The following is a 57671-nucleotide window of genomic DNA, read 5'->3' on the forward strand; positions in this document are numbered from 1 at the left end:
GCCGGCCGGTAGGCCGCTGTGCTTTTGCTTTTGACCTTGATCTGACTGCCCCAATGAGCCCGAGGCCGAACGCAGGCAGTGCGAAGCGGGCCGCTGTAAGAGCGGAACCATAAGCGGCCGTTACCGAAATAACGGATATACCCCCCACCTCAAATCCACCCCAACCAACTCCAATACGTAGCCGCAAACACCAACATCAACCCATATCCAATCAACGTCACCAAAATCCCGACCTTGGCAAACTGCCGCGCCGTAAACGTGCCGGTCCCCAAACACACCATATTCTGCGGCGCATTGATGGGCAGGATAAACCCGTAGCTCATCACAAACCCCAGCAACATCGTCATCCCCAGCCGACTGAACTCCCCGGGCAACGTCTGCAACACCGCAATCAAAATCGGCAACAACGCCGAGGTCAACGCCGTGGCACTGGCAAACCCCAAATGAATCACGATCAAAAACGCCCCCAGAATCGCAAACACCCCCAGCGGCCCCACCTGGTCCAACCCGGTATGCGCCACCACCTGCGACCCCAGCCACTGCCCCGCCTGGGTGGTCAGCAACGCCGTCCCCAGGCTGATGCCAACCCCAAACACAATCACCGTGCCCCACGGAATCCGCGACTGCACATCCTTCCAGGTCATCACCCCAATCCCCGGCATCAGCAAGAACACCAGCCCGGCATACGTCGTCGAGGTCGTATCAAAGCTGTGCAACCGCCCTTCCGTGGCCCAGGCCAACAACAGCAACACCGACACCGTCAGCAAGCGCTTCTGCGGCCCCGTCATCGGCCCGATGTCCACCAGCGATTGCGCCACCGCCTCCTTGCCTCCGGGAATGCTGTCACTCTCCGGCGGCAGCAGCTTCAACACCAAAAACAACAACACCGCCGACATGATCAGCGCCCACGGCGCCCCGGCGATCAACCAGTCGATCCACGACACCCGCTGCCCCAGCATCTTGTCCATAAAGCCAACCGTCAGCAGGTTCTGCGCCGCCGCCGTCTGGATACCGACGTTCCAGATGCTCGTACCCTGGGCCACGACGATCATGATCCCGGCCGCAATATTCGAACGCTTGTCCACGCCAAACGCGGCAATCACCCCCATCATGATCGGCACCACACACGCACTGCGGGCCGTGGCGCTGGGCACCACCAGGCTCAAGAGGATGGTCACGGCGACTGCCCCGACGAGAATGCCCCGGGTGCTGGTACCCACGCGGGTCAGGGTGACCAACGCGATGCGCCGGTCCAGCCCGGTATGGGTCATGGCTGCGGCGATAAACAACGCGCCGGCCACCAGCGCCAGCGCCGGGTTGGAAAACCCCGTCAACGCCATGCTGATCGCCGGGCTGGAACCGATCAGGTGCGTCGGGTCTTGCAGCGACGGCGCAGTGCCGAGCAAAAACGCCATCAACGAGGTGATCATGATCGCGCTGGCCTCGTAGGAGACCGCTTCGGTGATCCATACCACCACCGCAAACGCGAGGATCGCCAGCATCCGGTGCCCGGCCACCGGCAAGTCGGCCGGCAGCGGCAACAGCAGCACGCCGACCATCACCAGTACGCCGACCACCAGGCCCAGGGGCAACTTGAATGAAGCAGCTGTTGTTGCGGGGGCACTCATGGGGTTCTCCGTCGGCCGTGAAATCTGGCCCACAGCATGAGGCAAAGCGTCACGCCCGGTGTTGACGGGTATCAAGTGGCTAGGCCAATAACTGGGTCAACACCGCTCGCAACTTGCCGGGCTTGACCGGCTTGTTGAGCAATGGCACGTCCAGGCGCTGCAATGCACGGCGGCATTGGTCGGTGCGGTCGGCGGTGATAATCACTGCCGGAATCCTGCAGCCAAAATGCTCGCGCAACTGGTGCACGACCTCACAGCCCACCACGCCATGGTCCAGGTGATAGTCCGCGAGAATCAGCTCCGGTGCCCGGCCCTGCAACGCAACCAGTGCGCCGGCCTGATCGGTCGCAGTGACCACTTCGCAGCCCCACTGCCCAAGCAGCGCGCTCATGCTGTCGAGGATGCCGACTTCGTTGTCCAGCACCAGCAGCCGCCTCCCCGGCAACGGGTTGCCGGTGCTCGGTTGCGCGGCCACCACACTGATGGGCAGCGGCATGTCCTCGCTGATGGGGACTTCGATGCTGAACATCGAACCGCGCCCCGGCCACGAACGCACCGCCACCGGATAACCGAGGACCTCGGCGATACGCTCGACAATCGCCAACCCCAGTCCCACGCCCTTGCGGTCGGCGGCGCGGCCCACGTCCAGTTGATTGAACTCCAGGAAGATGGCGTCCAGGCGGTCCGCCGCAATTCCGCGCCCGGTGTCCCAAACCTCCAGGCGCAACCGCTCACCCCGGCGGCGGGCGCCCAGCAGGATGGAGCCCGCGCTCGTGTAGCGGCAGGCGTTGCTGAGGAAATTGCGCAGGATCCGCGTCACCAGCCGCAGGTCGGTGTTGATTGCGTAATGGCCTGTACGCGCCCGCAGGTTTAGCCCGGACGCCGCGGCCACCGACTGGAATTCCGAGACCAGCGGTGCGAACAGTTCGTCGAGACGGTACAGGGCGATGTCCGGCTTGACCGCCGCTTGATCGAGTCGGGAAATGTCCAGCAAGTCGGTGAGCAAATCCTCGGCGCCTTCCAGGGCCTGATGGGTGCGCTCCACCAACACGTGTTCGACGCTGGGCAAGTTGCGCTCGCGCAGGGTGGAAATCAGCAAGCGTGCGGCGTTGAGGGGTTGCAGCAGGTCATGACTGGCGGCGGCAAGGTATTTGTCCTTGCTGCGGTTGGCGGACTGGGCGGCATCCCGGGCATCGCGCAGGTCCTGCTCGATCTTCTCGCGCTGGGCGATTTGCTGTTGCAGGTTGCGGTTGGCTTCCAGCAACTCGTCGGTACGCGCCGCGACCCGCTGTTCCAATTCGTCGTTGAGGCGGATGTAGCGATTGCGCTCGGCTTCCAGCTCGTCGAGGCGCGCGGTCAGTTCGGGGTAATGACTCTTGCGCGCCGAGTGGTTGCCCAGCCCCAGGAGCCCCGCGAGTGCCCGTTGCTGATCGTCAGAGAGCTTCGCCATAGACGACCTCGACGTCACGCTGGCTGGATTCACGCGGGTTGGTAAGGATGCACGGGTCGTGCATGGCGTGCTGCGACAGAAAGGGAATGTCCGCCACTCGAATCCCATGCAGGCCGAGGGTTTCATGGAAGCCGATCGCATGCTTCAACGCGATCAAATGGTCCACCAGCCGGCCGCAGATTTGCCGGTGGTTGAGGCCCCGGCAATCAATGCCGAAGGTCTCGGCAATCACCTTGAAACGCTCCGGTGCCGCGCTGTAGTTGAACGCCACCACATGTTCCACCAGCACCGCGTTGCACAGGCCATGGGGCAGGTCGAGAAAGCCGCCAAGGCTGTGGGACATGGCATGCACCGCGCCGAGGATCGCATTGGAAAACGCCAGCCCGGCCTGCATGCTGCCCAGCATGATTTTCTCCCGCAGGGCGATGTCGCCGGGGTTGGCGATCATCTGCACCAGGTTGCCATTGATCAGGCGCATGGCTTCCAGCGCGTGGGGATCGGTCAGCGGGCCGTGGCCGGTGGACACGAAGGCCTCGATGGCATGCACCAGCGCATCGATGCCGGTACAGGCCGAGAGAAACGGGTCCATGCTCGCCGTGGTTTCCGGGTCGATCAGTGAAACATCGGGCACCACCGCCTTGCTGACGATGGAGAACTTCATGCGCTCCTGCTGGTTGGAAATGATCACGAACTGCGAGACATCCGCCGAGGAGCCTGCGGTGGTCGGGATCAGGATCAGCGGCGGGCTCGGCACGCGGATGGTGTCGACACCTTCGAAGTCGAGGATGCTGCAGCCATGGGCGACCACGATGCCGATGGCCTTGCCGCAGTCCATCGGGCTGCCGCCACCGACGGCGACGATCACGTCGCAATGGTTTTCACGGTAGACCTCGGCGCCGAGCATCACCTCTTCAACCCGGGGGTTGGGCGAAACGGCGGTGTACAGGCAGTAGTCGATGCCGATGGCTTGCAGGCTGGCCTCGACATCGGCCACCCAGCCGACAGCAACCACGCCGGGATCACTCACCACCAACACCTTGCGCGCGCCAAAGGTCTTGGCGTAGTTGCCTACGTTGTGCCGGCAGCCGGCGCCAAAGATGATTTCAGGGGAAACGAATTTACGCAGGAGACTCAGGTTCGGGCTCATTGGTAAGCCTGTTTTTATTATTCTGGAAGATGCGCTCCACACTAACCCATCCGACACTGATTGCAATCAGACCAATGGGGGGCGCTGAAACCGCGACGTACGGCACGATCTACTACTTTGGTACTGATTCCCCTCTCTATCGTCGCATTCCCAAGGCATCGAGACTGGCATGTAATGGGCGCATGACCCTATGGATCGGACCTGCTTGAATAAGCAAAAATAATAAGGCGAACGTCCATGTACAAAATTCTGATAGCCGACGATCACCCACTGTTTCGCGAGGCGATCCACAACGTCATCAGCGACGGGTTCCCGGGCAGCGAAGTGATGGAAACCGGCGACCTGGACAGCGCCCTGGCCCTGAGCCAGGAGCACGACGACCTGGATCTGATCCTGCTGGACCTGAACATGCCGGGCATGCACGGCCTCAATGGCCTGATCAACCTGCGCAACGAGTCGCCGACGATTCCGGTGGTGATCGTGTCTGCCGAGCAGGACAAGCAGGTCGTGCTGCAAGCCATCACCTATGGCGCGGTGGGGTTTATCACCAAGTCCTCGCCCAGGCTGCAGATGACCGAGGCAATCCAACAGATTCTCAACGGCAATGTGTATTTGCCGCCGGAGATTATTCGCAGCCAGAAAATCGGCGGGCAACGGCGCATGAATGATTGCCTGGGGCTTGCGCCGGAGCTGCTGCAGGCCCTGACCCGCAAGCAATTGCTGGTGCTGGAGCGGATGACCAAGGGTGACTCGAACAAGCAAATCGCCTATAGCCTGGAGATTGCCGAGACCACGGTGAAGGCCCATGTCTCGGCGATCCTGCGCAAGTTGAACGTGCACAATCGGGTGCAGGCGATTCTCAGCGCCGGGGACATCGACTTTGGTGCCTACCTGCGGCGCTGATACCCGTAGGGGCGGGATGCTGACCGCATTTCAAGGCACCTGAATGAGGGCCCGAAACAGCATGCCCGCCGCCACCAGCACACACAGGGTGGCAAAACCCACCTGCAAGGTGCGCGCCTTGATCACCGAGCACAGGCGCCGCCCCGCCAACATGCCGACAATGCTCGAACCGATAAACACCCAGCCCATCGGCTCGATACTGACCCCGGCATGAAACGCGCCGATCACGCCGATCAACGAGATCAGGCTGATCACCATCAGCGAGGTGGCGACGATGCCGCGCATCTGCACATCGGTCAGTTGCTTGAACGCCGGTACGATCAGGAAGCCGCCGCCCACGCCGAGCAACCCCGAGACCGCACCGGTCACTGCGCCGAGTGCTGCCAGGGTGGCGGTGCATTTGGCGGTCCAGGAAAAGCGCCCGGTCTGCTGGTCGAGCATGCAGTTCTTCTGGCCCCACGACGCGGTGCCGTGGTCGCTCGGCCCGGCCTCAAGCTTCTCCCGTTGCAGCATGCGCCAGGCCACCAGCACCATCAGCGCACTGAACAGGCCCATCAGGACTTTCTCCGACATCTGGTGGGCGAAGAACACCCCCAGCGGCGAAAACAGCGCGCCGAGCAGCGCAATCAGCAGCGCCGCACGGTAGCGCACCAGGCCATGGCGCAAACCGTCGACAGCCCCCACGGCAGCGGCCGCGCCCACCGCGAACAACGACACGGGCGCGGCCTGGGTCATGGTCAACCCCAGCCCCAATACCAGGGCCGGGACACCAAGAATGCCGCCCCCGGCGCCGGTCAGGCCCATGACCAACCCCATCAACACGCCCAGAAAACTTGCCAGCAGCATAGGGTTGCCTCAATCCACCTTGGCCAGACGGGTCAGCCACTCGCGGCCCTTGAGCATGCCGTTCCAGTAGAACCACGGCAGGAAACTCGCCTTGAGGAACCACGCCGAACGCCGCGCCACAGTCGGGTCGAGGGGAAAGGTCGGCAGCAACTTGCCGCCATAGCCGAACTCGGCCAGTACCACCTTGCCCTTCTCCACCGTCAGCGGGCAGGAACCGTAGCCGTCGTACTTGAGGGGCAACGGTGCCTGTCTGCGCAGGGCCAGCAGGTTTTCCGCCACCACGACGATTTGCTTGCGCACCGCCGCGGCGGTCTTGGCGTTGGTGGTGGAACACACATCGCCCAGGCCGAAGATGTGCGGGTAGCGCAGGTGTTGCAGGCTCTGGGGATTCACTTCGCACCAGCCGGCGGCATCGGCCAGGGGGCTGTGGCGAATGAAGTCCGGCGAGACCTGTGGCGGGACGACGTGCAGCAGGTCGAAGGTTTTCTCTTCGACGCGCACATTGCCTTCGGCGTCCTTGATTTCGAACCAGGCCTTGCGCGCGGGGCCGTCGACCTTGACCAGGTTGGAGTTGAATGCCAGCTGCGCCGAGTACTTTTCAACGTACTTCATCAGCGGCGGCACGAAGGTCGGCACGCCGAACAAGGCAGCGCCGGCCAGGTTGAATTCGACCTTGATGTTTTTCAGGTCACCCTGGCGGAGCCAGTGATCGCACGACAGGTACATGGCTTTTTGCGGAGCGCCGGCACATTTGATCGGCATGGCCGGTTGGGTAAAGATCGCCTTGCCATGCTTGAGTTGCTGCACCAGTTGCCAGGTGTAGGCGGCGTGTTCATAGCTGTAATTGGACGTTACGCCATGCTGGCCGAGGGTCTCTTGCAGGCCTTCGATCTTTTCCCAGGCCAGGCGCAGGCCTGGGCACACGATGAGGTTTTTCCAGCTGACGCGCTGGGCGCTGTCGAGCACCAGGGTGTGCTCGTCGGGCAGTAATTCGCTGACCGCGGCCTGGATCCAGGTGACGCCGTTGGGCAGCACGTCGGCCATGGGGCGCACGGTCCTGGTAACGTCATAAGCCCCACCGCCCACCAGGGTCCAGGCCGGCTGGTAGTAGTGGTGGTCGCTGGGCTCGATCAGGATGATGTTCAGGTGCGGGTCGCGCTTGAGCAGGCTGGCCAGCAGGCCGATGCCTGCCGAGCCGCCACCGATGACAACGATATCGCCACTGATGGTAGGTCCCCAGTGTTGGTCGTTCATGGTCTATGGCCTTTTTCAGTTAATGCACGCAAGGGTCGTTGCCGTATGGCACCACGCCCTAGCTGTTTGCCACCACGATGCCATCCTTTGCCTCGGGTCCTTTAATTCACTTAAGCTCACAAGGTTATGTGGAAACCTAACTGAATGTAAGTCGCCATTAGCTATCTGGGAAACCCGTCATGTCAGCGTTGATTCAATCCTTTCTGGACGAGGCGTCGTCGACCTACACCTACGTCGTCTATGAAACGGACGGTGGCCCATGCGCCATCGTTGATTCGGTGCTCAACTACGACCCGGCCTCCGGACGCACCGGCACCGGCCAGGCGGACAAGGTGATCGCGTTTGTGCGCGAGCATGGCTTGCAGGTGCAGTGGTTGCTGGAAACCCACGCCCATGCGGATCATCTGTCGGCTGCGCCTTATTTGCGTCGCCAGCTGGGGGGCAAGATCGCGATTGGCCAGTCCATCAGCAAGGTGCAGGGAGTGTTCAAGAACCTGTTCAACCTGGAGCCGGAGTTTCGGGTGGATGGGTCGCAGTTCGACCATCTGTTTGCGCCGGATGAGGTGTTTCACATCGGCAACCTGAAGGCCCAGGCGCTGCATGTGCCGGGGCATACGCCGGCGGATATGGCTTACCTGATTGATGACCAGTTGATTCTGGTGGGCGACACGCTGTTCATGCCGGACGTGGGCACGGCGCGCTGCGATTTCCCTGGTGGGGATGCGCGCCAGCTGTATGGGTCGATGCGCAAGTTGTTGGCCTTCGCGCCTGAAACCCGCCTTTATGTGTGCCATGACTATCCGCCCGAAGGACGCGCAGCCAAGTGCCTGACCACGGTGGCTGAACAGCGGGCGGGGAATATTCATGTGCATGACGGGGTGGATGAGGCGGCGTTTGTCGAGATGCGCACCACGCGGGATGCCGGGTTGGGCATGCCCACGCTGTTGTTGCCGGCGATTCAGGTGAATGTGCGGGCCGGGGTGATGCCGCCGGCGGAAGGAAATGGGGTGGTTTATTTGAAGATTCCCCTCAACCAGCTTTGAAATGCACTACAAAATGTGGGAGCGGGCTTGCTCGCGAATGCGGTGTATCAGTCTATATTTTCGGTGACTGACACTCCCCATTCGCGAGCAAGCCCGCTCCCACATTTGTTTTGTGTCGTTCATTAGCCGAGGTTGATGCCGTTGGCCGGTAGCGGCAGTGCGGTCTTGTAGCGCACTTGCTTGAGGGCAAAGCTGGAGCGGATGTTGGCGACACCCGGGACTTTGGTCAGGAAGTCCATCATGAAACGCTCCAGGGACTGGATGGTCGGCACCAGCACCCGAATCAGATAATCGGGGTCGCCGGCCATCAGGTAGCACTCCATCACTTCGGGGCGATCCGAAATCGCCCCTTCGAATTGCTGCAATGCCAATTCGTTCTGCTTTTCCAGGCTGACGTGGATGAACACATTGACGTGCAGCCCCAGCAGGTCGGCGTCCAGCAGCGTCACCTGGTCGCGAATCAGCCCCAGTTCTTCCATGGCCTTGACCCGGTTGAAACACGGCGTGGGCGACAGATTGACCGAGCGGGCCAGGTCGGCGTTGGTGATGCGAGCGTTCTCCTGAAGGGCGTTCAGAATGCCGATATCGATACGGTCCAGTTTGCGCATGAGACAAAACCACCTGTTTATTATGTTTATGCAGTTTTTTTATCCCCAAATGATCTCCAACGCAATGAAACAGAGATAAATATTCTCCTGAGCCGAGCCTATGATTGTTGTAGGACAAGATTTCTTCTACCCGAAGAAGGACTGTCAGCTACCGCGCCCACTACAAGAAATTCACAAGATAGAGCGTAGAAAGCCATGACTCAGCAGTACGAACCACTGCGCCTGCACGTTCCCGAACCCTCGGGCCGCCCAGGCTGCAAGACCGACTTTACCTACCTGCGCCTGACTGACGCTGGCCTGGTGCGCAAACCCCCAATCGACGTAGAACCCGCCGACACCGCCGACCTGGCCAAGGGCCTGATTCGCGTGCTCGACGATCAAGGCCAGGCCCTCGGCCCATGGGCTGAAGGCGTGCCAGTCGAGATTCTGCGCAAGGGCATGCGCGCCATGCTCAAGACGCGGATCTTCGACAACCGCATGGTGGTCGCCCAGCGTCAGAAGAAGATGTCGTTCTACATGCAAAGCCTCGGCGAAGAAGCCATCGGCAGCGCCCAGGCCCTGGCCTTGAACATCGACGACATGTGCTTCCCCACCTATCGCCAGCAAAGCATCCTGATGGCCCGGGAAGTGCCGCTGGTAGACCTGATCTGCCAACTGCTGTCCAACGAGCGCGACCCGCTCAAGGGCCGCCAGTTGCCGATCATGTACTCGGTAAAAGATGCCGGCTTCTTCACGATTTCCGGCAACCTCGCCACCCAATTCGTACAAGGCGTGGGCTGGGGCATGGCCTCGGCCATCAAGGGCGATACCAAGATTGCCTCGGCCTGGATCGGCGACGGCGCCACCGCTGAATCCGACTTCCACACCGCCCTCACCTTCGCCCACGTGTACCGGGCACCCGTGATTCTTAACGTAGTGAACAACCAGTGGGCGATCTCCACCTTCCAGGCCATTGCCGGCGGTGAAGCCACGACCTTTGCCGGACGCGGCGTGGGTTGCGGCATCGCCTCCCTGCGGGTGGACGGCAACGACTTTGTCGCGGTGTACGCCGCCTCCGCCTGGGCCGCCGAACGTGCCCGCCGCAACCTGGGCCCGACCCTGATCGAATGGGTGACCTACCGTGCCGGCCCGCACTCCACCTCCGATGACCCGTCCAAATACCGTCCCGCCGACGACTGGAGCCACTTCCCGCTGGGCGACCCGATCGCCCGCCTCAAGCAGCACCTGATCAAGATTGGTCAGTGGTCCGAAGAGGAACACGCGGCGGTCAGTGCCGAACTTGAAGCCGAAGTGCTCAAGGCCCAGAAAGAAGCCGAACAGTACGGCACCCTGGCCGGTGGCCAGATTCCAAGCGCCGCGACCATGTTCGAAGACGTTTATAAAGAGATGCCGGAGCACTTGAAGCGCCAGCGTCAAGAGTTGGGGATCTGACATGAACGATCACAACAACAATATCGAGCTGGAAACCGCCATGACCACCACGACCATGACCATGATCCAAGCCTTGCGCTCGGCCATGGATGTGATGCTTGAGCGAGACGACAATGTGGTGGTGTTCGGCCAGGACGTCGGTTACTTCGGCGGCGTGTTCCGCTGCACCGAAGGCCTGCAGAACAAGTACGGCACCTCGCGGGTGTTCGACGCACCGATCTCCGAAAGCGGGATCGTCGGCGTGGCGGTCGGCATGGGCGCCTATGGCCTGCGGCCGGTGGCCGAGATTCAGTTCGCCGACTACGTGTACCCTGCCACCGACCAGATCATTTCCGAAGCCGCCCGCCTGCGTTATCGCTCGGCCGGCCAGTTCACTGCACCGCTGACCATGCGCATGCCCTGCGGCGGCGGCATCTACGGCGGCCAGACCCACAGCCAGAGTATTGAAGCGGTGTTCACCCAGGTCTGCGGCCTGCGCACGGTGATGCCGTCCAATCCGTACGACGCCAAGGGCCTGCTGATCGCCTCCATCGAAAACGATGACCCGGTGATCTTCCTCGAACCCAAGCGCCTGTATAACGGCCCGTTCGACGGCCACCACGACCGCCCGGTAACCCCGTGGTCGAAACACCCGCAAGCGCAGGTGCCGGACGGTTACTACACCGTGCCGCTGGATGTGGCCGCCATCGCCCGCCCGGGCAAGGACGTGACGATCCTCACCTACGGCACCACGGTGTATGTGTCGCAAGTCGCCGCCGAAGAAACCGGCATCGACGCCGAAGTCATCGACCTGCGCAGCCTGTGGCCGCTGGACCTGGAAACCATCGTCAATTCCGTGAAGAAAACCCGTCGCTGCGTGATCGTTCACGAAGCCACCCGTACCTGCGGGTTCGGCGCCGAGCTGGTGGCGCTGGTGCAGGAGCATTGCTTCCACTACCTGGAAGCGCCGATCGAGCGCGTCACCGGTTGGGATACCCCGTATCCCCACGCGCAAGAGTGGGCGTATTTCCCTGGCCCGACCCGAGTGGGCGCGGCTTTGCATCGGGTTATGGAGGTCTGAATGGGCACGCACGTTATCAAGATGCCGGACATTGGCGAAGGCATCGCAGAAGTTGAATTGTCGGTATGGCACGTCAAGGTCGGCGACCTGGTGGTAGAAGACCAGGTGCTGGCGGACGTGATGACCGACAAGGCCATGGTGGACATTCCGTCGCCGGTGCACGGCAAGGTGATTTCCCTCGGCGGCGAGCCGGGGGAAGTCATGGCGGTGGGCAGTGTTTTGATCAGTATCGAAGTGGAAGGCGCGGGCAATACCAGGGAGTCGGCGTTGTCGGCGGTGGTTGAAGAGGTCGCGCTTGCACCGGCTCCTGCACCAAAAGTCGAAGCCAGGGCCGCGCCGGTGGTTGAACCCAAGCCTGCCGCCAAACCTGCGGTGGCGGCTGCGCAAGCGCCCGTGGCCCGCGAGGCCGATGACCGCCCGCTGGCCTCCCCGGCCGTGCGCAAACATGCGCTGGATGCTGGCATCCAGCTACGACTGGTCCAGGGCTCCGGCCCGGCCGGCCGGATTCTGCATGAAGATCTGGACGCTTACTTGCTCCAGGGTCCGGCGAAAAATTCCGGGGCCTCCAACCCGTACGCCGAACGCAACGACGAGCAGCAAATCCCGGTGATCGGCATGCGCCGCAAGATCGCCCAGCGCATGCAGGACGCCACCCGGCGCGCCGCGCATTTCAGCTATGTGGAAGAGATCGACGTCACGGCCCTCGATGAGTTGCGCGTGCACCTCAACGAGAAACACGGCGCTACCCGCGGCAAGCTGACCCTGCTGCCGTTCCTGGTGCGGGCCATGGTCGTCGCATTGCGCGACTATCCGCAGATCAACGCGCGTTATGACGACGAAGCCCAGGTCATCACCCGCCTCGGCGCGGTGCATGTGGGTGTCGCCACCCAGAGCGATGTCGGCCTGATGGTGCCGGTGGTGCGTCACGCCGAAGCCCGCGACCTGTGGGGCACGGCGCAAGAAATCAATCGCTTGGCGAATGCGGCGCGCAATGGCAAGGCCAGTCGCGATGAGCTGTCGGGCTCGAGCATCACCCTGACCAGCCTCGGTGCGTTGGGCGGGATTGTCAGCACCCCGGTGCTGAACCTGCCGGAAGTGGCCATCGTCGGGGTCAACCGCATTGTCGAGCGGCCGATGGTGATCAAGGGCCAGATTGTGATCCGCAAGATGATGAACCTCTCCAGCTCCTTCGATCACCGGGTGGTCGATGGCATGGACGCGGCGCAATTCATCCAGGCCATCCGTGGCCTGCTCGAACAACCCGCCAGCCTGTTCCTGGAGTAACCCATGTCTCAAACATTGCACACCACGCTGCTGATCATCGGCGGCGGGCCTGGCGGTTACGTGGCAGCGATTCGCGCCGGCCAGCTGGGCATCCCGACCATCCTGGTGGAAGGCCAATCGCTGGGCGGCACCTGCCTGAACATCGGCTGCATTCCGTCCAAGGCGCTGATCCATGTCGCCGAACAGTTCCAGCAAACCGTGCACCACAGCCAGGGTTCGCCGTTGGGTATCGAAGTCGATGTGCCGACCCTGGACATCGGCAAAAGCGTTGAATGGAAAGACGGCATCGTCGACCGCCTGACCACCGGCGTAGCCGCGCTGCTGAAAAAACACAAGGTCCAGGTCATTCAGGGCTGGGCCAAGGTCGTGGACGGCAAGACCGTCGATGTCGGCGACCAGCGCATCCAGTGTGAACACCTGTTGCTGGCCACCGGCTCGAAAAGTGTCAACCTGCCGATGCTGCCGATTGGCGGGCCGATCATCTCCTCCACCGAAGCCCTGGCGCCGAAACGCATCCCGAAACGCTTGATCGTGGTGGGCGGCGGCTACATTGGCCTGGAATTGGGGACTGCCTATCGCAAGCTCGGTGCCGAGGTCAGCGTGGTTGAGGCCCAGGACCGGATTTTGCCGGCCTACGACGCCGAACTGACCCAACCGGTGGCCGAATCCCTGAAGCAACTGGGGGTGAAGGTGTTCCTGAAACACAGCGTCAGCGGTTTTGAGCACAACACCCTGCAAGTGCGTGACCCCAGCGGCGAGACGCTGTCGCTGGAAACCGACCAGGTGCTGGTTGCCGTTGGTCGCAAACCCAACACCCAGGGCTGGAACCTCGAAGCCTTGAACCTGGACATGAACGGCTCGGCGATCAAGATCGACAGCCGCTGCCAGACCAGCATGCGCAATGTGTGGGCCATCGGCGACCTCAGCGGTGAACCGATGCTCGCCCACCGGGCCATGGCCCAGGGCGAAATGGTCGCCGAACTGATCAGCGGTAAATCCCGCGAATTCAACCCGGCCGCGATCCCGGCGGTGTGCTTCACCGACCCGGAACTGGTAGTGGTCGGCAAGACCCCGGACGAAGCCAGGGCGGCCGGGCTGGACTGCATCGTGTCGAGCTTCCCGTTCGCCGCCAATGGCCGGGCCATGACCCTGGAGTCGAAAACCGGCTTCGTGCGGGTAGTGGCGCGCCGCGACAATCACCTGATCGTCGGCTGGCAGGCGGTAGGCGTTGGCGTCTCGGAACTGTCCACGGCCTTCGGCCTGAGCCTGGAAATGGGTTCACGCCTGGAAGACGTGGCGGGCACCATCCACGCCCACCCGACCCTCGGCGAAGCGGTACAGGAAGCAGCCCTGCGGGCCCTGGGGCATGCATTGCATCTATAAAATGGCGAAGTTCAAATGTGGGAGCGGGCTTGCTCGCGAAAGCGGTGGATCAGCACCGAATGCATCGAATGACACGCCGCATTCGCGAGCAAGCCCGCTCCCACACAAGCCAAGAATGAAGTATTGTTGCTCCCATCCAGAAATAAACCATAAGCCTGCCTTCGACCAGGCGGTTGACAAAAGATAGAGGGTGTCATGGGTAACGAAAGCATCAATTGGGACAAGCTGGGTTTTGACTACATCAAGACCGACAAGCGTTTCCTCCAGACCTGGAAAGACGGCGAGTGGCAAAAAGGCACCCTGACCGACGACAACGTGCTGCACATCAGCGAGGGCTCCACCGCCCTGCACTACGGCCAGCAATGCTTTGAAGGCCTCAAGGCCTACCGCTGCAAGGACGGTTCGATCAACCTGTTCCGCCCCGACCAGAATGCCGCGCGCATGCAGCGCAGCTGTGGCCGCCTGCTGATGCCACAAGTGCCGACCGACGCCTTCATCGAAGCCTGCAAGGAAGTGGTCCGCGCCAACGAGCGGTTCATCCCGCCGTACGGCACCGGCGGCGCGCTGTACCTGCGCCCGTTCGTGATCGGCACCGGTGACAACATCGGCGTGCGCACCGCGCCGGAATTCATCTTCTCGATCTTCTGCATCCCGGTCGGCGCCTACTTCAAGGGCGGCCTGACCCCGCACAACTTCCTGATCTCCGGCTACGACCGTGCGGCTCCCAACGGCACCGGCGCCGCCAAGGTCGGTGGCAACTACGCCGCCAGCCTGATGCCCGGTTCCCTGGCGAAAAAAGCCAACTTCGCCGACTGCATCTACCTCGACCCGGCCACCCACTCGAAGATCGAAGAAGTCGGCTCGGCCAACTTCTTCGGGATCACCCACGACAACAAGTTCGTCACCCCGAACTCGCCGTCGGTGTTGCCAGGCATCACCCGCCTGTCGCTGATCGAGCTGGCAAAATCGCGCCTGGGCCTGGAAGTGGTTGAAGGCGACGTGCTGATCGACAAGCTGTCGGACTTCAAGGAAGCCGGCGCCTGCGGCACCGCCGCCGTGATCACCCCGATCGGCGGCATCGAGTACAAAGACAAGCTGCACGTGTTCTACAGCGAAAAAGAAGTCGGCCCGGTCACCCAGAAGCTCTACAAAGAGCTGACTGGCGTACAGTCCGGCGACGTCGAAGCGCCTGAGGGCTGGATCGTCAAGGTCTAAGCAACACTGCAAAACCAAACTGTGGGAGCGGGCTTGCTCGCGAATACGGAGTGTCAGTCGACAGATTTATTGACTGATACACCGCATTCGCGAGCAAGCCCGCTCCCACATTTGGTTTCCAGCGTTTGGAAAACCGGGCTTCAGGCCTTATCCATCGGGATGTTTTCCAGGATCTTCTTGCCCATGCTGATCCGCGGCTCCGCGCCATAACCCAGCGCCTCATAAAACCCCATCACCGCGTCATTGCCACTGGTGATCTGCAGGTTGATCTTCATGCAACCCAGCGCCGTCAACGCCTGCTCCGCATGCCGCACCAACGAGGCGCCCAGGCCCTGGCGGCGATAGTCGTTGTGCACCGCCACTGAATACAACCAGCCACGATGCCCGTCGTAGCCGGCGAGGATAGTGCCGATCACCGCCTTCTTGTCGGTGGCCACGAAGAACAACCCATCGTTGACCGCCAGCTTCTTGTCGATCGCCAGGCTCGGCAGGTTATGCGCCGCGTCATAACCAAACGCCGCCTGCCACAACGCCACCACCTGCGCCCGATGGGCCCGATCGCGATAGACGCCGATGGGATGGCGGGATGACAACGCCTTCTCCATCACCAGCGTGCGTTCATTGCCATGGTAGACATCGCGCACCGTGTGGAAACCCAGCTTGGTGTAGAACGGCTCGGCCGTCAGCGAAGACGGCACATGCAACAAGGTCACCCCGGCTTCCCGGGCACGCAGCTCGATTTCAATCATCAGCAAGCGCCCGATGCCCTGCCCTTGCAGCGCCGGATTGACGAAGACCGAGCGCACCACATTGGCGTCAAGTGCCGCCGTGGCAACGATCACCTCATCCTGAATGGCCACCAGCACCGTTCGACGCGCGAGCAACGCCACGACAGCCTCGGGAGTAAAGTTGCTCGCCACCCGCGCAATCACATCCGCCGGATAATCCCGGGCGTTGCTGTCATGCAGGGCCGCCAGGATGACCTGGCTGATGCCCTCGGCATCGGTAGTTTGGGCGAGACGAACTTCAGTGGGCATGGTTTCTCCATCCAGACAAAAAACCTCAGGCAACACAATACCAATGTGGGAGCGGGCTTGCTCGCGAAGGCGGTGTATCAGCCACCGAATTTATTAACTGACCCACCGCTTTCGCGAGCAAGCCCGCTCCCACATTTTGATCTCCACTCACCTCCACAGCCGATTCGGCTGCCCCACCCCACTTTTCAGCTTTCCCGGCTGAGCCACCCCCTCAGTTCAGCCGGGATTCTTCCTTCACACCGCACAAAATAGCCTCACTGCCCAACCCATGGACCCGTGCCCCCATGCAAACCACCAACACCGTCCTGATGATCCGCCCGGCGCACTTCGCCTTCAACCCGGACACCGCGATCAACAACCGCTTCCAGCGTGCGCCCCTCGACCCGTTGGCGGCACAGCAGAAAGCGCTGGAAGAGTTCGACGGCTACGTCGACACCCTGCGCCACCACGGCGTGGAAGTGCTGGTGGTACAAGACACCCCCGCTCCCCATACCCCGGATTCGATCTTCCCCAACAACTGGTGGAGCAGCCACGCCGACGGCAGCCTGGTGCTGTACCCGATGGAAGGCCGGAACCGACGACTGGAACGCGACAAAGGCGTGCTGCAAGTGCTGGAGCAACGCTTCGCGATCCACAACACCATCGACTTCAGCCACCTCGAACAACAGAACATGTTCCTCGAAGGCACCGGCAGCATGGTCCTCGACCGCCAGCACCGCATCAGCTACGCCTGCCATTCCGGGCGTACCCATCAGGATGCCCTCCGCCAGTTCGCCGAACGCCTTGACTACCAGGTCTGCGTATTCCACGCCGTCGACCGCCACCACGCGCCGATCTACCACAGCAACGTAATGATGAGTGTCGGCCGCGACCTCTCCGTGGTGTGCCTGCAAGCCCTGCCCGATGACCACGAGCGCCAGGCCCTTGAACGCTCCCTGCGCGATACCGGCAAAGACATCGTCGCCCTGGACTTCGATCAGTTGGAAGCCTTCGCCGGCAACATGCTGGAAGTCCACGACCGCGACGGCCAGCCGCTGCTGGTGATGTCGGCCAGCGCCTGGGGCTCCCTCAAGCCCGCCCAGCGTCAGCATGTGGAGCGTCACACCCGGCCGGTGGTGGTGAACATCGACAACATCGAACGCATCGGCGGCGGCAGTGCCCGCTGCATGTTGGCGGAAGTGCATCTGCCCACCCGCCCCTCATTTCAATAAGGAGTCTTCCCATGACCCGCTATATCGACGTCAACGACTTGAGCTACCTGGTTTCGCAAAAAGGCCTGCAAACCTGCATTACCGAGATGGCCGAGTACATCCGCGCCGACTACCTGCGCTGGCAGGACTTTGAAAAATGCGCGCGCCTGGCCAACCACTCGCCCGAGGGCGTGATCGAGCTGATGCCGGTGTCCGACGCGTCGCTGTACGCCTTCAAATACGTGAACGGCCACCCGAAAAACACCCAGAGCGGCATGCTCACCGTCATGGCCTTCGGCGCCCTGGGTGATGTGGACACCGGCAAACCGGTACTGCTGGCGGAAATGACCCTGACCACCGCGATCCGCACGGCCGCCACCTCGGCCCTGGTGGCGCGCTACCTGGCCCGGGACAACAGCCGCAGCATGGCGCTGATCGGCAACGGCTCCCAGAGTGAGTTCCAGGCCCTGGCCTTCCACGCGATGCTGGGCATCACTGAAATCCGCCTGTTCGACATCGACGCCAAGGCCACCGCCAAACTGGCCGCCAACCTCAAAGCCTTCCCGGCGATCAAGGTGATCCTGGCAGGCAGCGTTGCCGAAGCCGTGAAAGGCGCCGACATCGTCACCACCGTCACCGCCGACAAGGCCTACGCCACCATCCTCACGGACGAGATGATCGAACCGGGCATGCACCTGAATGCCGTCGGTGGCGACTGCCCCGGCAAGACCGAACTGGACCGACGAATCGTCGAACGGGCCCGCGTGATTGTCGAGTACGAGCCACAAAGCCGCATCGAAGGCGAAATCCAGCACATGCCGGAAGATTCGCCGGTCACCGAGCTGTGGCAAGTGATCAACGGCCAGGCGCCAGGCCGCGAAAACGCGCGCCAGGTCACCCTGTTCGACTCGGTAGGTTTTGCCATCGAAGACTACTCCGCCCTGCGTTACGTACTGGACGTGGCCACGGCGCTGGACGTGGGCAGCGAACTGGAACTGGTGCCGGACCTTGCCGACCCCAAGGACCTGTTTGCCCGCCTGGCCCAAGCACCGGTGGCACAGCAGAAAAAGCGCGCCTGAGACCGCTCTGGCCTGCCGCTTTGCGTGAAAGGCAGGCCGGAAAAACCCGGTCAACAAGCCGATTCAGCGGGTGCCGCAGCCGTTTCCGCTGTGACCCGCGTTTTAACAGCACATTCCGCCCGCCGCGGCAGGGGTAAACGACACAAAAAACGCACCATCTTGAAGCATTCTCTCTGACAACAAACAGCCCAATGTGGCGAGGCACCCAATGGTGAGGCAGCCCAATGTGGCGAGGGAGCTTGCTCCCGCTGGAGTGCGTAGCGCTCCCAGGATTTTGGGGCCGCTGCGCAGCCCAGCGGGAGCAAGCTCCCTCGCCACAAAAGCCAGCTCGCCTTAGCTTTCAACTTTTCTACTGCCCTGACATCAATTACAAAATATAGGGAATACACATGACTCCGCTCCGATCACTTTTCGCTGCGCTGCTCCTGCCATTGGCCGCAACCGCTGCCCAGGCTCAGGAATGGAAAGAAATCCGCTTTGGGGTTTTCCCCGAATACCCACCGTTTGAATCCGTCGCCGCCGACGGCAGCCTGCAAGGTTTCGACATCGACCTGGGCAACGCCATCTGCGCCAAGCTGGAAGTCAAATGCGTGTGGGTCCACAACGAATTCGACGGCATGATCCCGGCCCTGCGCGCCCGCAAGTTCGACGCCATCATGTCCTCCATGGCCGTGACCCCGGCCCGCCAGAAAGTCATCGACTTCAGCGACCGGCTGTTCCTCAGCCCGACCTCGGTGATCACCCGCAAAAGCGCCGACTTCGGCGACACCCCCGAATCCCTGAAAGGCAAACAGGTCGGCGTGCTGCAAGGCTCGCTGCAGGAAGCCTACGCCCGTGCGCACCTGGCCAAGCTCGGCGCGCAGATCAAGGCGTACCAGTCCCAGGAACAGAACTACGCCGACCTGCAAAACGGTCGTCTCGACGCCACCCTGACCGACAAGCTGGAAGCCCAGCTCAACTTCCTGTCCAAACCTGAAGGCGCCGACTTCAAGACCGGCCCGGCCTTCAAGGACCCGACCCTGCCGCTCGACATCGCCATGGGCCTGCGCAAGAACGACAAGGACCTGGTGGAGCTGATCAACAAAGGCATCGCCGCCGTCCAGGCCGATGGCACCTACACACAGATCCAGAAGAAATACTTCGGCGATCAGGATATCTACAACGAGTGACGCCTCATGTGGGAGCGAGCTTGTGTGGGAGCGGGCTTGCTCGCGAAAGCGGTGGGTCAGTCACACATGTATTGACTGAAACTCTGTCTTCGCGAGCAAGCCCGCTCCCACACAAGCTCGCTCCCACCGTAAAACTCTGCGCCCCATCGAGATACTTCCCATGAATGAACTCCTCAACTTGCAAGGCTTCGGCCCGCTGCTGGCCCAGGGTGCCTGGATGACGGTCAAGCTGGCGTTCCTGGCGCTGCTGCTGAGCCTGTCCCTGGGACTGCTCGCCGCCGCCGCCAAGCTCTCCAGCGTCAAGCTGCTGCGGGTTCCGGCCACGCTCTACACCACGCTGATTCGCAGCGTGCCGGACCTGGTGCTGATCCTGCTGATTTTCTACAGCCTGCAACTGTGGCTGAACGACCTGAGTGAAATGCTCGGCTGGGCCTACTTCGAAATCGACCCGTTCACCGCCGGTGTCATCACCCTCGGTTTTATCTACGGTGCGTATTTCACCGAAAACTTTCGCGGGGCGATTCTCAGCGTGCCCGCCGGCCAACTCGAAGCCGCCACCGCCTACGGCCTGAGCCGCTGGCAGCGCTTTCGCCTGGTGCTGTTCCCGCAACTGATGCGCTTTGCCCTGCCGGGCCTGGGCAACAACTGGCTGGTGCTGCTCAAGTCCACCGCGCTGGTGTCGATCATCGGCCTGTCAGACCTGGTCAAGGCCGCACAAAACGCCGGCAAGACCACCAATGACCCGCTGTATTTCCTGATCCTCGCGGGCCTGGTGTACCTGGTGATCACCACCCTCTCCAACCGCATCTTCAAACGCCTGGAACGGCGCTACAACTTGGGCATCAAGGGGATGGCGCGATGATCGAACTGATCCAGCAATACGGCCTGGCCTACCTGTTCACCGACGGTAACGGCTTTTCCGGGGTGGCGATGACCCTGTGGCTGTTCATTATCTCGGTGGTGCTGGGCTTCATCCTGTCGATCCCGCTGGCGATCGCGCGGGTCTCGGAACACTTCTGGATTCGCTGGCCAGTGGAGGTCTACACCTACCTGTTTCGCGGCACGCCGCTGTATATCCAGTTGCTGATTTGCTACACCGGCCTCTATGGCCTGGACGTGGTGCAGGACAACGCCCTGCTCAACCAGTTTTTTCGCAATGCACTGAACTGCACGCTGCTGGCGTTTGTATTGAACACGTGCGCCTACACCGTGGAAATCTTTGCCGGGGCGATTCGCAACATCCCCCACGGCGAGATCGAAGCCGCCAAGGCCTACGGCCTGCATGGCTGGCGCCTGAACCTGTTTGTGGTAGTGCCCGCCGCACTGCGTCGCGCACTGCCGGCCTACAGCAATGAAATGATCCTGATGCTGCACGCCACGTCCCTGGCGTTCACCGCCACCATTGCCGACATCCTCAAGGTGGCCCGCGACGCCAACGCCGAGACGTTCCTGACGTTCCAGGCCTTCGGCATCGCTGCCCTGTTGTACATGCTGCTGTCCTTTGCACTGGTGGGCCTGTTTCGACTGGCCGAACGTCGCTGGATGCGTTTTCTTGTTCCTACCCGAGGCTAACCCATGAATCAGTCCGCGCAGGCCCTGGCCGCTTATCCCACCGATGTACGCCCCGCTACCCAGCCGGTCGCCGTGGCCGAAAACGCCAACGTCAAACTCCAGGTCGAAGGCCTGCACAAACGCTATGGCGAGCATGAGGTGCTCAAGGGCGTTTCACTGAACGCGCGCAACGGCGACGTGATCAGCCTGATCGGCGCCAGCGGCTCCGGCAAGAGCACGATGCTGCGCTGCATCAACTTCCTCGAACAGCCGGACGCCGGGGTTATCACCCTCGATGGCATCAGCATCGAAATGCAGCAAGGCCGCGCCGGCACGCGCGCGCCGCACCAGGCGCAATTGCAGAACCTGCGCACCCGCCTGGCCATGGTGTTCCAGCACTTCAACCTGTGGAGCCACATGACCGTGCTGGAAAACATCACCATGGCGCCGCGCCGGGTGCTGGGGGTGAGCGCCGCCGAGGCGGAAAAACGCGCACGCCTGTACCTCGACAAGGTCGGCCTGCCGGGCCGGGTGGCGGACCAATACCCGGCATTCCTCTCCGGCGGCCAGCAACAGCGCGTGGCCATCGCTCGGGCCCTGGCGATGGAACCGGAGATCATTCTGTTCGACGAACCCACTTCGGCCCTCGACCCTGAACTTGTAGGAGAAGTGCTCAAAGTCATACAGACGTTGGCGGAGGAAGGTCGTACCATGCTCATGGTCACCCACGAAATGGGCTTTGCCCGCCAGGTGTCCAGCCAAGTGCTGTTCCTGCATCAGGGCCGCGTCGAGGAACAAGGCGGAGCCGAAATCCTCGACCAGCCGAACAGCGAACGCTTGCAGCAATTTCTTTCCAACCGATTGAAGTGAACACCACACACCATGGATACCAAGGCCACCGGACCGAACGCCTCACCTGTGCTGGACCGCATCGATGAAGCCATCATCGACGTGTTACGGCACCAGGGACGCATCACCTACGAAAAACTCTCGTCGCTGGTGCACCTGACGCCCAGGCCGTGCCTGGAACGGGTACGCAAGCTGGAACGACGCGGGGTCATCCGGGGTTATGGGGCGATCATCGACGTGCAGATGGTCTCGCCGGGGCTGTCACTGCTGGTGCTGGTGGCCCTCTCCAACCAGAGCGGGCGCTCGGCGCAGAAGGCGTTCGAGGCATGTGTCAAAGCCTGCCCGCAAGTGTTCGAGTGCCAGTTGATCAGCGGGCCGTTCGACTACAGCCTGCGCATGCGCTGCCGGGACATGGAGCACTACCGCGTGCTGACGGAAACCTGGCTGAACAATGATGAATTGCACATCGATAAATTGGTGGCGCATCCCGAGCTGGCGGTCGTAAAAAACACCGCCACCGAACTGGCCTGAACCCGCCCCTACAGGCAATAGAGATCAAATGTGGGAGCGGGCTTGCTCGCGAATGCGGTGTATCAGTCGCTGGATGTGCTGCTGACACACCGCATTCGCGAGCAAGCCCGCTCCCACCTTTAACCGTGCCCGCTTGAAATTCGCTTGCCTGGACGCGCCCCAATCATCTTCGCCTGCCCATCCCGCTGCTTGCCCGTACGCGCCTCGCTGATCAGTCCCGGAATCAACTTGCCCTCCGGCAGATTCTTCCAGAACCGGCTCGGCAAATGCCCTTCCATCACCTTCGGATTCAACCGCGCCGGGTTAAAGATATGGCTGTAGTACGTCAACCACATCGCACTGTGGGGATCCTCGACATTCTGCGCCAACGCCTGCCATTCCACCGGGCATTGCCGCTGGTGAATCAACTGCTCCCCGTCGTAATAAACCCCATCCAGGGGCGTGGCGATCATCCAGCGATGACGCCCCATGCGCCCGACAAAATGCTGGCTGGCCACCTTCAAGATATCGTGGGCCGGCTCATGCCACGCCACGTACTCCGGCAACTGCGGCCCCGCCTCTGCCGGCAATGCGATAAACCGCACAAACGCATGCAGGTGATGGGCCTCGCGCTGCACCTGCTTGATCCGCCGCTGCAATTCGCTGCCCAGCTTGTCCCCCGACATCATCGCCGTGCGGTCCCCATGGCTGACGCGCCACAGCACCTCATACAACAGGCTCCAGCGCTGTTCACCGTGATAACACGCGGCAGACTCCAGCAGCTCCAGCAGCGCCTTGGGAATCCGCGCCTGGAACGGCCCGCACTCGGCCGGGTACTGCTCGTCGGTGGCAAACAGGTCCGCCACCTCGGCCACGCCCCAACTCACGTGGCTGGGGTCGATCTGATGGCTGAGCAACCAGCGCGCCTGCTCGCGCCAGGTGCTGAACAGGTTGTCGCATTCCAGGCTGATCATCCCCACAGCCCCATTTGCTGCGGCTGCGGGCGGTCGCGCAGTTGTTCGCGCAGCAGCACGCTGGTGCTTTCCGCTTGCTGCGGGTGGTAGTCGCTGGTGATGAAAAACGGCTTGGCCTTGGTCAGCACACAGCGCATGCGCGCCAGGTCTTCGAAGCGGATCTTGCGCTGGCGACGCAGGTCCACCAGCCGCTGGGTGGTACGCAGGCCAATTCCGGGAATGCGCGCAATAAGCGTCGGCTCGGCCCGGTTCAAGTCCAGCGGGAACACCTCGCGGTGCTCCAGCGCCCAGGCCAGCTTGGGGTCGATATCCAGGGCCAGGTCGCCCGGCCCTTCAAACAGTTCATTGGCGCTGAACCCGTAGCTGCGCAACAGGAAATCCGCCTGGTACAAGCGGTGCTCGCGCATCAGCGGCGGCGCGGCCAGGGGCACGCTTTTCGGGCTGTTGGGGATCGGGCTGAACGCCGAGTAATACACCCGGCGCAGTTTGAAATTGCCGTACAACGCCTCGGCGCTGTGGAGGATGGTGCTGTCGTCGGTGTCATCGGCGCCGACGATCATCTGCGTGCTCTGCCCGGCCGGCGCGAAACGCGGCGCGCGGGGTTCGTTGAGCACCGTCTGCTCACCGGTATAGATGGTTTGCATGGCCTGCTTGATCGAGACGATCTGCTTCTCGGGCGCCAGGGTTTGCAGGCTCTTGTCCGTTGGCAACTCGATATTCACGCTGAGGCGATCGGCATACCGCCCCGCCTCGGCAATCAGTGCCGGGTCGGCTTCGGGAATGGTCTTGAGGTGGATATAGCCGCGAAAGTCATGCTCTTCGCGCAGCAGTTTGGCCACCCGCACCAGCTGCTCCATGGTGTAGTCGGCCGAACGGATGATGCCGGAGCTGAGAAACAGCCCGCTGACGCAGTTGCGCCGGTAAAAGTCGAGGGTCAGGGTCACCACCTCCTCCGGGCTGAAGCGTGCACGGGGCACGTCGCTGGAGCGGCGGTTGACGCAGTATTGGCAGTCGTAGAGGCAGAAGTTGGTCAGCAGCACCTTGAGCAACGACACGCAGCGACCGTCGGGCGTGTAGCTGTGGCAGATGCCCATGCCATCGGTGGAACCCAGCCCCGCCTTGCCTTCCGAGCTGCGCTGGGGCGCACCGCTGCTGGCGCAGGACGCGTCGTACTTGGCGGCGTCGGCGAGGATGCTGAGTTTTTCGATCAACTGCATGGGGCTTCTACCGATACTGGTTTTTTGTACAGTATCAGCAGCCGCCCCCGCGGTTCAAGTGCAGCCTGTCAGCTGGCGGTGGCCAGCAACACGTCCTGCACCGAACGGCTCTTGCCGCGGCTGCGGTCGTGTTCGTACAGCGACGCAGCAATCTCGTCGGCACGGATCGGCAGGATCGACAGCAAGGTATCGCTCAGGCCATGGCTGGCCTGGCTGAAGCCCTGCATGTAGATGCCGGCCTTGCAGCGCTCGTCGGTGACGATGCGGTAGTCGCGGCTGACTTCAAAGTCGCCCATATAGTCGGCCAACGGTGCGAGCAACTGACGATGCATCTGGCGCTCGTAACCGGTGGCCAGTACGACGGCATCGTAATGGTTGAGGCTGGTTTCGCCGGTGGCGTTGTTGCGCAGCGCCAACTCCACACCCAGCGGCCCGGCCGTGGCTTTTTCCACGGTGGTCAGGGTACGGAACGCGTGACGGGCAATGCCGGAAACTTTCTGGCGGTAGAAGATCCCGTAGATGCGCTCGATCAGGTCCAGGTCCACCACCGAATAGTTGGTGTTGTGGTATTCGTTGACCAGGCGCTCGCGCTCGCTGCCGTTCTGCTGGAACACCAGGTCGGTGAACTCCGGCGAGAACACTTCGTTGACGAACGGGCTGTCATCCGCAGGCTTGAGGGCCGAGCCGCGCAGGATCATGTCGACCTGCACCGACGGGAAGCTGTCGTTGAGGTCGATAAACGCCTCGGCTGCGCTCTGGCCACCACCGATGATCGCGATGCGCATCGGCTTGCCGTCGACACACGGTTGCTGGGCCATGCGTTCCAGGTACTGGGAGTGATGGAACACCCGACCGTCATCCTTGAGCGCCTTGAACGACGCCGGAATACGCGGCGTACCACCGGCGCTGACCACCACCGAGCGGGTGGTGCGCACGTGCTGTTCACCCTGGGCGTCCCGGGAAATCACCCGCAGCGCCTCTACCTGCTGCTGATGCAGGATCGGCTCGATGGCCAGCACTTCCTCGCCGTAGCGGCTTTGCGCCTGGAACTGCCCGGAGACCCAGCGCAGGTAGTCGTTGTACTCCATGCGGCACGGATAGAAGGTACCCAGGTTGATGAAATCCACCAGGCGCCCGTGGGCCTTCAGGTAATTGACGAAGGAATAAGGGCTGGTGGGATTGCGCAGGGTCACCAGGTCCTTGAGGAAGGAAATCTGCAATTCACTCTGGGTGACCAGGGTGTTGCCGTGCCAGCGGTAGTCGGCCTGTTTGTCGAGGAACAGCACGTCCAGTTTGCCCTGGGCTTTCTCGCGTTCCTGCAGGGCGATGGCCAGCGCCAGGTTCGAAGGGCCGAACCCGATACCGATCAGGTCGTGAACGGCGGGCGATGCAATTGCCTGTGTCATTCCAGTGTCCTCTGGATAAGCCCCGTGGCAGTGGGGCGGGAAAGCCTCAGAGACCTGAAGGCACAGCAACAGGTCGTGTGTTGATAGGAGACGAGGACAATGAAATAAAATTTAGCTAACGCTGGAATCAGTGCGCATCCCACTCACGCATGCGCGCCCGGCAATGCTTCATGGCATTGACGATGTGTTTTTCCACCAGCGCGCGGGAAATACCCAGGCGCTCGGCGATTTGCAGGTGGGACAGGCCGTCGAGCTTGCGCAGCAGGAAACTGTCACGGCAGAGCGCCGGCAGCTCGGCCAGCGCGCGCTCAAGCATTTCCAGGCGCTGGCCGTGGTCCAGGCAGTGATGGGGCGAAGACAGCGAAAAACGCTCCTCGCTGTCGAGTACTTCCAGGGGTTCATCCTGGCGCAGGGCGTTGCGCCGATGACCGTCGATCACCAGGTTCAGCGCCGTGCGATAGAGAAACGCCCGGGGCTGCTCGATCGGGACCTCACTGGCACGCCCCAGCACCCGCACATAAGCGTCATGCACCACATCTTCGGCCACCTGACGGTTGCCCAGCTTGGCGTTGAGGAAACACACCAGCTCGCGATAGTAGTTTTCCAACATGACTCCCGACCGCCTGTAGGCGGCATTAGGTCCTTTGAGTACGAAGATAACGGCCGATTCGATGATGGCAGTTTGAGGTGCGTGTAATTTATAGTAATTCTCATCTAGTTTTAAACAAGACTTGCAACGCCGGCCAATTATTTTGCCTGACACACCTGTAACGGCATATGTAACGGCCTAAATCCCCGGACAATTTCCTCGTCTACCTGTCAGCTTCCCGCTCCTGCGGGCCGATCTTTCCTGGCTGGAACTCTGCATGAAACGTCCTCGACCTGCCCGACGCGCCCTGCTTGTGGTCGCGTGCCTGATCCCCGTCATCGCTTTAGCTGCCTGGCAGGTCCTGCCGCCGGGCCGGGACAAGCTGGCGACCGTCACCGTGACCCGGGGCGATATCGAAAGCAGCGTCACGGCCCTGGGCACCCTGCAACCCCGGCGCTACGTCGACGTGGGCGCCCAGGCGTCCGGACAGATCCAGAAGATTCACGTCGAGGCCGGTGCCCAGGTCAAGGAAGGCCAATTGCTGGTAGAGATCGACCCCTCGACGCAAAAAGCCAAGCTCGACGCCAGCCGCTACGCCATCGAGAACCTGCAGGCCCAGTTGCAGGAGCAACGGGCCCAGCACGAACTGGCTCGCCAGAAGTACCAGCGCCAGCAACGCCTGGAAGCCGGTAACGCCACCCGGGAAGAAGACGTGCAAACTGCCAGGGCCGAACTGAGCGCCACCCAGGCGCGGGTCGACATGTTCCTGGCGCAGATTCGCCAGGCCAGGGCCAGCCTGCGCAGTGACGAGGCAGAGTTGGGCTACACGCGCATTTATGCGCCAATGAGCGGCACCGTGGTCGCGGTGGACGCCCGGGAAGGCCAGACCCTCAACGCCCAGCAGCAAACCCCGCTGATCCTGCGGATCGCCAAGCTTTCGCCGATGACCGTATGGGCCGAAGTCTCGGAAGCCGACATCGGCCATGTCAAACCCGGCATGACGGCCTACTTCACCACCCTGAGCGGCGGCAGCCGACGCTGGACCAGCACCGTGCGGCAGATTTTGCCGATCCCGCCCAAGCCGCTCAACGAAACCAGCCAGGGCGGTGGCAGCCCGAGCAGCGCCAGCAAAAGCGGCACCGGGCGAGTGGTGCTTTACACGGTGCTGCTGGACGTCGACAACACCGATAACGCCTTGATGGCGGAAATGACCACCCAGGTATTCTTCGTCGCCGGCCAGGCCAGGGACACCCTGACCGCGCCGGTTGCCGCCCTGCAAGGCAGCCTCGGCGGCGACAAACAGATCGCCCGCGTGGTGGCGAAAAACGGCAGCATCGAGCAACGCGAAATCCGCCTGGGCCTCAGCGACCGCCTGCGAGTCCAGGTGCTGGAAGGCCTGAACGAAGGCGATCACCTGCTGATCGGCCCGGCCGATGGCAGCGGAGGTTGAATGTCGACCCCACTGATCGAACTCAAGGGCATCCGCAAATCCTACGGCGGCGGCGACACGCCGCAGGTTGATGTGCTGCGCGGCATCGACCTGGCGATCCATGCCGGGGAATTCGTGGCGATTGTCGGCGCCTCCGGCTCCGGCAAATCCACGCTGATGAATATCCTCGGCTGCCTCGACCGCCCCACCGAGGGCGACTACCTGTTCGCCGGAGAGAACGTCGCCCAGCTCGACAGCGACGAACTCGCCTGGCTGCGCCGCGAGGCCTTCGGTTTCGTGTTCCAGGGCTATCACCTGATCCCTTCCGGCTCGGCCCAGGAAAACGTCGAGATGCCGGCGATCTATGCCGGCATCAGCGCCGCCGAACGCCATGCCCGCGCCAAGGCCCTGCTCACGCGCCTGGGCCTGGCCGAGCGCACCGGCAACCGCCCGCACCAGCTTTCCGGCGGCCAGCAACAACGGGTGTCGATTGCCCGGGCATTGATGAACGGCGGGCATATCATCCTCGCCGACGAACCCACCGGCGCCCTCGACAGCCACAGCGGCGCGGAGGTCATGACCCTGCTGGACGAACTGGCCAGCCAGGGCCACGTGGTCATCCTGATCACCCACGACCGCGAAGTCGCGGCGCGGGCCAATCGCATCATCGAGATCCGCGACGGGCTGATCATCAGCGACTCTGCCGAGACCAGCGAGACGCCCCCCGTGGCCATCTCCGGCGCGTTGCAAGCCGTGGACCTGCGCCAGCGCCTGGCCGATGGCGCCGAGCACAACGGCGCCTGGAAAGCCGAGCTGCTGGATGCCGTGCAAGCCGCGTGGCGGGTGATGTGGATCAACCGTTTTCGCACGGCGCTGACGCTGCTGGGGATCATCATCGGCGTGGCGTCGGTGGTGGTGATGCTGGCGGTGGGCGAAGGCAGCAAGCGCCAGGTGATGGCGCAGATGGGCGCTTTCGGCTCCAATATCCTCTACGTCAGCGGGTCGGCGCCCAACCCGCGCACACCACCCGGCGTGATCACCCTCAACGACGTGGCCGCCCTGGCGGCCCTGCCTCAGGTCAAGCGCATCATGCCGGTGAACGGCGCAGAGGCCGGGGTGCGCTTTGGCAACGTCGACCATATGGCGTATGTCGGGGGCAATGACACCAATTTCCCGGCCATTTTCAACTGGCCAGTGGTCGAGGGGAGTTACTTCACCGAGGCCGACGAGCGCGCCGGAGCCACGGTGGCAGTGATCGGCAAACGGGTACGCGACAAGCTGTTCAAGGATGTGACCGACCCGATCGGGCAATACATCCTGATCGAAAACGTTCCATTCCAGGTGGTCGGTGTGCTCGCCGAAAAAGGCGCCAGCTCCGGCGACAAAGACAGCGACGACCGTATCGCCATCCCCTACTCTGCCGCCAGCGTGCGCTTGTTCGGCAGCTATAACCCCGAATACGTAGTGATTGCCGCCGCCGACGCGCGCAACGTGCACGACGCCGAACAGGCTATCAATCAGTTGTTGCTGCGCCTGCACAACGGCAAGCACGACTTTGAACTGACCAACAATGCCGCGATGATCCAGGCCGAGGCACGCACCCAGAATACCTTGTCACTGATGCTCGGCTCGATTGCCGCGATTTCGCTGCTGGTGGGAGGTATCGGGGTGATGAATATCATGCTGATGACCGTACGTGAACGCACCCGGGAAATCGGCATTCGCATGGCCACCGGGGCGCGGCAGCGGGACATCCTGCGCCAGTTCCTCACTGAAGCGGTGATGCTCTCTGTGGTCGGCGGCGTCACCGGCATCGGCCTCGCCCTGCTGGTGGGCGGCGTGCTGATCCTCAGCAACGTGGCCGTCGCGTTCTCGATTCCGGCCGCCGTGGGGGCCTTCTTCTGCGCCCTGGTCACCGGCGTTATCTTCGGTTTCATGCCGGCCCGCAAAGCCGCTCGACTTGACCCGGTCAAGGCCCTTACCAGTGAATGATCGCCCTATGAAAGTGTCCCTGACCCTCCTCGCCGCCAGCCTGCTGCTGGCCGCCTGCAGCAGCCCCGCACCGCGTCCGGGCGCAGGCATGCAAACACCGCCCGCCTGGCACAGCGCAAGCGACGCAACGGCGCTGCGGGCCAACCAGCAATGGTGGACAAGTTTCGACAGCCCCCAGCTCAACCAACTGATCGAACAGGCCCGCAGCGACAGTTACGACCTGGCCAGCGCCATGGCCCGGGTGCGCCAGGCCCAGGCCAGCGCAGTGATAGCCGGCGCACCGTTGCTGCCTGAACTGACCGGCGCGTTCAATGCAAACCGCCAGAAGCTGCTGCGGGGCAAGGGCTACAGCCAGCTGGACGCTACCAGCAGCAACAAGGCCGTGGATTACTTCGATGCGCGCCTGAGCGCCACTTACGAAATTGATTTCTGGGGTGGCAAGCGCGCCGCCCGGGACAGCGCCGTGGAAGAGGTGCGCGCCAGCGAGTTCGACCAGGCCACCGTGGAACTGACCCTGCTCAGCGGTGTTGCGACCAGCTATACCCAGTGGCTGTCATTGCGTGAGCAACTGCGCATCGCCCAACTCAACCTGGACAACGCCCAAAACGTGTTGAAGCTGGTGCAGACTCGCCACGATGCTGGCTCCGCCACCGCCCTGGAACTGGCCCAGCAAAAAAGCCTCGTGGCCGCACAACAACGCCAACTGCCGCTGGCACAGCAACAGGCCGACGAGGCCTTGATCAGCCTCGCGGCACTGCTGGGCACACCGGTGCAGGACCTGCACCTGGCCCCGCAACCCTTCGCCCAATTGAACTGGCCGGGCATCGCCGCCGGTGTTCCCAGCCAACTGCTCAGCCGCCGTCCCGACATCGCCAGTGCCGAGGCCCGGCTGGCAGCAGCCCAGGCAGACGTCACCGTCGCCCGGGCAGCCATGTTGCCCACCCTCACCCTCAGTGCCGACCTTGGCTCGGGCGCCAACAAGCTCGCCGACGTAGTGCGCAGCCCGTTCTACAACCTCACTTCCGGCCTGGTCGCACCGATCTTCAACAATGGCCGCCTGAGCGCCGAGCGGGACAAGGCCCGGGCGCGCCAGGATGAGCTGCTGCAGACGTACCGGGGAGCGATCATCAATGGCTTTGCCGATGTGGAAAAAGCCCTGAGCAGCATTCGCGGGCTGGATGCGCAGCGTCAGTGGCAGAGCGAGGAACTGAGGGAGGCGCAGACTGCCTTTGAGATTGCCCAGAGCCGCTATGAAGCCGGGGCGGAGGACTTGCTGACGGTGCTGGAGACGCAGCGCACGTTATATGCGGCGCAGGACATGAATGTGCAATTACGCCGATCGCGGCTGAACGCAAGCATTGCGTTGTATAAGGCACTGGGGGGCGGCTGGCAGGTGCCAGCAAGCACAATCAACTGAATGAAAGCCGGGCTTGCCCGGCCCCAGCCGTTGAGCGGCGCGCTTTAGAGCACCCGCTCCTTGACCTTCAAATGGCGCGCGTACCAGGGACGCTTCGGCACCTTGCGAAACAGCCCGGCCAGCCTGTCCTCATCCGCCCCGAAGGTAATCCGCAGCGCCAGCTTCATGGTCTCCGGGTCCATCTCCATCGACTTGCCCATCTGCAACCCCGGCGTGGTGCTGCAACCATGGGTGTCCGGCCCCAGCCACGGGTCATCCACCTCCACCCAGCGCCCCGGCGCAAACCAGGGCACGCCGTTGACCTCCAGCCGGCTCACTTCACCCGGATGAAAACGCTCGTGGGCACGAAACCAATCCTCGATGCGGTCATCGATCCAACCATGAAAACGCCAGAACACCGGATTCACGTGAGAAGAAAACGGATCTCCAAGGAAGTCATTCTCTGCCACATACCAACGCGCGGCAAAGTCAGCCGGGTCCCGTGCAAAAGGCACCGGCGCGCCGTTGGACGGGTCCCGCGGCACCGAGGCCCAGCGCATATGCAGCCAGTCGTGCAGGCCCAGCTCCACCTCCGAGCCGAACTGCCCCAATGTGAGTTTCGCCAGGTAGCGCGGGTCGCGGTACTGCGACTCCCAGACCTCAAAGTTACTGTGGTAAGTCTCGGCCGCCTTGATATCGCTGACCCACTGGGTATACGCACTGTCATTCGCCGCCATCCAGGTAGGCGGCAACGCGAAACCGTCATGATTGTCGAAATAACGCACAAACCCCTGGCGATCACGCTCCAGCCCCGGCTGTGGCTGAGGGAAGTACGTCCACGATGGCAAGTCCTGCATCGAACGTGCGGCGCCCAGCATGTGCCGATGCATGAAAAAGAAGTCGATGCCCGAACCGTTGCGATCCTTGCGCGGCCCCCGTGCATCGCGCTCCCGGTCACGCGGACCAGGCTGCCAGCCGATCCCCCGCAAGGCATTACGCCTGTCTTCGGAGAGTTTGTGCCACTGGTCACGGGAAGCGTGCCAGAGCTGGTGAAACAGGCGATGTTCGGGAGCAATCAACCAGGCCAATAGAACCGGGTTGAGACCGATGCGCTCACGCGCCTCGGGAAACAGCCGCTTGGTGGCGACAAAATGATTGTCCCGTTCGAGCAGGGCCAATGGGCGGTCCAGGCTGAGGATCTGCCCGCTCAAGGTGCCGCTGCCGGCGTTACCGAATTCGGCCCAGACTTCATCAAGGGTCATTTTGAACTCGTAGGCTGGAGCCCCGTCCACGGCATCGCGGTCGATCAGGCGCCAGTACAGATGCGCCCCGTCTCCGGGAGTCAGGTCACCCAACACACGATAGCGCGGCTCGCCGTCGGCACGCAGTTGTTCGCCAGTGTCGAGGTAGCCCCGCAGGCCACGCCCACGCGGGGCAACGTCGAGGAGCAATTCCAGGCCCTCCAGGGGCAGGCCTTTCAGGCCGGCATCGCGGCCTGCCAACTGCACATGCCAAACGCCACGCAGGCTGTCCGCCAAATGCTGGCCGGCGGTGTCTGCCAGATCCACCGTGGCTTCGCCCGGGGTAATCGGAAACTCTTCACGCGTCAGCTCGCGATGGGCATAAAAGGCCGCAGGCACTGCAGCGCCAGTCAGCGCCAGGCCGGCGATGAACCCTCGTCGAGAAATCGTCATTGCTTTACCTGTGTCAGCCATCAAGCAGGCTTTATCCAAGCTAGAACGTTCGCTGACAGGGGAAATTTAGCACCGCGCCTCCCAGGCTTAAATTTTCCCGGCCATCGCTCGTTCATCCCAGATAGCAAAGGCCTCAACTGACTGAGATGGCAATGACAAAACCACGTTCGAAAAAGGCGTTGTACTTCGGCCTGCCGCTGGTCCTGGCCATTGGCGCCGGGGCCGGGTTCCTGGCTTGGGACCATTGGTTCAGGGGCAATGCCGGGTACCCGTTGGCGGTAATCAAGCAGGCCAATGAGATGCAGGACCGCCTGCTGTCGTTCGACAGTCACATCACCGTGCCGCTCAACTTTGGTACCGCCGGCAACGAAGCCGACAAGGACGGCAGCGGCCAGTTCGACCTGGCCAAGGCCAGCCGGGGGCGCCTGTCGGGTGCAGCCCTGACGATTTTCGGCTGGCCGGAAATGTGGAACGGCCCCAATGCGCCCCACAAGCCCACCGCGGGTTTTGTCGAAGAAGCCCGCCACCAGCAGGAGACTCGCTACAAGATCATCTCCGGCATGGTTCGCGACTTCCCCAACCAAGTGGGCATTGCCTACACCCCGGATGATTTCCGGCGTCTGCATGGCGAAGGCAAGTTTGCGATCTTTATCAGCATGCTCAACGCCTACCCGCTGGGTGATGACCTTAATCAGTTGAACCTGTGGACCGCGCGCGGCATGCGCATGTTCGGCTTCAGCTACATCGGCAACAACGCCTGGTCGGACTCGTCACGCCCACTGCCGTTTTTCAATGACTCACCCGATGCCCTCGACGGCCTCTCGGATATCGGCAAGCAAGCCGTGCATCGCCTCAATGACCTGGGGGTAATCATTGATGTCTCGCAGATGTCCACCAAGGCCCTGGAGCAAGTTGCGCAACTGAGCCGCACACCGATGGTGGCCTCCCACTCGGCGCCACGGGCGTCGGTGGACATACCACGCAACCTCAGCGACAAGGAACTGCAACTGATCAAGAACAGCGGCGGTGTCGTTCAGGTGGTGGGCTTCCCAGCTTACCTGCGCCCCCTCAGCCAGCCCACCCAGGACAAACTCAACGCGTTGCGCGCGCGCTTCGACCTGCCGCCACTGCCCAACCTGGCCGTAGCCCTGATGCCCGGCGACCCGATCATCTCGGCCTGGCCAGAACAAAAGTTTGGCCAATACGCCAGTGCGCTGTACGCCATCCTCGAAGAAGAACCCAAGGCCACCCTCAAGGACTTGGGCGATGCCATCGATTACACCGTGCGCAAGGTTGGCATCGACCACGTCGGCATCGCCTCGGACTTCAACGACGGCGGCGGCCTCAAGGGCTGGGAGAACGTCGGCGAAGTGCGCAACGTGACTGCGGAACTGATCCAGCGCGGCTACTCCGAAGCCGATATCGCCAAGCTCTGGGGAGGCAACTTCCTGCGGGTCTGGGACCAGGTACAAAAAGCTGCCAAGCCATTGGCCAACCGCTGAACCACCCTCAATGAATGAAGTGAATTCATGACCGACCGCCGTACGTTTCTCAAGCAGGCCGGGCTTCTCGCCGCGAGCCTGCCGCTGGGCACTGCCATCATCCCCCAGGCACTGGCAGGCAATGCGGCACCACCTGGCGACCCTTGGGCAGGCTTTCGCCAACTGTTTACCCAGGACCCGGACTACCTGCACTTTTCGAATTTCCTGGTGGCCTCGCACCCCAAGCCGGTGCGTGAGGCCATCGAGCGCTACCGCGCGCAGATCGACCGCAACCCCGGCCTGGCCATGGATTGGGACCTGCAAGAGACATGGAAGCGTGAAGGCCAGGTGCGCGAATGGGCCGGCCGCTACCTGAATGCCAGGCCCGGCCAGATAGCCCTGACCGGCAGCACCTCCGAAGGCCTGGCGATGATTTACGGCGGGATCCAGGTACGCCCCGACCAGGAAATCCTCACCACTGTTCACGAACATTACGCCACCGCCTACAGCCTCGATTTCCGGGTACGCAAGGAAGGCACCCAGGTACGCAAGATCAAATTGTTCGAGAGCGCCCATTCGGTGTCCGTCGATGAAGTGCTCGGTTCTATCGAGCGCAATATCCGCCCCAATACCCGGGTGCTCGGCATGACCTGGGTGCAATCCGGCAGCGGCGTCAAGCTGCCGATCGGCGCGATCGGCAAGCTGGTGGATGAACACAACCGCAACCGTGACGACAAGGACCGCATCCTCTACGTGGTCGATGGTGTGCATGGCTTTGGCGTCGAGAACCTCGACTTCCCGGACATGCATTGCGACTTTTTCATTGCCGGCACCCACAAGTGGATGTTCGGCCCGCGGGGCACCGGGATCATTTGCGCCCGCTCGGAACAGAACACCGACGTGACACCGATGGTGCCGACCTTCTCCGAAGACACCAACTTCGCCACCACCATGACACCCGGCGGCTACCACGCCTTTGAACATCGCTGGGCTGCGGATGAAGCCTTCAAACTGCACTTGCAGTTGGGCAAGCCGCAGGTACAGGCACGCATTCATCAGCTCAACGACGAACTGAAGACCCAACTGCTGGCGCACTCGAAGATAGAGCTGGTGACACCCCGCAGCAGCGAGTTGTCGGCAGGCTTCACCTTCTTCCGGGTCAACGGCCAGGACAGCCGCGACGTGGCCGCCCACATGATGAAAAACCGGGTAGTGATCGACTCGGTATATCGGGACGCCGGCCCGGTGATTCGCACTTCCCCGGGCCTGCTCAACACATCGGCCGAGATCCAGCGCTTCATGACGTTGCTGAGCCAACGGTTGTGACGCCTCTTTTTCATTTCAGCGAGATGCTCCCATGAACCATCACCCGCACCTGAAACCGCTGGCCGCAGTGATTCTGACAACACTGTGCAGTGCCCTGCTACCGGGGTTGGCCCAGGCGGCCACGCCGACACCCGGTAAAGTGTTCAAGGACTGCAAGGACTGCCCGGAAATGGTCGTGTTGCCCGCCGGTACGTTCACCATGGGCACCCCGGAAGACGAAGTGGGCCGCGAGCCTGATGAAGGCCCGATGCACCCGGTCACCTTTGCCAGGCCCTTCGCCATGAGCCGCTTCCAGGTCACCGCCGGCGAGTGGGACAGCTATGTACGCCAGTCCGGGGTCAAGATTGCCAATGGCGATGAACGACCCGGCCGCGAGTGCGTCGCCAGCAAGCCACGCTACCCCCAGGGGCCACGCCAACCTGCCGTGTGCATGGACTTCGAGGATGTGCAGAACTACGTCGCCTGGCTATCGAAGAAAACCGGCCATCACTACCAGATGGTCAGTGAAGCCCAACGTGAATACGCCGCCCGCGCCGGCTCCACCGGCCCGTTCCCCTTCCCGTTCGACGAGGGCAAGGGCTACAGCATTGCCCAGCATGCCAACACCTACGGCCCGGCGGATGGCTACAGCTACTCGTCCCCGGTGGGCAGCTACCCGCCCAACGCGTTCGGCATGTACGACATGCACGGCAACGTCTACGAGTGGACAGCCGATTGCTACAACGACGATTACGTCGGCGCCCCAAGCGACGGCAGCGCCTGGCTGACCGGTAAATGCCAGTTCAGACGCATCCGCGGCAACGACTGGGGTGAAGCCCCCGTGTTCTCCCGCTCCGGCAACCGCAATGCGTTGGTACCGGACAACCGCGGCGACTGGATCGGCTTTCGCGTCGTGCGGGATCTGTAAGGCAGCCAGCCCTCTAAATTAACCCTCCCCCCAGTCGTTTTACAGGTGTGTGTGACCCGTCATGCAACGCATTGCGGCGCACCACCGCCCTCTATGCCACCCAGGCCGAGCCCGCGACCGAAGCCGGGCCCGGCCGATCTTCAAGCAGGGAACCTCCATGAGCAAACCAACACGTGGGGTGATCAATGAATTGTTCACCCTGCTCAAACCCTTTCGGCTGATCGTTGTCGGCTCCATTCTGCTCGGCATGGTCGGCGGCCTCAGCGTCACGGTATTGCTGGCGACCATCAATACCGTGCTGCACGCCGACAACGGCCTGACCAACACCGTGGTCGGCGCCTTTGCCGGCCTCTGCCTGCTGGCACTGGTCAGTTCGATCTTTTCCGATATCGGCACCAATTATGTGGGGCAAAAGATCATCGCCCGGCTGCGCAAGGAGCTTGGGGAAAAAGTCCTGTCGGCGCCCATCGAACAGATTGAGCGCTACCGCAGCCACCGCCTGATCCCGGTGCTCACCCACGACGTCGACACCATCAGCGATTTCGCGTTCGCCTTCGCCCCGCTGGCCATTTCGCTGACCGTCACCCTTGGCTGCATGGGCTACCTGGCGATGCTGTCATGGCCGATGTTCCTGATCATGGTGGTCGCGATCATCATCGGCACGGTCGTCCAGTACATCGCCCGGGGCCGGGGAATCAAAGGCTTCATGGAGGCCCGCGACGCCGAAGACGAACTGCAGAAACACTACAATTCCATCGCCGAGGGCGCCAAGGAGCTGCGCATCCATCGTCCGCGCAGGCACCGCATGTTTGTGTCGGGGATAGAAAGCACCGCCGACAAAATCTGCGACACACAAATTCGTTCGGTGAATATTTTCGTCGTCGCCAAGACCCTCGGCTCCATGCTGTTTTTCGTGGTCATCGGGCTGGCACTCGCCCTGCAATCACTGTGGCCGAGTGCCGACAAATCAGTGATGAGCGGCTTTGTGCTGGTGCTGCTGTACATGAAAGGGCCGCTGGAGCATCTGATCGGCACCCTGCCAATCGTCAGCCGCGCGCAGATCGCATTCCGCCGTATCGCCGCGCTGTCGGAGCAGTTTTCCTCGCCCGAACCCCACCTGCTGCTCAGCGACCAAGGCAACCAGAGTACGCCGGTGCACAGCCTGGAATTGACGGACGTGTCCTACAGTTTCCCCGCCACCGAAGGGAGCGCACCGTTTCGCCTGGGCCCGGTCAACCTGAAGATCGAGCAAGGCGACATTATCTTCATTGTCGGCGAAAACGGTTGCGGCAAGACCACCCTGATCAAGCTGCTGCTAGGCCTGTACGCCCCGCAGCAGGGAGAAATCCGCCTCAACGGGCAGCCCGTGACGGCAGTGACACGTGACGACTATCGCCAGTTGTTCACCACGATCTTCGCTGACTACTACCTGTTCGACGACGTGGTGCAGGGCGATACCCATATTCCCGAAGATGCCAACCAATACCTGCAGCGCCTGGAAATCGGCCACAAGGTCAGCGTGCGTGACGGTTCGTTCACCACCACCGACCTGTCCACCGGCCAGCGCAAGCGCCTGGCGCTGGTCAATGCATGGCTGGAGGAACGCCCGGTGCTGGTGTTTGACGAATGGGCCGCAGACCAGGACCCGACCTTCCGGCGGATTTTCTACACCGAGCTGCTGCCGGATCTCAAGCGCCTGGGCAAAACCATCATCGTGATTTCCCACGACGATCGTTACTTCGACATTGCCGACCAACTGGTCCGCATGGAAGCCGGGAAAGTAGCCACCGAACTGCAACCGGCATGAATAAGTTAGATTCTCATTCTGGTTTTTCCGGCCTCATGCGTCTAATTAAGAATCGCTAACAACTACGCAACCATTAAAACCAGTAAGAGTGAGCACAATGTCAGCAATTGCGGGGATTCCACGTTTTACCAAAGCCTTGTTCATGCGCCGTATGCTGCAGCCGGGCTTCAGCGCCACCGCGTTCAGCATGGCGCTGGCGTTGCCGTTCAGTGCGCAGGTTCAGGCCCAGGAGATCAACTTCAATATCCCGGCACAATCACTGGCAAGCGCCCTGCAGGCGCTGGGCACCCAGTCGAACATGCAAGTGCTGTACAGCGCCGATGATGTAAAGGGCCAGCACAGCCAGCCGGTGAGCGGCCGGTTGTCGCCTGAACAGGCGTTGTCGCAGATGCTGGTGGGGACCGGCGCTGTGTTCACCGTTCAAGCCAACACCGTCACCGTACGTGCCCGGGCAACGGGTGATTCACTGGAGCTGGGTGCCACCACCATCAGTGGCCAGGCTGTTGAATCGGCCTACGGCCCCGTGGACGGCTACGTTGCCACCCGCAGCGCCACCGGCACCAAGACCGATACGCCCCTCCTGGAAATTCCGCAAACCGTCAACGTGGTCACCGCTAAACAGATCGAAACCCAGGGCGCACTCAACCTGACCCAGGCCTTGCGCTACACGCCAGGCCTGAACACCGGCGGCTTCACCGACCGCAATGCGATCGCCGACGAAATCACCAGCCGTGGCTTCGCCCCTACCCAGCTGTACCTGGACGGCGCTTACTTGCCCTATGCCGGCAGCCTCGGCGGCGCCCCGCAAATCGACCCGTATACCCTGGAGCGCATCGAAGTGCTCAAGGGCCCATCGTCGGTGCTCTTTGGCCAGAACCAGCCAGGCGGCCTGATCAACATGGTCTCCAAGCGACCGACCACCGAACAACGCAGCGAGGTCAAGATCGGTGCCGGCAGCTACAACCGGGTCAACGGCGCATTCGACACCAGCGGTCCGCTCGACGATCAGAAAGAGTTCAGCTATCGCATCGTCGGCGTCGCGAAGAAAGGCAACCAGCAGGTCGATCATACCCACAGCGAACGCATGCTGCTGGCACCCAGCCTGACCTGGGCCCCGAACGACGACACATCCCTGACCGTACTGGCGCAGATCCAGCGGGACCGAGGCCTGGAAGACTATCAGGCGTTGCCAATGATCGGCTCTCTCGAGCGCGGCCCCAACGGCAAACGCATCGACCGCAACTTCTTCTCCGGCGACTCGAAATACAACGACTACAAACGTGACCAGTTCATCCTGGGCTACGACTTGACCCACAGCTTCAGCGAAAACCTGAAAGGTCGCTCCACCGCCCGCTACACCGACGTACGCGACGACTACAAAGGCTTCTACCTGCGCAGCTTCGTCACCGATGCAGTCACCGGCGCGGTCGACCAGACCCGGGCCAACCGTGTCAAACTCGACTGGCGCCAGCACAACACCGCCTACACCATCGATAACAACCTGGAATACAAATTCAACACCGGCGCGCTAGAGCACACCACCCTGGTCGGCCTGGACTATCGCAACTTCAACCGCAAATACACCGGCTACAACGCCTACAACGTACTGCCGATCAACCTCTACGGCGAAAACAACAACTACGACACCAGCAGCGTGACCCCGGAAAAAACCACCAAGTGGGACAACACCGTGCGCCAGACCGGCGTCTACCTGCAGGACCAGATCAAACTGGACAAGTGGATCCTGACCATTGGTGGCCGTCAGGACTGGGCCGAAGTTGAAAACAAGGACCTGATTGCAAACTCCATCACCGAACAGCGTGACAACAAGTTCACCGGCCGTGTCGGCCTGACCTATGTCACCGACTTCGGGCTGGCGCCGTACGTCAGCTACTCCGAATCCTTCCTGCCGACCGTTGGCACTACCGCGCCCGAACGTGGCGGCAAGGCCTTCGCGCCGACCGAAGGCGAACAGTACGAAGTGGGTGTGAAGTACCAGCCGTTCGAGAAGACGCTGATCACGGCTTCCGTGTACCAGATCAAGCAGAAAAACGTGTTGAGCCAGGATAACGAGTACACCCAGTACTCGGTCCAGCAAGGCCAGGTTCGCTCCCGCGGTGTTGAACTGGAAGTCAAATCGTCGATTGCCAACGTCGACGTACTGGCTGCTGCGTCCTACCTCGACGCGTTCTACATCAAGAACAACTACGGCAACACCGGTAACCGCACCGAGCAACAGGCACCGGTTTCGGCATCGCTGTGGGTTGACTACCACTTCACCCAGGCGGTGCTCAATGGCCTGACCTTCGGTGCCGGCGCCCGCTACACCGGCCCCAAACCCGGTGATGCTGCCAACTCGTTCGAGGTCCCGGGCTTTGTGGTCTATGACACCACCGTCAGCTACGACCTGAGCAAGGTATCGCCAAGCCTGCGTGGCGTGGAAACCAGCCTGAACGTGCAGAACGTGTTCAACCGCGAGTACGTGTCCCACTGCAACTACTCGTTCGGCTGCTACTACGGCCAGGAACGCGTCGCCTCGGTTGACGTGACGTACAACTTCTAGGCAACACCCACAAAAAAACCGGGCCTGGCCCGGTTTTTTTATGCCTGTTCTCAAGCTGCCAGCGCGGCTCGCAATGCCTGGGTCAATTGACCGTACACCTCGTCGATATCCGGCACCACGCTCTGCAGGCGCAGGAAATCGTGAATCAACCCGGCGTACTCGATCACTTCCACCGCCACCCCCTGTTCCTGCAACCGTCGGGCATAGGCACGCCCTTCATCCAGCAGCGGGTCATGACCGGCCAACGCAATCAGCGCCGGTGGCATGCCCGGGTACCCCGGCGCCAGCAATGGCGAGAAGCGCCAGTCAAGACGATCCGCCGCCTCCCGGGCGTAATGCCGGTAGAACCATTCCAGTGTCTCGGTCTCCAGCAGATAGCCCTCGCCGAACAGCTCGGTCGACGGGCTATTGGTAGAAGCGTCCGTCACCGGATAGCACAGCAGTTGCCAGCAGGGTTTAATTGCCAGCGTCGCGGGCTCGAGCACCGACTGCAACGCCAGCACCGTCGCCAGCGTGGCCCCCACACTGTCGCCACCGAAAGCCACGCGGGTGAGGTCCAGGCCTTCGGCTGCAGCGTTATCGGCCAGCCAGGCCAGGGCATCGGCGCCATCGTTCAGCGGCGTCGGGAACCTGTGCTCCGGCGCCAGTCGATAACCCACTGAAACCACCGCACACGGAGTTCTGGCGCAGAACTCGCGGCACACCCCGTCATGGGATTCCAGGCTGCCGACCACGTAGCCACCGCCATGGAAGTACACCAGCACCGGCAGGCTCTGCGCCGAAACGTCAGCTGGACGGTACACACGCAACGCCAGCGTCGCACCATCGCGTGCCGTGAATTCGATGGGGCTGCAGCGCACCCGCGCAGGCGCCTGCCAGCGCAGTTGCGCGGTGGTGCGCTCGAACGCCTCACGAGCCTGGGCGGGCGTTGACAGGTGAAACGGCCCAGGACCGTCCGCCTGGCTTTCTTGCGCCAGGTCGAGGAAGGCATTGAGTTCCGGATGCAAGGACATCGCAGGTTTCCTTATGAAAAAGCCACAGACGAAAGAGGAGCCACAAGGGCCCCTCTTTGTATAACGATGGATCGGCCTCAATCCTTAAGCCGCTTGTGCCACGCAATGCTCGATCAGCGCCTCCAGTTCGGCCTGGTACTCTCGCATCAACTGTTCGACGGTTTCGGCACGGTAGCGGCGCGTGCTGAAAATACAGCGCATCGCCAGGCGTCCGTCATACACCTGCCCCACCACTTCCAGCCAATTGCCCAGGGCCGCCTGCGGGCTGTAGCAACTGCCATAGCTCTCCTGAGCCGGCACCAGCATCGCCTTGTCATCGAAGCTCTGGTCGAACTGCCCCAGGTAGTTGAAGGTGACACGCGCCTGGGGTGCCAGGCGCAAGGTATCGGCCATCGACACACCGCTCATGTGACGCAGGATGCCGTAGCCCAGGCCCTTGTTCGGTACGGCCGCCAATTGCCGCTGCACCGCACGCACCGAGCTCCCGATGTCAGCCCCGGCACCGGGTGCCAGGCGCACCGGGAACATGCTGGTGAACCAGCCCAGGCTGCGGCTCAGGTCGATGTCCTTGACCAGGTCTTCGCGGCCATGGCCTTCGAGCTGGATCAATACCGAAGGCTGCCCGCTCCAGCGGCACAACACCCGGCTCAGCGCGGCGAGCAACACATCGTTGATCTGCGTCTGGTAGACCGCAGGCACTTGCTTGAGCAACTGCTGGGTATGTTCCTGCGACAGGCCCATCAGCGCGACCGACTGGTACTGCACCTGGTTCTTGCCACGCGGGTTATCGCACGGTAGCTCACTGCCCGGCTGGTCGATCTGCTCAAGCCACCAGGCTTGCTCCTGCGCCGGATAATTCGCCGCGTACGCTTGCAGCCCCTCGGCCCAGGCCCGGTAGCTGCTGGTACGAATCGGCAGGGCCGGCGCCTGGCCATTGCGGTAAGCCTCATAAGCGACCTGCAAATCCTGCAGCAGCAAACGCCAGGAAACGGTGTCGATCACCAAATGATGGATCACCATCAATACCCGCACCTGGCCATCGCCCAACGTCACATGAGCGGTACGCCACACCGGCCCGTCTTGCAGGTCCAGGCTGCGCTGTACCTGTTCGGCGTACAGCTCAAGCTCCGCTTCATCGGCCACGGTGTGTTGCCATAACAAGGGCTCAGTGGCCCATTGCGCCTGCATGTCCTCCAGCGGCTGGTAATGCTGGTAATAGCGTGCGCCCACCTCACGAAAGCGCAGGCGCAGGGCGTCGTGCTGCTTCAACATGCAGCGCAATGCCAGCTCCAGCGCCGGCAGATTCAGCGCCTGGCGTGCACGCAGCATCAATGCCTGGTTGTAATGGTGCGGCTCGCTCATACGCTGGTCGAACAGCCACTGCTGGATCGGAATCAGGTTGAACTGGCCCTCGGCGGCCACCTGCGAAACATCCTCGATCAGCGTGGCGACGGTGCTTGAACGCTGCTCGAAAATCGCCTCGATGGTCTGCCCGCGCATCAGGTCCCGCAGCTTGAGGTCCATCTTCAGTTCAGGGTGGTTGCGTACCCGCGAGACGACTTGCAGGCTGAGGATCGAGTCACCGCCCAACTCGAAGAAGTTGTCGGTGATGCCCACGCGCTCCACTTGCAACACATCAGCCCAGACCTGTGCCAGCAGTTGCTCGTCACGAGTACGGCCGGGAACATACTCGCCGCCCTTGAATTCAGGCTCCGGCAAGGCCTGGCGATCCAGCTTGCCGTTGGGCGTGACAGGCAGCGCCGCCATGCAGATGACCTGGGTGGGCACCATGTAATCCGGCAATTGCGCGCGCAAGTCCGCCTTGAGGCGATCACCGATGGCCATGCCATCGGGCGTCACCACATAACCGATCAGTTGCTTGCCCGACGCACTGTCACGGGCGATCACCAACGCGTCACTGACATCGTCCAGTTGCCGCAGGCTCGCCTCGATTTCCCCCAGTTCAATGCGAAAGCCCCGGACCTTGATCTGGTGGTCAATACGCCCGACGTAATCAAGCACACCATCAACACGCTGGCGTACCAGGTCGCCGCTGCGGTAGAGACGATCGCCCGGCGACCCGAACGGGTCCGGCACAAAGCGCTCGGCACTCAGGTCCGGACGACGGTAATAGCCGCGGGCAATGCCCTGGCCACCGATGTAGAGCTCACCGGCAATCCCCGGCGGCAGCGGGTTGAGGTCTTCGTCCAGCACGTACAGCGCGCGCTCGCCGACAGCACGCCCGATCGGCGCATAGGCGGCCTCGCACCGGGTGTCGACCGGGACCTTCCAGAGCATCGGCGTGACCACGGTTTCGGTGGGGCCATAGCCGTTGGTAAAGAACTGTGGACGCAGTGCCGCTTTCACTTGTTCGAAGGTCTGGTCCGGCACCGCATCGCCACCGAAGCAATACACCCGTACCGCGGGTGGTTCCTGTTGGCTATGGGCCGCGTACTCGGCCAACTGCTTGAGGTAGGCCGGCGGGAAACAGGCAATCGTGATGCCGTGTTGATGCAAGGCGTCGAAGGTCTGCTCCGGTGTCCACAGGCTGGCATCGCGGATCACCAGCGTGCCCCCGCTCAATAGCGTACTGAGCCAGCGCTCATGAGCGCCGTCGAAGGCAAACGACATGAAATGCAGCTCGCGGGTGCGCTCATCCATGTCATACAGCCCGGCAATGGCCTGGCAATGCATGCTCATCGGCCCATGCGCCACTGCCACGCCTTTCGGCCGACCGGTGGAGCCCGAGGTATAAATCAAGTAGGCCAGATTGGCGCCCAGCAAACTGCTGGCGGGCGGCGTGTCGCTGTAGCCGGCGCGGTCAAACGTATCGATGGCCAGTTGCGCCAGGCCTTCCACCGCCGGGAGGCGCGCCTGCACCTGGCTATGGGTCAGCAACAGCGCCATCGCCGAGTCTTGCATCATGAACGCCAGGCGTTCGGGCGGATAGTCGATGTCCAACGGCACATAAGCCGCGCCGCTTTTCATCACCGCCAGTAACGCCACGATCATCTCGACGGAGCGCTCCAGGGCCACCCCGACCACCACTTCCGGCCCAGCCCCCAGCTCGATCAAGCGATGGGCCAGGCCATTGGCTCGACGTTCCAGCTCACCGTAGCTCAGCGAATCGCCCCCACACACCAGTGCCGTCGCCTCGCCACGCGAATCGGCATGGCGTGCGATCAGTTCCGGCAAGAGCTGCGCCTGATAGCTGGCATTCGGCGCCGCACTCCACTGCTCAAAGGCTCGCCACTGCTCGGCCCCAAGGCGCTGAAGGTTGCCCAGGCGCGCCGTCGGCGTAACGATCATGGCCTCGAGGGTGTCTTCCATGCAGCGGCGAATCTGCTCTACCGCCTCGACACTGAAGGCATTGCGCAGGAACAGATATTCGATCGACAACTGTTCGCCGAGATTGACCGCCAGGTCCATCGCAAAGTTGGTCACGTCATGGTTACGCGACTCGCCGAAACTCAGGCCGGTGTCCTGTTGCTCACCCAGGCGCTCATCGATCGGGTAGTTTTCAAACACGATGATGCTGTCGAACAGCCCTTGCCCACCCAGCCCCGACCAGCGCTGGATATCCGCCAGCGGCGCGTGTGCGTGCTCACGGATGTCCATGTTGCAGGCCTGCAACGCTTGCAGCCACTGATCCAGCGGCTGCGCGGGTTCCAGGGTCTGGATCACCGGTAGCGTATTGATGAACAGCCCCAGGATGTTGTCGGCATTGGCCAACCCCGCAGGACGGCCAGCCACGGTGGCACCGAACACCACAGTGTTCTGCCCGGTAAAGCGTTGCAGCAACAACAGCCACGCGCCCTGGATCAGCGTGTTGGGGGTGATTTGCAAGGCGCGGCAAGCCTGTTGCAGGCGTGCGGTTTGCACCGCATCCCAACGTGAGTAAAGCGCCTGGTGCCCGGGCAAATCCTCGACATGCCGCGGGAACATCGCCTGGTTCAGCGAGGTGGCCTGCTCCAGCGTCGCAAGACGGCTTCTCCAGAAGCCCTCCAGCGCCCGTTGATCCTGGCGTTGCAGCCATTCGATGAACTCGCGGTAACGACCGTTGCGTGTCGGCACGTGGCCCTGGGCATAAAACTGCATTACCTCGCCAAACAGTCGCGAACTGCTCCAGCCGTCCATCAGGATGTGATGGCAGGTCCAGATCATCTGGTAACGGTCGTCCTCAAGCCGCAGCAACAGCACACGCTGCAACGGCGCACGGGCCAGATCGAACCCTTGCAGGTAATCAGCCGTTGCGCGCTCGCCGATCGCCTGTTCGCTGATGTCCTGGCCGCGCCAATCTTCGATCAGCAGCGGCAATTCGGCCTGGCGGTGGACAATTTGCACCGGGGCGCTCAAGCCATCCTGCCAGTGAAAGCTGGTCCGCAGAATGTCCTCACGCTCAATCACCGATTGCCAGGCTGCGGCGAAGCGCTCGGTATCCAGCCCGTGTACCGGCAGGCTGATCTGGTTGATGTACAAGCCGCTGCTGTCGTCGGCCAGGGTGTGGAACAGCATGCCTTCTTGCATCGGTGACAACGCATAGACGTCTTGCACCTGCGCCACGGGCACCGGCAAGCCGTCAAGGTGCGCCTGGGTCAAACGGGCCAGCGGGAAGTCAGACGGCGTCAGGCCCTGATGCTCTTCGCCGCAGCAATGCTCGATCAGTGCCTGCAACGCGACGCCGTAGGCATCGGCCAATTGCTGGACGGTGGCCTCATCAAAAACGTCGCGGCTGAAGGTCCAGTCCAGGGACAACTGGCCGTTGTACACCCGGCCATCGATGGTCAGCCAGTTGCCCAGCGCCACGTCATCAGCGTGCCCAGCCCCGCTGCCCTCCTCGCTCGGCGCGAATAACGCCTGCTCATCAAAGCTCTGGTCGAACTGGCCGAGGTAGTTGAAGGTAATCCGGGCCTGCGCGAGTTTCGCCAGACGCGAGCGGACATCCTCTGCACCGAGGTAACGCAGCACGCCATAACCCAGGCCCTTGTTCGGCACCGCGCGCAGCTGTTCCTTGATGCCCTTGATGGTGTCTGCCGCGTGCACCGATGGGGTCAATACCACCGGGAACAGGCTGGTGAACCAGCCCAACGTGCGGCTCAGGTCGACGTCGCCGAACAGTTCCTCACGGCCATGGCCTTCCAGTTGCACCAGGCACGCAGGTTGCGCAGTCCACTGGCAAATCACCTGCGCCAGGGCACTGAGCAAAAGGTCGTTGACCTGGGTGCGATAGGCCGACGGTGCCTGCTTGAGCAGGCGCCGAGTCTGTTCTGTATCCAGACGCGTGTTGACCGAATGGCCATGCACCGAAGCCTGGCTGCCCTCAGGCCGCGCCCGTGGCAGTTCCGGCAACGCATGGGCCTGTTGCCCGGTCCAGTAACTCAACTCCCGAGCCAGCCCTTCGCTGTGGGCGTAGCCCTGCAACTGCTCGGCCCACGCCTTGAACGCGGTGGACTTGGGTGGCAACACCACAGGCTGGTTTACCGCCAGCTGCCGGTAGGCCGTTTGCAAGTCTTCCAGCAGCACGCGCCACGACACACCGTCCATCACCAGATGGTGAATCGCCAGATGCAGGCGCGAACTGCCGTCCTGCACTGCGATCAGGCTGCAACGCAGCAGCGGGCCGTGTTGCAGGTCGAGGCTGCGTTGCGCCTGGTTGGCAATGGCGATGATCTCATCGGCGTTCTCTGCCTGGCGCTGCCAGAGGCCTACCGGTTGTGCGCCGACGGCCTCATGGCTGGCCTGCCAGGTACCATCGCCCGATTGCACGAAGCGCAAGCGCAAGGCGTCATGATGGGCCACCACGTGCTCAAGGGCCTGCTGCAGACATGCGCCGTCCAATGGCTCGCGCGGGGTCAGCATCAGCGACTGGTTCCAGTGGTCACGGTGCGCCATGTCATTGGCGAAGAACCAGTGCTGCATCGGAACCAGATGGCTGTCACCGCTGACCGGCCCCTGATCGATCGTTGCGGCTTGATCGGCGCTCGCAGCCCGGGCCAGCGCCTGGATGTTCTGGTGCAGGAACAGGTCCTTGGGGGCCAGGCCGATTCCCTGCTGACGTGCACGGCTGACCACTTGAATCGAATTGATCGAGTCACCGCCCAAGGCGAAGAAGTTATCGGCAGTGCCCACCCGGGCCACGCCGAGCACGGCTTGCCAGATCTCGACCAGGGCACTTTCGACTGCATTGGCGGGAGCCACGAAGTCCTGCTGTACCTCAGCCATGTCTGGCACCGGGAGAGCCTTGCGGTCGAGTTTGCCGTTGGGGCTCAGGGGCATTTTCTCCAGCGGCGTCAGGTGCGTCGGCACCATGTGTTCCGGCAGGGTCTGGCGCAGATGCGCAGTCAGCGCCTCGCGCAGTGCCGGCCAGTCGCTGGCGGCGCCAGGCTGGGTAACGACGTAGCCACTCAGGGCTTTGCCGTTGCGGCTGTCCTGCGCCACCACCACGGCTTCGCGCACGGCCCCGTGCTCCAGCAGACGGGCCTCGATTTCACCCAGCTCGATACGAAAGCCGCGGATTTTCACCTGATGGTCAATACGGCCAATGTAATCAATCACCCCGTCAACGCGGTAACGGGCCAAGTCGCCCGTGCGGTACAGCCGTTCACCCGCGACAAACGGGCTTGCCACGAATCGTTCGGCCGTCAGCTCAGGGCGACGGTGGTACCCACGCGCCAGTCCCTGGCCGCTGAGGTACAGTTCGCCGTTGACGCCGCAGGGCACCGGGTTGAGCTCGGCGTCGAGAATGTAGGTCATCAAGTTCGCAATCGGCTCGCCGATGGGCACGGCGTCACGGCCCTCGTCACGACAGGTCCAGTGGGTGACATCAATTGCGGCTTCGGTAGGGCCGTAGAGATTGAACAGCCCCGCGCCCGGCAGCTTGGCGAAGACCTGCTGCTGCGCATCGATCGGCAACGCTTCGCCACTGCAAACGATACGGGTGAGGCTGGTGCAGCGGCTGACATTGGCATCCAGCACGAACGCTTGCAGCATCGACGGCACGAAATGCAGGGTAGTAATGCCTTCGCGCTCGATCAATTGGACCAGCTTCTGTGGATCGCGATGATCCCCTGGCGACGCCACGACCAAGCGGACGCCGGTCATAAGCGGCCAGAAAAACTCCCAGACGGACACATCGAAGCTGAACGGCGTTTTTTGCAGCACGCGGTCGTCGGCGTGCAACCCGTAGGCCTGTTGCATCCAGCACAACCGGTTGGTCAGGGCGCCGTGGCTGTTGCCAGCCCCTTTGGGTTTGCCGGTGGATCCGGAGGTGTAAATCACATAGGCGAGGTTTTGCGCGACGGCCCGCGACTCGGGGTTGCCTTGCGCCTCACCGGCCAGCCAGGCATCGTCACCATCGAGTATCAGCGTGCGCACCCGTTCCGGCAGCGGCAAGGTTGCGACCAGCGCTTGCTGGGTCAGCAACCATTCGATGCCGCTGTCGTCGATCATGTAGGACAGGCGTTCCGGCGGGTATTCCGGGTCCAGCGGTACATAGGCGCCGCCGGCCTTCAGGATCGCCAACAGGCCCACCACCATTTCCAGGCTGCGGTGCAGTGCAATGCCCACCAGCACATCGGGGCCTACGCCACGCGCGATCAAGGCATGAGCCAATCGGTTGGCCCGCGCGTTGAGCTGGGCATAGGTCAACGACTGCCCCTCGAACACCAACGCCACGGCATGCGGGGCCCGCTCCACCTGGGCTTCGATCAAGTGGTGCACCGGCTGGTGGTTCGGGTAGTGGGCGAACGTGCGGTTCCAGTCCTCAACCATCATCCGGCGCTGCACCGCATCGAGCATCGGTAATTCGGCGATGCGCTGGGTGGGGTTGGCCACAATCGCGCGCAGCAGGTTCAGCCAGTGTTCGCCCAGGCGTGCGACGGTGGCTGGCTCAAACAAGTCAGAGGCATAGGACAGTGCGGCACTGATGCCTTCGCTGTACTCGAACGTATCCAGGGAGAGGTCGAACTGCACGCTGCCCGAATCCCAGGTCAATTGCTCCAGGCTCAACCCCGGCAGTTCAATCGCCTCGCGACGAGCATCACTGGCATGGTTGAACATGGCCTGGAACAACGGCGTATGGCTCAGGTTGCGTGCAGGTGCAAGCAGCTCCACCAGTTGCTCGAACGGCAGGTCCTGATGGGCCTGTGCTCCCAGTACCCGCTGCTTGACCTGATGAAGCAATTGGTCAAAGCGCAGGTGCCCCTCAATGTCGGCCCGGAGTACCTGGGTGTTGACGAAGAAACCCAGCATCCCTTCGGTTTCCAGGCGATTGCGGTTGGCAATCGGTACCCCGACACGAATATCCTGCTGCCCGCTGTAGCGGTGCAACAAGGTCTGGAAGCCGGCCAGCAGCAGCATGAACAGTGTGGTGTTTTGCTGCTGCGCCAGGCGCTTGAGACTCTCGGCCAGGGACGGCTCGAGGGTGATCGGCAGCCGGGCCCCACGATAGCTTTGCTGAACCGGACGTGGATGGTCGGTTGGCAGTTCAAGGACCGGTTGCTCGCCGCCCAACTGTTCTGTCCAGTAGCTGAGCTGACGTTGCTGCTCACCCGCCGCCAGCCACTGACGCTGCCACTGTGCGTAATCGGCATACTGGATCGGCAGTGCCGCCAACGCCGCCGGTTGGCCTTGACTGAAGCCGCGGTATAACTGCATCAGCTCATCGATCATGACCCGCATCGACCAGGCATCCGACACGATGTGGTGCTGGGTCAGGATCAGCACGTGATCTTCAGCGCCCAGTTGCAACAGCTTGACCCGCAGCAACGGCCCACGCTGCAGATCAAAGAGTTGGCGGGTTTCAGTTTCAATCAAGCCGCGCAGGCCAGGGTCATCCAGCCCGGCAGCCGCCGACTCAAGCGCAATCGCCACCGGTGCCGGCGCGTCGACCCGTTGTACGGGACGCTCGTTCTCCAGCACAAACCGGGTACGCAAGCTCTCATGACGCGCCACCAGGGCGTCAAAACACTGTTGCAAGGACGCCAGATCAAGGTGTCCGCGCAAACGCAGGGCCGCGGGAATATGGTAGGCGCTGCTGGTGGGCTCCAATTGCCACAAAAACCATTGCCGTTGCTGGGCATATGACAGGGCAAGCGGCTGGTCGCGTGCAACGCGCGGGATGGCCTGTTCAGGAGTCAACGATGCCGGGGCCATCGCCTCGACAAATGCTTGCAGGGTGTTATGGGCGAACAGCAGGCGCAAAGGCACCTGGACTTGCAGTTGCTGGCGAATCCGCGAAACCATTTGGGTCGCCAGCAGCGAATGGCCGCCCAGCTCGAAAAAGTTGTCACTCAGGCCAACCCGCGGCACGTTGAGCACCTCGGCCCAGATCGCCGCCACCGCTTGCTGCACCGGCGTCTGCGCAGCCACGTAGGTTTTCTGCCATTGGCTGGCATCGGGCTTGGGCAGTTGCCTGCGGTCCAGCTTGCCATTGGGGGTCAGCGGGAACCTTGGCAACAGCACCATATGCGCCGGCACCATGTAGTCGGGCAAGTTGGCCTTGAGCCGGGCGTTCAGGCTATCGCGCAGGCGACCCTGGCCGTCGGCATCCAGGCCCTGCCATTCGGCGGCGGGGACCACATACGCCACCAACGCCTGGCCGCCCGGGGAATCCTGGGCCAGTACCGCGGCTTCACGTACAGCGTCCTGCTCCAGCAGGCGCGCTTCGATTTCCCCGAGCTCGATGCGGAAACCGCGAATTTTCACCTGATGGTCGATCCGCCCCAGGTATTCGAGGATACCGTCCGGGCGCTGACGTGCGAGGTCGCCGGTGCGGTAAAGCCGCTCGCCGGTGCTGGAAAACGGATGGGGAACAAAACGTTCCGCGGTCAATCCCGGGCGCTGGAAGTAACCCCGCGCCAGGCCGTCCCCGCCGATCAGCAATTCGCCGGCAACACCATAGGGCACCGGCATCAGGTCTGCACCGACGATGTACAGCGATGTGTTGTCGATTGGCCCGCCCAGCCAAGGTTGCGCAGCCTGCGGACGCAGCCGGTGCAACGCCGACCAGACCGTGGTTTCCGTCGGGCCATAGAGATTCCAGACTTCACCGCCAAGGCCAAGCATGCGCACCGCCAGTTCCTGGGGCAACGCCTCGCCGCCGCACAGGCACGTGCACCCCTGGAGCACGTGGGCCTGTTCATTGTCGAGCAACATGCGCCAGGTCGAGGGAGTCGCCTGCACCACGTTGACCTGTTCGGCGTCGATCAGGGCCAGCACGGCGTACGGGTCCTGCGCCACCTCCTGGCCGGTCAGCACGATGCACGCGCCGACCATCAGGGGTACGTAGATTTCCAGGCCGAAAATATCAAACGAGAACGTGGTCAGTGACAACGCCCGATCCTGGGCGGTCATGCCCGGCACCCTGGCCATGCTTGCGACAAAGTTGGTCAGGGCGCCATGTCGCACCATCACCCCTTTCGGCTGGCCGGTGGAGCCAGACGTGTAGATGACATAAGCCAGGTGCTCCGGATCCAGCCGGGTTGGCAGATCGTCACCGGCATGGCCGTCAAGCCAATTGCCCGGTTGATCCAGCACCAGCGTAGTGACCGTGTCAGGCACCGGGATCTGGCTGAGCAGTGAATGTTGGGTCAGCAACAGGTCGATGCCACTGTCCTCAATCATGTAGGCGAGGCGATCCTGCGGGAACGCGGGATCGAGAGGCAGATAGGCGCCGCCGGCCTTGAGGATTGCCAACAACCCGATCAGCATGTGCGGGCTGCGTTCGACGGCAATGCCCACCAGCACACCCGCGCCCACCCCGTGACGTTGCAGCTCCACCGCCAACTGATTGGCCCGGGTATTGAGTTGCCCGTAGCTCAAGCGCTGGCCATTGATGACCAGCGCCTGCGCCTCCGGCGAGCGGGCCACCTGTGCCTCGAACAATCGATGAACATAACCCGCCTGCGGTGTGGCTACCGACGTGCGGACGCAATCGTCGAGCTGCGCTTGGCGCTGTTCAGCGTCAAGCAACGGCAGCTCACCGATGCTTTGTGCCGGGTTCGCGATGATTGCCTGCAGCAGGTTTTGCCAGTGCCCGGCCATCCGCGCAACCGTGTCTGCACCGAACAGATCCGTGGCATAGATCAGCGCCGCAGACAGCCCATCGGGGCGCTCCATGGTTTCTAGGGTCAAGTCGAACTGTGCACTATGGGTATCCCAGCGCAGCCCCTCGACCTTCAATTCACCGGCCGGCCCCTCGCCCGCCGGGCCTTGGGTCTGGTGGTTGAACATCACTTGAAACAGCGGGCTGTGGCTCAGGTTGCGTTGCGGCTGCAAGGCTTCCACCAGTTGCTCGAACGGCAGGTCCTGATGCGCCTGGGCATCCAGCGCAGTCTGCTTGACCTGTTGCAGCAAGGCACTGAAGGAGCCCTGGCTGTCGACCTCACTCTTGAGCACTTGGGTGTTGACGAAAAAGCCGATCAACCCCTCGGTCTCCACCCGGTTACGGTTCGCGGTCGGCACGCCAACCCGAATGTCGTTCTGCCCGCTGTAGCGATGCAGCAAGGCCTGGTAGGAGGCCAGCAGGATCATGAACAGACTGACCCCTTCGCGCTGGGCCATCTGCTTGAGGCCGCAGGCCAGCGCGGTGTCGATATCCAACTCCAGCCGGGCACCGCGATAGCTCATCACGGCCGGGCGCGCAACGTCAGTCGGGAGCTCAAGCACCGGCTGCTCGCCGCCCAGTTGCGCGGTCCAGTATTGCAACTGCCGCTCCCGCTCGCCGGCCTCCATCCAGTGCCGCTGCCAGATGGCGTAGTCGCTGTATTGAATCGGCAACGCTGGCAGTTCCAGGCTCAACCCTCGACTGAACGCGGCGTAACCCTTGACCAACTCCTCGACCATTACCTGCATCGACCAGCCATCGGAAACGATGTGGTGCAAGGTGACAATCAGCACATGGTCATCCGCGCCCAGTTGCAACAGGCACGTACGCAACAAGGGCCCCTGCTGCAAGTCGAACAGCCGGCGCGTCTCGTCTTCGATCAAGTGCCGCAGTTGCGCCGCATCCGGCACCTGGGCCAGAGGCTGCACCTGCAGATTTACCGGTGCAGCCTCCTGCACTTGCTGCACCACTTGCTCGCCGTGCACCACGAAGGTGGTACGCAGGCTCTCATGGCGCGCGACCAGCGCACTGAAACTCTGTTGCAGCGCCGCAATGTCCAATGGACCGCGCAAGCGCAGGGCCGTAGGCATGTGATAAGCCGCGCTTTCCGGGTCCAGCTGCCACAAAAACCATTGACGCTCCTGGGCAAAGGACAATGACAACGTGTCGAACTCGGCACTGACAGGCGGAATCGGCAGGTTCGCCGGGGAAACGTCCTCTTCGAGCATTTTCTGCAGGTAAAGACGGCGTTTTTCCAGCGGCAGCGTTATGAAGCGCCTGGCAATACGTTGTGCGACAGCGGTGTCCATCAAACCTCCTCGAATTCATCAAGCAGCGCTTCAAGCTTGCTCAATTTTGACGTGCTCATTGACGTGCCGGTCTGCTCCAGTTGCGCGACAAACGCACCGAGGACCGGAAATTGGAATATCAATTGGGGCGTTAACTTCATGCCCAGTTCGAGCTGCAGGCGCGACACCACATTCACCACCAGCAGCGAATGCCCGCCCAGCTCGAAGAAATCATCCGCCAGACCGACCTGCTCAACGTTGAGCACGCCTTGCCAGATGGCCGCGACCTTGCATTCCAGATCGCTTTGCGGCGCCAGGTAAGCCGAATGCAGCGCGCGGGTATCCGGTGCGGGCAGTGCCTTGCGGTCGAGTTTGCCGTTGGGTGTAAGCGGCAGTTGATCGAGGAAGACCAGATGGGTGGGCACCATGAAGTCCGGCATCTGTTGTGCCAGCCGCGCCTTGAGCTGTTCACCCAAGCGCGCCTCGGCCGCCCTATCCAGGCTGCTGTCCTGGCTGACAAGCCAACCCACCAGGCTCGTGCCGGTCGCCGTTTCCCGAGCCAGCACTACCGCGTCTCGTACTTCAGGTTGAGCGTGGAGGCGGGCTTCGATTTCACCCAGCTCAATGCGCAGGCCACGGATTTTCACCTGATGGTCAATCCGGCCGATGTATTCGATTACGCCATTTTCGGCGTGGCGCACCAGGTCGCCGGTGCGATACAGGCGTGCGGCGGCCGACTCGCCAAACGGATCGGGAACGAAGCGCTCGGCGGTCAGCCCTGGACGCTGGTGATAACCACGGGCCAGGGATTCACCACCGATGTACAACTCGCCAATCGCCCCCACGGCGCAAGGCTGCAAGGCGCCGTCCAGCACATAGGTGGATACGTTGTTGATCGGACGACCGATGGCGATGATTCGCCCGTCGTCTTCGACAGTGGCCGCCACGGCATGGCTGCTGGTATCAATCGTGGCCTCCGTGGGGCCATAAAGATTGCGCAGCTCGCCATCGAAGAGGCCCAGGACCTGGCGGGAAAGGTGCGCACTCAGCGCTTCACCGCCGCACAGCAGCAGGCGCAAGGAGGCCAGGTGTTCACGGGTCGCCAGCGGCAACAGCGCCTGCAGCAACGATGGCGCCACTTGCAGCACACTGATCCCCCAACGCTCCACCTCGACCCACAAGGTGGTCAAGTCCAGGTTCAATTGCGGCGCGGCCAATACCAGTTGCGCGCCGCTCATCAGTGGCAACCAGAACTCCCACACCGAGGCGTCGAAACTGATGGCGGTCTTCTGCAGGACACGGTCACTGTGATCCAGCTTCAGGCAACCCTGCATCCATTCCATATGGTTGCTCAGGGCGCCATGGCGAATCGTCACGCCTTTGGGTTTCCCGGTGGAACCGGAGGTATAGATCACATAGGCGAGGTTCTGGCTGTCGACGGTTACCGAAGGCTCATGCTCGCCGTAGCCATCGAACCGCTCGGGCAGTGCGTCCAGCAGCAGGCAGTCCACGGCCACGTCAGCGAAGTACGGCTGTACGCTGGTTTCGGTCAACAGCAAGGCAATGCCGCTGTCCTCGACCATGTACATCAAGCGATCCTGTGGATAAGCGGGGTCCAGCGGTACATAGGCACCACCGGCCTTGAGGATCGCCAGTAGCCCGACGACCATCTGCACGCTGCGCGGCATGCACAGCCCCACCAACACGTCCGGGCCTACACCCCGCTCGATCAACGCATGAGCCAGGCGATTGGCGCGCAGGTTGAGCTGGGCATAGGTCAGCGACGCTTGATCGGCCAACAGGGCCGGCGCATCAGGCGTGCGTCGAGCCTGGGACTCGAACCATTGATGAACGTGGCGTGGGTCGGTGGCCGGCACTGCCGTGGCATTCCAGTCGCGCAACAGCACGGTGCGCGTCGCCGCGCCAACCAGGTCGATATCGCCCAGGCTACGGTCGGCGGCCAGGCTCACCATCTGTGCGAGCACGTGCTCCACCTGCTCAGCCAGGCGCTGGATTGTATGTGTATGGAACGCAGCATGGGCATAAGTGAAGTGCAGGCTCAGGGTCTCATTGAGATTAACGGCCAGGGTCAACGGGAAATTAGTCTGTTCCTGATTACCCACCGTGCCGAAGCTCAGGCCTGACGGTGCCTGCGCTTGCAGGGCCTCGGCCAGCGGGTAGTTTTCGAACACCAGCAGCGTGTCGAACAGGCCTTCACCGCCCTGCCCGGCCCAGCGCTGAATCTCGAACAGCGGCGTGTGTTCATGCTCGCGCAACGCAACGTTGCGGGCCTGAAGCTGTTGCAGCAGGCTGGTGACCGATTGTTCCGGCCGGGGGCTGGCAATCACCGGCAAGGTATTGATGAACAGGCCTATCTGCTGTTCGACGCCTTTGAGTTCGCCGGGGCGTCCGGACACCGTGGCGCCGAAGGCCACCGTGTCATGCCCGGTGTAATGTTGCAGGAGCAGCAACCAGGCCGCCTGGACCACGGTGTTGAGGGTGACCTTTTGCTGGCGGGCGAATTCGCCCAGGCGTTGGGTCTGCTGTTGGGACAGTGAGTGATACAGGCTGGCATGGCTGGTCTCGACAGCCGGCTGCGGCGCGGCGAAACGGTTTTCGGCGAGGCGCGTCGGCGCGTCGAGCGCGTGCAGTTGCGCACGCCAGAACGTCTCACTGGCCTTGGCATCACGCCCTTGCAGCCAGGCGATGTAGTCACGATAGCGGCCGGCCGGGCGCGGCAGCACCTGGCCATCGTAACGTTGCAACACCTCGCCCAGCAGCTGCGAGTTGCTCCAGCCGTCCATCAGAATGTGGTGATGGGTATAAATCAGGTGATAACGCTGTTCA

37 protein-coding genes (1 of these 37 cut by a window edge) are annotated in these 57671 nt (G+C 62.4%); 22 read left to right on the top strand and 15 right to left on the bottom strand.

All coding sequences use genetic code 11. The annotated features are described in order from the left end of the window. Nucleotides 1-149 precede the first annotated feature (149 nt). The 3 genes from HX801_RS14055 to ercA form a co-directional block, all read right to left on the bottom strand. Complete coding sequence (locus HX801_RS14055) at nt 150-1628, bottom strand: DASS family sodium-coupled anion symporter (RefSeq protein ID WP_134327016.1); 1479 nt, start codon at nt 1626-1628, stop codon at nt 150-152. Nucleotides 1629-1707: 79 nt separating this feature from the next. After that, nucleotides 1708-3078 carry a hybrid sensor histidine kinase/response regulator gene (locus HX801_RS14060; protein ID WP_177022266.1) on the bottom strand — a complete coding sequence of 457 codons (1371 nt, stop codon included), beginning with the start codon at nt 3076-3078 and terminating at the stop codon, nt 1708-1710. Next, the gene (gene ercA / locus HX801_RS14065; RefSeq protein WP_003207798.1) at nt 3062-4225 is read right to left on the bottom strand and encodes an alcohol dehydrogenase-like regulatory protein ErcA; all 1164 of its coding nucleotides are present in this window, start codon (nt 4223-4225) and stop codon (nt 3062-3064) included. Before ercA ends, HX801_RS14060 begins: the two co-directional genes overlap by 17 nt. A gap of 237 nt (nt 4226-4462) precedes the next feature. Between ercA and HX801_RS14070 the strand changes: the two genes are divergently transcribed. Then, entirely contained in the window at nt 4463-5128 is a 666-nt protein-coding gene (locus HX801_RS14070; RefSeq protein WP_063028558.1) for a response regulator transcription factor, read from the top strand. A gap of 30 nt (nt 5129-5158) precedes the next feature. On the opposite strand, the gene HX801_RS14075 is transcribed toward HX801_RS14070, so the two are convergent. Continuing rightward, complete coding sequence (locus HX801_RS14075) at nt 5159-5974, bottom strand: sulfite exporter TauE/SafE family protein (RefSeq protein ID WP_003207794.1); 816 nt, start codon at nt 5972-5974, stop codon at nt 5159-5161. A 9-nt stretch (nt 5975-5983) separates the two neighbouring features. Further along, entirely contained in the window at nt 5984-7228 is a 1245-nt protein-coding gene (locus HX801_RS14080; RefSeq protein WP_003207793.1) for an FAD/NAD(P)-binding oxidoreductase, read from the bottom strand. Nucleotides 7229-7407: 179 nt separating this feature from the next. On the opposite strand from HX801_RS14080, the gene HX801_RS14085 reads away from it, so the two are divergent. Further along, complete coding sequence (locus HX801_RS14085; protein WP_003207791.1) at nt 7408-8271, top strand: MBL fold metallo-hydrolase; 864 nt, start codon at nt 7408-7410, stop codon at nt 8269-8271. Nucleotides 8272-8393: 122 nt separating this feature from the next. Here the strand turns inward: HX801_RS14085 and bkdR are convergent, their stop codons facing one another. Next, nucleotides 8394-8879 carry a Bkd operon transcriptional regulator BkdR gene (gene bkdR, locus HX801_RS14090; RefSeq protein WP_003212855.1) on the bottom strand — a complete coding sequence of 162 codons (486 nt, stop codon included), beginning with the start codon at nt 8877-8879 and terminating at the stop codon, nt 8394-8396. A gap of 195 nt (nt 8880-9074) precedes the next feature. On the opposite strand from bkdR, the gene HX801_RS14095 reads away from it, so the two are divergent. The 5 genes from HX801_RS14095 to HX801_RS14115 all read left to right on the top strand — a co-directional run bounded on the left by HX801_RS14095 (nt 9075) and on the right by HX801_RS14115 (nt 15252). Then, entirely contained in the window at nt 9075-10310 is a 1236-nt protein-coding gene (locus HX801_RS14095) for a 3-methyl-2-oxobutanoate dehydrogenase (2-methylpropanoyl-transferring) subunit alpha (RefSeq protein WP_003212857.1), read from the top strand. Nucleotide 10311: 1 nt separating this feature from the next. After that, nucleotides 10312-11370 carry an alpha-ketoacid dehydrogenase subunit beta gene (locus HX801_RS14100; RefSeq protein WP_003212859.1) on the top strand — a complete coding sequence of 353 codons (1059 nt, stop codon included), beginning with the start codon at nt 10312-10314 and terminating at the stop codon, nt 11368-11370. Continuing rightward, a complete protein-coding gene (locus HX801_RS14105) occupies nt 11371-12654 on the top strand; it encodes a dihydrolipoamide acetyltransferase family protein (protein WP_177021067.1) in 1284 nt (427 codons plus the stop codon). It begins immediately after the preceding gene. A gap of 3 nt (nt 12655-12657) precedes the next feature. Continuing rightward, complete coding sequence (gene lpdA, locus HX801_RS14110) at nt 12658-14037, top strand: dihydrolipoyl dehydrogenase (protein WP_177022267.1); 1380 nt, start codon at nt 12658-12660, stop codon at nt 14035-14037. A 195-nt stretch (nt 14038-14232) separates the two neighbouring features. Further along, nucleotides 14233-15252 carry a branched-chain amino acid aminotransferase gene (locus tag HX801_RS14115; protein ID WP_003212864.1) on the top strand — a complete coding sequence of 340 codons (1020 nt, stop codon included), beginning with the start codon at nt 14233-14235 and terminating at the stop codon, nt 15250-15252. A 140-nt stretch (nt 15253-15392) separates the two neighbouring features. Here the strand turns inward: HX801_RS14115 and HX801_RS14120 are convergent, their stop codons facing one another. Beyond that, nucleotides 15393-16289, bottom strand: a complete 897-nt coding sequence (locus HX801_RS14120) for a GNAT family acetyltransferase (protein WP_008434482.1) — start codon at nt 16287-16289, stop codon at nt 15393-15395. Between the two features lie 284 nt (nt 16290-16573). Here HX801_RS14120 and ctlX point away from each other — a divergent pair, with 284 nt between their 5' ends. The 7 genes from ctlX (at nt 16574) to HX801_RS14155 (ending at nt 22658) form a co-directional block, all read left to right on the top strand. After that, nucleotides 16574-17500, top strand: coding sequence for a citrulline utilization hydrolase CtlX (gene ctlX / locus HX801_RS14125; RefSeq protein ID WP_003212867.1), 927 nt, complete (start codon nt 16574-16576; stop codon nt 17498-17500). 11 nt (nt 17501-17511) lie between these two features. Continuing rightward, nucleotides 17512-18558, top strand: a complete 1047-nt coding sequence (locus HX801_RS14130; RefSeq protein WP_087694492.1) for an ornithine cyclodeaminase — start codon at nt 17512-17514, stop codon at nt 18556-18558. Nucleotides 18559-18947: 389 nt separating this feature from the next. Next, nucleotides 18948-19727: an ABC transporter substrate-binding protein gene (locus HX801_RS14135; RefSeq protein ID WP_003212870.1), complete on the top strand. Its 780-nt coding sequence runs from the start codon at nt 18948-18950 to the stop codon at nt 19725-19727. 160 nt (nt 19728-19887) lie between these two features. After that, nucleotides 19888-20589 (top strand): ABC transporter permease, encoded by a 702-nt coding sequence (locus tag HX801_RS14140; RefSeq protein WP_177022268.1) that lies wholly within the window; start codon nt 19888-19890, stop codon nt 20587-20589. Further along, nucleotides 20586-21299, top strand: coding sequence for an ABC transporter permease (locus HX801_RS14145; RefSeq protein WP_003208574.1), 714 nt, complete (start codon nt 20586-20588; stop codon nt 21297-21299). The genes HX801_RS14140 and HX801_RS14145 overlap by 4 nt, the downstream gene beginning before the upstream one ends. 3 nt (nt 21300-21302) lie before the next feature. Beyond that, on the top strand, nt 21303-22148 hold the full coding sequence (locus HX801_RS14150; protein WP_003208573.1) for an ABC transporter ATP-binding protein: 846 nt from the start codon (nt 21303-21305) through the stop codon (nt 22146-22148). A 12-nt stretch (nt 22149-22160) separates the two neighbouring features. Beyond that, the gene (locus HX801_RS14155) at nt 22161-22658 is read left to right on the top strand and encodes an Lrp/AsnC family transcriptional regulator (protein WP_003208571.1); all 498 of its coding nucleotides are present in this window, start codon (nt 22161-22163) and stop codon (nt 22656-22658) included. Nucleotides 22659-22777: 119 nt separating this feature from the next. Here HX801_RS14155 and HX801_RS14160 read toward each other — a convergent pair whose 3' ends face one another. The 4 genes from HX801_RS14160 to HX801_RS14175 all read right to left on the bottom strand — a co-directional run bounded on the left by HX801_RS14160 (nt 22778) and on the right by HX801_RS14175 (nt 26844). Further along, a complete protein-coding gene (locus HX801_RS14160; protein WP_003208569.1) occupies nt 22778-23611 on the bottom strand; it encodes a TIGR03915 family putative DNA repair protein in 834 nt (277 codons plus the stop codon). Beyond that, the gene (locus HX801_RS14165; RefSeq protein WP_177021070.1) at nt 23608-24828 is read right to left on the bottom strand and encodes a putative DNA modification/repair radical SAM protein; all 1221 of its coding nucleotides are present in this window, start codon (nt 24826-24828) and stop codon (nt 23608-23610) included. Before HX801_RS14165 ends, HX801_RS14160 begins: the two co-directional genes overlap by 4 nt. Nucleotides 24829-24896: 68 nt before the next feature. Then, the gene (locus HX801_RS14170; RefSeq protein ID WP_003208565.1) at nt 24897-26234 is read right to left on the bottom strand and encodes a lysine N(6)-hydroxylase/L-ornithine N(5)-oxygenase family protein; all 1338 of its coding nucleotides are present in this window, start codon (nt 26232-26234) and stop codon (nt 24897-24899) included. 127 nt (nt 26235-26361) lie between these two features. Beyond that, on the bottom strand, nt 26362-26844 hold the full coding sequence (locus HX801_RS14175; protein WP_032899291.1) for a sigma-70 family RNA polymerase sigma factor: 483 nt from the start codon (nt 26842-26844) through the stop codon (nt 26362-26364). Between the two features lie 256 nt (nt 26845-27100). Here HX801_RS14175 and HX801_RS14180 point away from each other — a divergent pair, with 256 nt between their 5' ends. The 3 genes from HX801_RS14180 to HX801_RS14190 are packed head-to-tail and all read left to right on the top strand — an operon-like array spanning nt 27101 to nt 31661. Beyond that, nucleotides 27101-28273 (top strand): efflux RND transporter periplasmic adaptor subunit, encoded by a 1173-nt coding sequence (locus HX801_RS14180; protein ID WP_177022269.1) that lies wholly within the window; start codon nt 27101-27103, stop codon nt 28271-28273. Next, nucleotides 28274-30244 (top strand): MacB family efflux pump subunit, encoded by a 1971-nt coding sequence (locus HX801_RS14185; RefSeq protein WP_177022270.1) that lies wholly within the window; start codon nt 28274-28276, stop codon nt 30242-30244. It abuts the gene before it with no gap. A gap of 7 nt (nt 30245-30251) precedes the next feature. Next, a complete protein-coding gene (locus HX801_RS14190) occupies nt 30252-31661 on the top strand; it encodes an efflux transporter outer membrane subunit (protein ID WP_177022271.1) in 1410 nt (469 codons plus the stop codon). 44 nt (nt 31662-31705) lie between these two features. Here HX801_RS14190 and HX801_RS14195 read toward each other — a convergent pair whose 3' ends face one another. Then, a complete protein-coding gene (locus HX801_RS14195) occupies nt 31706-33334 on the bottom strand; it encodes a PvdJ/PvdD/PvdP-like protein (RefSeq protein ID WP_177022272.1) in 1629 nt (542 codons plus the stop codon). A 152-nt stretch (nt 33335-33486) separates the two neighbouring features. Here HX801_RS14195 and pvdM point away from each other — a divergent pair, with 152 nt between their 5' ends. The 5 genes from pvdM (at nt 33487) to HX801_RS14220 (ending at nt 41418) form a co-directional block, all read left to right on the top strand. Then, nucleotides 33487-34836, top strand: a complete 1350-nt coding sequence (gene pvdM / locus HX801_RS14200) for a pyoverdine-tailoring dipeptidase-like protein PvdM (protein WP_008434503.1) — start codon at nt 33487-33489, stop codon at nt 34834-34836. A 27-nt stretch (nt 34837-34863) separates the two neighbouring features. Continuing rightward, nucleotides 34864-36141 carry an aminotransferase class V-fold PLP-dependent enzyme gene (locus HX801_RS14205; protein WP_003208551.1) on the top strand — a complete coding sequence of 426 codons (1278 nt, stop codon included), beginning with the start codon at nt 34864-34866 and terminating at the stop codon, nt 36139-36141. Nucleotides 36142-36172: 31 nt separating this feature from the next. Next, nucleotides 36173-37048: a formylglycine-generating enzyme family protein gene (locus HX801_RS14210; protein ID WP_003208550.1), complete on the top strand. Its 876-nt coding sequence runs from the start codon at nt 36173-36175 to the stop codon at nt 37046-37048. A gap of 157 nt (nt 37049-37205) precedes the next feature. Continuing rightward, entirely contained in the window at nt 37206-38855 is a 1650-nt protein-coding gene (locus HX801_RS14215; protein WP_003208548.1) for a cyclic peptide export ABC transporter, read from the top strand. Between the two features lie 97 nt (nt 38856-38952). Continuing rightward, nucleotides 38953-41418, top strand: a complete 2466-nt coding sequence (locus HX801_RS14220) for a TonB-dependent siderophore receptor (protein ID WP_008434507.1) — start codon at nt 38953-38955, stop codon at nt 41416-41418. Nucleotides 41419-41468: 50 nt separating this feature from the next. On the opposite strand, the gene HX801_RS14225 is transcribed toward HX801_RS14220, so the two are convergent. The 3 genes from HX801_RS14225 to HX801_RS14235 form a co-directional block, all read right to left on the bottom strand. Continuing rightward, nucleotides 41469-42431: an alpha/beta hydrolase gene (locus HX801_RS14225; RefSeq protein WP_177022273.1), complete on the bottom strand. Its 963-nt coding sequence runs from the start codon at nt 42429-42431 to the stop codon at nt 41469-41471. 84 nt (nt 42432-42515) lie between these two features. Then, the gene (locus HX801_RS14230; RefSeq protein ID WP_177022274.1) at nt 42516-54845 is read right to left on the bottom strand and encodes a non-ribosomal peptide synthase/polyketide synthase; all 12330 of its coding nucleotides are present in this window, start codon (nt 54843-54845) and stop codon (nt 42516-42518) included. Continuing rightward, nucleotides 54845-57671 carry part of the coding region annotated (locus HX801_RS14235; protein WP_177022275.1) for a non-ribosomal peptide synthetase on the bottom strand (this coding region is incomplete at its 5' end). 2295 nt of the annotated region lie beyond the right edge of the window, so 2827 of the 5122 annotated nt are shown. The genes HX801_RS14230 and HX801_RS14235, both read right to left, overlap by 1 nt.

This window comes from Pseudomonas sp. G1002 (genome assembly GCF_013385455.1).
GTDB lineage: Bacteria > Pseudomonadota > Gammaproteobacteria > Pseudomonadales > Pseudomonadaceae > Aquipseudomonas.

Bases quoted from the DNA above. Each gene is read 5' to 3' on its own strand.
- HX801_RS14120 (WP_008434482.1), bottom strand. From the start codon at position 16,289: ATGCCCACTGAAGTTCGTCTCGCCCAAACTACCGATGCCGAGGGCATC.
- HX801_RS14165 (WP_177021070.1), bottom strand. From the start codon at position 24,828: ATGCAGTTGATCGAAAAACTCAGCATCCTCGCCGACGCCGCCAAGTAC.
- HX801_RS14205 (WP_003208551.1), top strand. From the start codon at position 34,864: ATGACCGACCGCCGTACGTTTCTCAAGCAGGCCGGGCTTCTCGCCGCG.
- HX801_RS14115 (WP_003212864.1), top strand. From the start codon at position 14,233: ATGGGTAACGAAAGCATCAATTGGGACAAGCTGGGTTTTGACTACATC.
- HX801_RS14095 (WP_003212857.1), top strand. From the start codon at position 9,075: ATGACTCAGCAGTACGAACCACTGCGCCTGCACGTTCCCGAACCCTCG.
- HX801_RS14195 (WP_177022272.1), bottom strand. From the start codon at position 33,334: ATGACGATTTCTCGACGAGGGTTCATCGCCGGCCTGGCGCTGACTGGC.
- HX801_RS14075 (WP_003207794.1), bottom strand. From the start codon at position 5,974: ATGCTGCTGGCAAGTTTTCTGGGCGTGTTGATGGGGTTGGTCATGGGC.
- HX801_RS14190 (WP_177022271.1), top strand. From the start codon at position 30,252: ATGAAAGTGTCCCTGACCCTCCTCGCCGCCAGCCTGCTGCTGGCCGCC.
- bkdR (WP_003212855.1), bottom strand. From the start codon at position 8,879: ATGCGCAAACTGGACCGTATCGATATCGGCATTCTGAACGCCCTTCAG.
- HX801_RS14215 (WP_003208548.1), top strand. From the start codon at position 37,206: ATGAGCAAACCAACACGTGGGGTGATCAATGAATTGTTCACCCTGCTC.
- ercA (WP_003207798.1), bottom strand. From the start codon at position 4,225: ATGAGCCCGAACCTGAGTCTCCTGCGTAAATTCGTTTCCCCTGAAATC.
- HX801_RS14170 (WP_003208565.1), bottom strand. From the start codon at position 26,234: ATGACACAGGCAATTGCATCGCCCGCCGTTCACGACCTGATCGGTATC.
- HX801_RS14140 (WP_177022268.1), top strand. From the start codon at position 19,888: ATGAATGAACTCCTCAACTTGCAAGGCTTCGGCCCGCTGCTGGCCCAG.
- HX801_RS14055 (WP_134327016.1), bottom strand. From the start codon at position 1,628: ATGAGTGCCCCCGCAACAACAGCTGCTTCATTCAAGTTGCCCCTGGGC.
- lpdA (WP_177022267.1), top strand. From the start codon at position 12,658: ATGTCTCAAACATTGCACACCACGCTGCTGATCATCGGCGGCGGGCCT.
- pvdM (WP_008434503.1), top strand. From the start codon at position 33,487: ATGACAAAACCACGTTCGAAAAAGGCGTTGTACTTCGGCCTGCCGCTG.
- HX801_RS14080 (WP_003207793.1), bottom strand. From the start codon at position 7,228: ATGAACGACCAACACTGGGGACCTACCATCAGTGGCGATATCGTTGTC.
- HX801_RS14105 (WP_177021067.1), top strand. From the start codon at position 11,371: ATGGGCACGCACGTTATCAAGATGCCGGACATTGGCGAAGGCATCGCA.
- HX801_RS14180 (WP_177022269.1), top strand. From the start codon at position 27,101: ATGAAACGTCCTCGACCTGCCCGACGCGCCCTGCTTGTGGTCGCGTGC.
- HX801_RS14145 (WP_003208574.1), top strand. From the start codon at position 20,586: ATGATCGAACTGATCCAGCAATACGGCCTGGCCTACCTGTTCACCGAC.
- HX801_RS14210 (WP_003208550.1), top strand. From the start codon at position 36,173: ATGAACCATCACCCGCACCTGAAACCGCTGGCCGCAGTGATTCTGACA.
- HX801_RS14225 (WP_177022273.1), bottom strand. From the start codon at position 42,431: ATGTCCTTGCATCCGGAACTCAATGCCTTCCTCGACCTGGCGCAAGAA.
- HX801_RS14085 (WP_003207791.1), top strand. From the start codon at position 7,408: ATGTCAGCGTTGATTCAATCCTTTCTGGACGAGGCGTCGTCGACCTAC.
- HX801_RS14220 (WP_008434507.1), top strand. From the start codon at position 38,953: ATGTCAGCAATTGCGGGGATTCCACGTTTTACCAAAGCCTTGTTCATG.
- HX801_RS14175 (WP_032899291.1), bottom strand. From the start codon at position 26,844: ATGTTGGAAAACTACTATCGCGAGCTGGTGTGTTTCCTCAACGCCAAG.
- HX801_RS14135 (WP_003212870.1), top strand. From the start codon at position 18,948: ATGACTCCGCTCCGATCACTTTTCGCTGCGCTGCTCCTGCCATTGGCC.
- HX801_RS14070 (WP_063028558.1), top strand. From the start codon at position 4,463: ATGTACAAAATTCTGATAGCCGACGATCACCCACTGTTTCGCGAGGCG.
- HX801_RS14150 (WP_003208573.1), top strand. From the start codon at position 21,303: ATGAATCAGTCCGCGCAGGCCCTGGCCGCTTATCCCACCGATGTACGC.
- HX801_RS14130 (WP_087694492.1), top strand. From the start codon at position 17,512: ATGACCCGCTATATCGACGTCAACGACTTGAGCTACCTGGTTTCGCAA.
- HX801_RS14060 (WP_177022266.1), bottom strand. From the start codon at position 3,078: ATGGCGAAGCTCTCTGACGATCAGCAACGGGCACTCGCGGGGCTCCTG.
- HX801_RS14100 (WP_003212859.1), top strand. From the start codon at position 10,312: ATGAACGATCACAACAACAATATCGAGCTGGAAACCGCCATGACCACC.
- HX801_RS14155 (WP_003208571.1), top strand. From the start codon at position 22,161: ATGGATACCAAGGCCACCGGACCGAACGCCTCACCTGTGCTGGACCGC.
- HX801_RS14185 (WP_177022270.1), top strand. From the start codon at position 28,274: ATGTCGACCCCACTGATCGAACTCAAGGGCATCCGCAAATCCTACGGC.
- HX801_RS14160 (WP_003208569.1), bottom strand. From the start codon at position 23,611: ATGATCAGCCTGGAATGCGACAACCTGTTCAGCACCTGGCGCGAGCAG.
- HX801_RS14230 (WP_177022274.1), bottom strand. From the start codon at position 54,845: ATGGACACCGCTGTCGCACAACGTATTGCCAGGCGCTTCATAACGCTG.
- ctlX (WP_003212867.1), top strand. From the start codon at position 16,574: ATGCAAACCACCAACACCGTCCTGATGATCCGCCCGGCGCACTTCGCC.